Genomic DNA, 57671 nt, shown 5'->3' on the forward strand with positions numbered 1-57671 from the left:
GGCGAGCGCGATCAAAAAACCCATCGAGCGGGTGAAGGAGGTGCGCACGCCGAAGAGCTCGATGCCGCTTGCCGTATAGCTCGTCACCACGCCGGCGGTGTTGCCGCCCCAGATCACCGTCATCAGGTTCTGGACCAGGAACATCAGGCCGACCGCGATGAGCAGCGAGACGTTGCGGTCTGCTTCAGCGGCGGCCTTGCGGAACAGGCCCTGATAGATCAGCCAGCCAACGCCGAGCCCGACCGGCACGACGATCAACAGCGACAGGAACGGGTCGACGCCGAGGCCGTAGAAGAGCGCGCGCACGAAATAGGCGGCCAGGATGATCATCGCGCCCTGGGCAAGGAAGATCAGCCGCATGGTGCCGAAGATGAGGCTCAAGCCCACGGCGGCGACGCCATACATTGCGCCGCCGAGCGCGCCGTTGAGCGACAGCTGGAGCAGGATCTCGGGTGGCGGGAGATTGACCATGTTCTACTCCAACACGCCCATATAGGCCTTCTGGATTTCGGGATCGGCGATGAGTTCGGCGCCCGTGCCTTGCATGGCGAGCGAGYCGGTCTTGAGCACGAAGGCGTAGTCGGCCACCTTCAGCGCCTGATGGATGTTCTGCTCGACAAGCAGGATGGTGACGCCTTGGCCATGCAAAGCCTGGATGAGCGCAAACATCTGCTGCACGACGAGCGGGCTGAGGCCCAGCGACGGCTCGTCGAGGATGAGCAGCGACGGTTCGGACATCGTGGCCCGCGCGATCGCCAGCATCTGCTGCTCGCCGCCGGAGAGCGACCCGGCCTTCTGGTGCGCGCGTTCCTTCAGGCGCGGGAAAAGCGTGTAGGCTTTCTCCAGCAGCTGCTTGGTGCGCGGGCGAGCCTTGGGCTGGAACGCGCCGAGCTCGAGATTTTCCAGCACCGTCATCTGGCGGAACAGACCGCGCCCTTCCGGCACATGGGCGATGCCCAGGCGGGCGATCTCCTGCGGCACCTTGCCTGTGATCGACTGGCCCCAAAGCCGGATGTCGCCGGCGTTGGGCTTCAGCAGGCCGGAAACGGTGCGGAGCAGTGTCGTCTTGCCGGCGCCGTTGGCGCCGACCAGCGCGACGATCGTGCCGGGATCGACATGGAGCGACACGCCCCACAGCGCGCCGACGTCGCCATAGGCGACCTCGAGATTGCTTATTTCAAGCAGCCGGTTCGCCAAGATAAGCCTCGATGACTTTGCGGTTTTGCGTGACGTCGCGCGGTGTGCCGTCGGCGATCTTCTCGCCATGGTCGAGCACGATGACGCGGCTGCATACTTTCATGATGGCGTCGACCTTGTGCTCGACCCACAGCATTGAGATCCCACGGTCGGCACGCACACGGYGAATGACGTCGACCATGCGCTGGATCTCGGTCGGGTTGAGGCCGGCCATCGGCTCGTCGAGGAGCAGCAGCGCCGGATCGGAGGCGACGGCGCGCGCAATCTCCAGCATGCGGCGGTCCGACAGCGTCATATGCGCGGTGCGCATATCGCGCCTGGCGCTGAGGCCGACCAGCTCCAGCGCGGCGGTCGCCGCCTCGGTCGCGTGCTTGACGCGGCCTCCTGCCCCGTAGACGGCGCCGACCATGACATTCTCGAAGGCGGTCATGGTGAGGAAGGTGCGCACGAGCTGGAAGGTGCGGGCGATGCCGAGCCTCGAGATGCGGTGCGGCGCGATGCCGGTGATGTCCTTGCCGCGGAAGGACACGCGCCCTTCGGTCGGCGCGTAGATGGCGGTAATGACGTTGAAGAGCGTCGACTTGCCGGCGCCGTTCGGCCCGATCAGGCCAATCAGCTCGTTGGCGCCGACGGCGATATCGATGTTGTTGAGGACGACAAGCCCACCGAAGCGCTTCTTGACCGCCTCGAGGCGCAGCAAGGTTTCGTCCGCCTGCATCGTGTTTTCGTTTCCTTCCAGCGGAAGCGCCGAGGATTCGGCACTCAAACCGCTCAATTGCCGAGCGACCCAAATGTGCGGGCGGGAAGCGAACGGGCGCCTGGCTTCGCAATCAGGCGCCCGCCGCTTCCACCGCATCCGCTCGTTCAGCGCTTGTCCCAGGCCGGGGCCGGCTTGTAGGTCCAGTTGCCGTCCGGATAGATGAGCTGGTGCTTGCCTTGCCACCATTGCGTGGCAACGCTCGGTATCAGGGCGAAGCCGGTGTCGTCGAACTTGAGGTCGCCGACCACTGTGTCCTTGAACTCCTGGCCGAAGATCGCGTCGTGGATGGCGGTGGCATCGGTGCTGCCGGCCTTCTCGATGGCCTGCGCCAGCACCTGCGCATTGGCGTAGAATGCGCCGACGGTGACGGAGTCCTTCTTGAACTCGGCCTCGTAGCGGTCGCCGAGCTCTTTCGCGCCCTTATAGGGATAGCTCGCCGACCAGAAGCCGTCGGTCAGGATGTAGTCGGAATCGGGTCCGAGCGCCTCGTGGAATTCGCCGGTCCAGGTACCCTTCCAGCCATGCAGATAGGGCACGGAGAAGCCGAGCTCCTTCATCTGCCGCAAAAGCGTGACAGTGTCGGCCGGCGAGCCGAAGACCAGCATGGCGTCGACATCGGCGGCCTTGAGCTTGGTGATCAGCGCCGAATAGTCGGTGGCGCCGATCGCCCAGGGATCGTCGACGGCGAAGCTGTAGCCGTATTTCTTGGCCGCCGCCTCGAAGGCGCCGCCGAAGCCCTTGCCGTCGGGCGAGTCTTCCGAGACCAGCGCCGGATGCTTCGGCTTCTCATTCGCCGGCAGCTTGTCCCATATCTGGAAGGGCACCTCGGCGCCAGGTCCCGGATGGAAGAAGAACAGCGCCGAGTATTTGAGCTTCAGCGGCTGCCACTCGAAGGGAAAAGCCGTCGTGATCATGTAGAACTTCTTGTATTTTTCCGCGACGATGGCGCCGGCGATGTTCATCGGCCCGGAATGYGTCGAGAGCAACGCGTCGACCTTCTGCACCTTGATCAGGTTTTCGAGYGCCGAAGCGACCTTGCCCTCCGAGCTCTCGTCGTCGGCGACGACCAGCCTGACCGGCAGCTTCTTGCCGGCCGACTTCACCATGATGCCGCCGGCCTTGTTGATGTCGGCGACCGCCTGCTCATAGGCCCATTTCTGCTCCTTGCCGTCGCCGGCCAGCGGCCCGGTGAGCGAGATCGGCGCGCCGATGACGATCTCGTCGCCGGCGGCATTGGCGACGAGCGTGCCGCCGGCGGTCAGCGCGGTGGACAGCAAAAGGCCGGCCAGCATTCCCTTCAGACTGATTTCCATTGTCATCCTCCCAGATTTTTTCATCGGGCCGATCCTCCCAAGGCCAGGCCCGYATTCACTCGTGCCGACGCCTCAGCCCATCGCGGCCGCGACCAGCCTGGTGTCGGTGAACTGCTCGAAACTCACGGCCTTGCCGTCACGCATCTCCCAGACATGGACGACGCGCGCCGTCATCGGCTTGCCGGTCTTCCTGTAGGTGCCCGAATAGGTGCCGATGCCGACGATGGTGGCGCCGCCGTCGACCAGTTTTTCCAGCGCGAAGGTGTAGCCGTCCCAGTCCTCGCCGATGCGCTTGAAGACGCCGGCGATGACGGCATCAGGGCCGACATAGGTGCCGGCATAGGGAAAGCCTGCCATTTCGGTCCAGGCGGTGCTTTCGGTGACCGGCGCCATCATCATCGCCAGATCCTTGGCGTCGGAGCCGGCGTAATGGGCCTTGATGGCGTCGTAGTTCTTGTTGCTCATGATGCTGACCCCAACACTCACACGGGCTCCTGGCCCGGGTCGTAAACGGCCCTGGATTTCTTCTCGATGAAGGCGCCGGCGGGCTTGTTCTCGACCTTGCCCTGGCTGGTCACGCCGAGAAACTTGCCGGTCGAGCGCATCGTGTCCCAATTGTAGAAGAACAGCGACGCGACCGGGATGATGAACTCGCGGAAGCCGAAGACATAAAGATTCTCGGCGAACTTCCAGGTGGTGGCGAGATCGACGTCGCCATGCCCGCGCTGGACGCCGACGAGGTTCTGCCAGGCGTAGCGCTGGGAGCTCAGATAAATGTGCTCGTATACATGGTTGGGGCTGTAGGTGTAGTGCGCCGTCAGCCCGATCAGGTCGCGCGTCGGCGCCGGCTCGCGACCGGTCGGCGGCACGGCGGGGTCGCCCAGCACGCCGGCGGAATAGGTCTGCGCCACGCGCGGCTCGCCCTGCGCTTCGCCGGGTTCACGCACCCGCTCGCGCACCGACAGAACGCGCCGCGTTTTCGTGTCGACGATGAAGGCTTCGTCCTCGGCCGGCCTCGCGGCGAAGGTCATGTTGATGAAGAAGACATGCGGCGCGACTTCCAGCGCCTCGTACCAGTCGGCGCCGGCCTCTGCGCCCTCGCTCCAGGCCACGGTGTCGGCGGCAGTGAAGGCGAGATCGATGGTGCGACCGGTCTTCAGCGTGATCTTGAAGGTCTGGCCGCGCAGCGCATCCGTCGTCGGCAGCCGGTTGGTGGCAATGCCGGCGGCGAAATCGTCGAAATGCTTCCAGTCGGCGGGTCTGTTCTGGTCGTTCATCGCCATCTCCAAATCAATCGACAAAAGCGAGCGTCGGCAGGTCGACCACGGTGGCGCCGCCATCGACGGTCAGGATCGAGCCATTCATCATCGCCGCCTCGCTCGAAGCGACGAAGCAGATGACGTTGGACACTTCTTCCGGCGTCGCCGGCCGGCCGAGCGGCACGTCCTTGGTGACAAGCCTGTAGGCTTCCTCGATCGAGCCCAGCCGGTGCTTGTCGACAATCACCTGCATCTGCTCGTCGGCCATGGCCGTCGCCACCCAGCCGGGGCAGATGATGTTGGTGCGCACGCCCTGGCGGCCGTAGTCGCGCGCCAGCGATTTGCCGAAGCCGACGCAGGCATGCTTCATGGTGACGTAGCCCGCCGCTGCCGGTCCGGCGAACAGGCCGGCGATCGAGGCGACGACGACGATGTTGCCTTTGCGCGCGATCAGATCGGGCAGGCATTCGCGGGCGCAGACGAAAGCGGTATCGAGATTGGTGCGCGTCGCCAGCGCCCAGGTCTCGTCGCTCATCGTCACCGTCGGGCCGACGCCGTGGCCGCCGGCATTGGCGACGAGGATATCGACCGGGCCGATCTTGTCGTGAACCTCGGCAACGGCGGCGCGCACCGCCTTGGCATCGGCGGCGTCGCCCTGCACGACCAGCCCGCCAATATCCCTGGTTACGGCCTCGAGCGGCTCTCGCCGCCGCCCCATCAGCACGACTTTGGCGCCCTCTGCCGCCATGCGCCGGGCGACAGCGGCGCCGATGCCGGTGCCGCCACCGGTGATGAAGGCCGTCTTGCCGGAAAATCTCATGCCACGGTCCTTATGGGCACGCGCCCAAACGTTGCCGATCGTTGACGTGGAGTGTGCGACGGTTGCCTTTTTCCGTCTTGTCCGACCGGGAACTTTGTTTTGACTGAGAGCGCACTTCTGCGCTCCTTCGGATGCCGCGCGGCCTTGCCGCGCGGCATCATGCGTCTGGCTTCCAGCGGCCTATTTCTTGACCGCCTCGACATCGATGACGATGTCGACCTCGGGCCCGAGGCCGAACCCATCGGCGGCCTTGGCCATTGGGAAGTCGGCGGTGCTGACCTTGCCGGTGGCGCTGAAAGCCGCCTTGGTCAATGTCGCGTCCCATGGCGCCGGCGCTTCGTTGAGCAGCTTGACGTCGAGCGTAACCTCCTTGCTGACGCCGCTGATCGTCAGGTTGCCGGTGACCTTGCCGGTCTTGTCGTCGACCTTCTCTACCTTGGTGCTTTCGAAGCTGATGGTTGGAAACTCGGCGGCGTTGAAGAAGTCGGGGCCTTTCAGGTCGCTGTCGCGCTGGTCGAAGGCGGTGTGGACCGAGCCGACATCCAGCTCGGCCTTGACGCTGCTTTTGGTGACGTCCGCCTTGTCCATGACGATCGAGCCTTTGACCGCGTCGAACTGGCCGTGGGCGATGCCATAGATGCCATGCTTGACGGTGAAGGTGACCCAGGCGTGCTGGCCGTCGATGTCGTAATTATCGGCATGCGCCGCGGCAGTCAGGATCGATGCGCCGGCGAAAGCGAGCGCGGCAATCAGTTTTGTCGTCCTCACATGTTTTCTCCCTGTTGTTGGTTGTTGTGTTTGGATCCGGCTCAGGAAAAGCCGAGGGCGGCCCCATGCGGCGCCCAGACGATCGCCGTCACGATGGCCAGAATCGCCGGAACGGCGATCAGGATGCCGGCGACCAGCGGCCGCAGGGGCCGTGCGCCGGGAAGCAGGTTTTGCAACGGGCCGCGCACGAGCGCGACGGCGAGCGGCGGCAAGGACGACAGGACGAGCGCGGCGGGATTGGCCTTGGGCGCGAGCAGCGCCACCTGGACCAGCACCGTCGCGGCGGCGTAGAGCAACAGGAACTCGACGCCCCTGCCCCATGGCGCGGCCACGCCGCCGCGAAGCGTCGTAAGATACTGCACCAGACACCAGCCACCGACCAGCGCGGCAATCGAGCCGAGCAGTTGCCCGGTGACGATCGAGGCGCCAAGCACCGAGACGATGGCGCCGGCGAGCGACAGCGCAAGCACCGCCGCTGGCGCGAGGAATGGCTCCTCGGGCGACGGCGATGGCGAGGGTTGCTGTGCGGTGAGCAGTGCAGCGCCGACAAGCGCTAGCAGCCCGACGGCAAGTGCTGCGATCAGTTGCACATCGAGAGCGCCGCCGGCCAGCCGCCGCCAACCGAGCCACAGGAAGGCCGCCGCGAAAGCGACGACGGCGGGAAGACTCGTTGCGCGTCCCAACACCCGCTCGGGCAGCAGGCCGATGACGATGCCGGCGAAGGCGAGATAGATCAACTTCTGACTGGCGGCGACAGGCAGCATGACCGGTGGCCCGAGCGTGTCCCAGTAGAAGAACAGGAGCAGCGCTGCCCACAACAGCGTCAGCACCGGCGATGCCGCCGGCAAAACAATGCGCGCGGCGAGCGCCAGCGCGATGCCGAGCAGCAGCGGCAGYGCGGCCGTAGTGACCATCGGATTGCCGAGAACCGCGCTCAAATCGTCTTCACCTTCCAGGACCCGCGGAGACGTGCCAGCGTGGCCGATCTCATCCCGCGATCTTGATTGGCCTTGGGCGAGCCGTCTTGTCCGAGCGGGAACTTTGTTTTGACTGAAAGCGCACTCGCGGCCGCGCCGGCTTGAAGGGCATTGGCGCGCTCCATAACCCTCTCGAAAAATGTTCGTCAATTTCGAGGAGGATGGCGTGAACGAGAGAACCGTGCCGCCGATCAGCGCGGCTGCCGCCGCATTCCTTTCGCGACCGCATCGGCCCTTCATCAACGGACGTTTCGTCCACGGGCTCGCCGGAGACGAGCTGGCTGTCGACGATTCCGCCTCGGGCGAGATCGTCGCTTATGTGCCCGAGAGCGGCCCGGAACTCGTCGACCAGGCTGTGCGCGCGGCGCGGGCGGCGCTCGAAGGGCCATGGGCGTCGATGCGGCCGGTCGACCGCCAGAACCTGATGCTGAAGCTTGCCGACGCGATCGAGGCCGATGCCGACCTTCTGGCCGAGATCGAAAGCATCGAGAACGGCAAGTCGCTGGGCGTCGCCCGCATGCTGAGCGCGGGCGGCGCCGTCGACTGGCTGCGCTACTATGCCGGCTCGGCGACCAAGATCGAAGGCTCGACCTTCCAGGTTTCCATTCCCGTGCCGCCTGGGGCGAAGCACCAAGCGATGACGGTGATGGAGCCAGTGGGTGTCGTCGGCGCCATCGTGCCGTGGAACTTCCCGCTGCTGATCGGCATGTGGAAGATCGCGCCGGCGCTCGCCTGCGGCTGCACCATCGTGCTCAAGCCGCCGCAGGAAACACCGCTCGGCCTGCTCAGGCTCGCCGAACTGATCGAGGCAGCGGGCTTCCCGCCCGGCGTCGTCAACATCGTCACCGGCAGCGGCGCTGTGACCGGTGAGGCGCTGATCCGCCATCCCGGTATCGACAAGCTGACCTTCACCGGCTCGACGGAAGTAGGAAAGCGCGTTGGCCACGCCGCGGTCGACCGGGTGGCGCGTTTCACGCTGGAGCTCGGCTCCAAGTCGCCGATGATCCTGCTCGCCGACATGGAGGAAGGCATCGAGCCGCTGCTTGCCGGGCTCGGCATGTTCTTCAACCAGGGCCAGGTCTGCACCTCGGCGGCGCGGCTGTTGATCGAGAAGCCGATCTACGACCGCACGCTGGCGCGGCTGGCCGAAATCGCCGACGGCATGACGATGGGCGCCGGCCGCGACGCGGAGGCTCAGATCAATCCGCTGGTCTCGGCCAAGCATCGTTTGAGCGTGCAGGGTTTCGTCGAGCGCAGCCTGGCGGCGGGTGTCGAACGCGTGAGCGGCGCGCGACCCGTGCCTACGAAAGGTCACTATGTGGCGCCGACCATCCTGCACCATGTGAAGCCGGAGATGGAGATCGTGCGCGAGGAGGTATTCGGGCCGGTGGTGGCGGCGATGCCGGTCGCCGATCTCGACGAGGCGATCCGCATCGCCAACGACACGCGCTACGGACTGTCTGCCTCGATCTGGACCCGCGACATGGGCAAGGCAATGACGGCGATCCACGGCCTCAAGGCCGGCACGGTGTGGGTCAATTCGCACAACACGCTGGATCCGGCAGCGCCCTTTGGCGGCTTCAAGCAATCCGGCATCGGCCGCGAGCATGGCCGCGCGGCGATCGAGGGCTACCTCGAAACCAAGACCGCCATCATGCGCTACGCCTGATCCGATGACGGACATCTACGATTACATCGTCGCCGGCGCGGGCTCGGCGGGCTGCACGCTGGCAAGCCGGCTGGTCCAGGCCGGCAAGCGCGTGCTCGTCGTCGAGGCTGGCCCCGCGGACAACACGCGCTTCATCGATATGCCGGCCACCTTCGCCAAGGTGATCGGCACGGCGCGCAGCTGGATCTACCAGTCGGAGCCGGAGCCAAGCGTCGGCGGCCGCTCGCTGCCGATCCCGCAAGGGCGCACGCTCGGCGGCGGCTCTTCGATCAACGCCATGCTCTACATAAGGGGTCAGCCGGAGGACTATGACGGCTGGCGCGATCTCGGCTGCCCGGGCTGGGGCTGGGACGAGGTGTTGCCGGTGTACAGGAGGCTGGAGCGCAACGAGCGGCTTGCCGGCGAGTTGCACGGCTCCGAAGGATCGTTGCCAGTCTCCGATCCGCGCTACCGGCATCCGCTGTCCCTCGCCTATGTGCGCGCCGCCCAGCAAGCCGGCTACCGCTTCAATGACGACTTCAACGGCGAGCTGCAGGAGGGCGTCGGCTTCTACCAGACCACGACCGCAGACGGCGAAAGGCAGTCGGCGGCCAAGGTGTTCTTGAGGCCGCTCGCCGGCAATGCCAATCTCACGGTCGTCACCGATGCACTGGTGACGGCGCTGACGCTGGAGAATGGCGCCGCGACCGGCCTCGCCTATCAAACGCCGGACRGCTATAACCATACCGCCTCGGCGAAGGACGAAGTGATCCTTGCCGCCGGCGCGCTGGCGACGCCGAAACTGATGATGCTGTCCGGTCTCGGCCCGGCCGCGCATCTGGCGGAGATGGACATTCCCGTCGTCCGCGACATGCCGGCGGTCGGCCAGGACCTGCAGGATCATGTCGCCGCCCCGCTCTACGCGCTGACGCGCAAGCCGGTCTCCCTGCTCGGCGAGGATCGCGGCTTCAAGGCGCTGCGGCATGGCATCGAATATCTCATGTTCCGGCGCGGCCTGCTCGCCTCCAACGTGGTCGAGAGCGGCGGCTTCTTCGACACCGATGGCGATGGCCGACCCGACGTCCAGTTCCACGTGTTGCCGGTGATGATCGAAAACGCCGAGCACGGCTCGGTCGAACGCCACGGCATGGAACTGAACCCGTGCGTGCTGCGGCCGAAGTCGCGCGGCTCGGTGCGGCTGCGCTCGCGAAAGCCAGGCGACCCGATCCGCTTCACCACCGGCTTCCTGTCCCATGCCGACGATCTTGCGCTGTTGCTGGCAGGGATGAAGATTGCCCGCGCCATCGTGCGTCAGCCGGCACTGCGCGAAGTAGTCTCCGAGGAGCTTGCGCCGGGCAAGGCGGACAACCTCGGCGACGAGGCGGTAATCGACCACATCATCCGCCACGCCAAGACCGTCTACCATCCCTGCGGCACCTGCCGGATGGGAACGGACCAACAGGCAGTGGTCGATCCGCGGCTTCGCGTGCGCGGCGTGCCACGCCTGCGTATCGCCGACGCCTCGATCATGCCGCGCCTCACCAGCGGCAACACCAACGCGCCGGCGATCATGATCGGCGACCGCTGCGCCGATTTCATCCTGGGCACCTCTTGAAGGTTAGCCGAGACTGATCCAGGCCGTCTTGAGGTCGGTGTACTTCTCGATGGCGTGAAGCGACTTGTCGCGACCGAAGCCGGACTGCTTGAAGCCGCCGAGCCAACTCTCCGCTAGGTCAGTTTGCGCAATAGGAAATCGTAGAAGCGCACGTCGTCCGCCCTTGAGACGTTGATGCGTATTCCTTTCGCGAGCGGGTGTGTCTTGTCGACGCAAAACACACTGCCCGGCGCGATGAAGATGCTCTCTTTCGCGCCCTCCCGCGCCAGTTCGATATGAGAGCATCATCCTTAGCCTGTCGGCAACTCCCGTGATGTCCGATGTCGATCCCGATGCCGCCGGGATCCTGTGCCGCAACCTCATCGACAACGCGCTGCGTTATGGCAAGGCCTCGTCGCCTGTGGCAGTGACCCTCGACTCGGATGGGCTGCTGACGGTGTCAAACGAAGGACCCGTTGTGCCGCCCGAGATAATGGCGAAACTGGCGTTTCGAGCGGGGCGGAACTTCGGCCCGCGGCAGCGGAATCGGGCTGTCGATCGTTTCGACGATTGCTGATCGGATAGGCAGCCCGCTCACCCTCAAATCGCCTAGGCCAGGGAAGCAGTCCGGTTTCGAAGCCAGCGTGAACCTCGCGAACGCAAGCGAGTCCAAGTCCACGGCTTCATCTTGATGTGATGTCTGCCCCGATGGCGACGGTGAAAATGGCTGGATGCAGGCGCGAGATGATGCTCGTGGCTTCACGTCGCCATCGGGCTCAACATCACGAAACGACGGACGTCGACCGGACGTGCGACCAGATCATCGAGGCGGCCGAACAGCGGCTTCAGATGCGGCATTGCCAAATGCCGGTCGAGATCGTCCTTCGAGCGCCAGTTCTCATAGAACATGAACACGCAAGGGTCGGCCGCATCGACATGGAAATCGTAGTTGATGCAGCCCACCTCGGCCCGCGTCGGCTCGACGAAGCCCGACAGGATCGCCTGCAGTTCCTCGCGGGTCTCCGGCTTGGCGACGATGGTGCCGACCACCGTGTAGGGAACCACCATGTCATTTCCGTCCCTGGCTGAGCGCGACGGCGAGGATGATGATGGCGCCGCGCGCGATCAGCTGCTGGCTGAACTCCAGGCCCATCAGGATCAAGCCGTTGTTGATAAGCCCGATCATCAACGCGCCGACAATGGTTCCGATCACCGTGCCGGACCCGCCGAACAGGCTGGTGCCGCCAAGCACCGCCGCCGCGATGACCGACAGCTCGTCGCCCTGGCCGAGCTGGAAGCGGCCGGATTGCAGCCGCCCGGCATAGAGCATGCCGGCAAGAGCCGCCGCCATGGCCGAGATGATGAGGACGCGAAACTTGATCGACTTGGTGTCGATGCCGGAATAGCGCGCCGCGACCTCGCCGCCGCCGGTGGCCAGCACGCGCCGGCCGAAGCTGCTTCGCCTCAGCACGACATGACCGACGGCGCCCAGCACCAGCATCCAGATCAGCAGGACGGGCGCCGGCCCGATATTGCCACCGCCAAAAATCCACGAATAGCTCTTCGAGATGATCGGCACCGCGGCCGTATCGCTCATCCACATCGCGGTGCCGGTGGCGATCCCCATCATGGCCAGCGTGGTGAGGAAGGACGGAATGCCGATGCGCGTCGTCAGGAGCCCGTTGAAGGTACCGACGACGGCGCCGGTGGCGAGGCCTGCAACGATGCCGGTAACCGGCCCACCGGCGTCGATCGCCATGGCCGTGGTCACCGAAGCCAGCCCCGCCACCGCCCCGACGGACAGGTCGATCTCTCCCGCCGACAGCACGTAGGTCATGGCGATAGCCATGACCGCGATCATCGCCGTCTGGCGCACGATGTTGAGCAGGTTGTTGGGGTTGAGGAAGCCCTTGTCGAACAGCGTGATCGCGAACACGATGAAGATCACGACGAAGCCGATATAGATGATGTTCTGCCGCCAGTTGGCGAGACCGAGTCTTGCGAGGAGCGAGGGGGCGGTGTCCCGGTCAGTGGACATGTGTTCCTCCCTCACTCTTGCTCAGCGCTTTCTGGATGACGATCTGCAGCTTGCGCTCCGCCGCCTGCAACCGAGCGACCGGATCGTCCTCCGGYGCCGACAGATCGTCGAGATCGCCGCGGTCTATGTCGTCCATGACGCGGCCGTCCGCGATGACGAGTATGCGGTCGCAAGCGGTCAGCATCTCGGACAGCTCGGACGAGATCATGATGATGGCCTTGCCGCTCTTGGCGAGCTCGCGCACCAGCATGATGATTTCCGACTTCGAGCCGATGTCGATGCCGGAGGTCGGCTCATCGAGGACAAGAATATCCGGCTCGGTCGAAAGCCATTTGCCGATGACGACCTTCTGCTGATTGCCGCCCGACAGCGTGCGCACCGCAGCGTCGCGCGAAGCGGTCTTGATCCGCAGCCTTCCGATCTGGCTGTCGGATTRCTCGCGCATCTTGCTGTTCGACATGAAACCATTGCGGCTCAGCCGGTCGAGCGAGGCAAGCGCGATGTTGGAGGCGACCGAATGCTCGGCAATGACGCCTTGCCGCAACCTGTCCTCGGGCACCAGCGCGATGCCGGCCTCGATGGCGTCGCTTGGCCTCGTGATCGCCACCGGCTTGCCAGCGATGCGCATTTCGCCTTCGACGATCGGCTCGATGCCGGCAATGACGCGCGCGATCGCGGAGCGGCCGGAGYCGAGCAGTCCGGCAAGGCCCACCACCTCGCCGCCGCGGACGACGAAACTGGCATTCTTCGGCTTCGTCACGCCCGACACGTTGTCGAACTCCAGCAACGGTTTTCCGATGCGCGATCCGCCGCGCGCCACATCCGACAGGCCGCGTGAGCGTTTGCCGACAATGTGTTCGATCATCGTTTCGACCGGCAGGTCCGACAGCGGCGCGGTGACGACATGGYGGCCGTCGCGCAGGATGGTGGCGCGGTCGGCGATGCGAGCGATCTCATCCATGCGGTGCGAGACATAGATGATGGCCACGCCATCCGACCTCAGCTTGCGCAGGAAGGCGAACAGCCGCTCGACATCGGACACGGCCAGCGCCGTCGACGGCTCGTCCAGCACCAGCACCCTGGCGTTCTGCGAGATCGCCTTGACGATCTCGGTCAATTGCCGCTGGCCGGCGCCGAGATCGCCGACAATCGCCTTCGGATCGACCTCGACCTCGAGCATGGCGAACAGATCCCGGGCGCGCCTCTCGGCGGCGCGGTCGTCGATTAGGCCGAACGCGCCCTTGGCTTCGCGGGTGAGAAACACGTTCTGCGCCACGGTCAATGTCGGGATCAGGCTCATCTCCTGGAAGATCATGGCGATGCCCGCCCGGCGCGAAGCCTCAGGCGAAATCTCGCTCAGCGGCTTGCCGTCGACAAGGATGGTGCCGCTGTCGGGCGCATGCACGCCGTTCAGCACTTTGAGGATGGTCGACTTGCCGGCGCCGTTGCCGCCGAGCAGGGCATGGATCTCGCCCTTCTCCACCTGCAGGTCGACATCGACCAGCGCCTTGACGCCGCCGAAGGATTTGCTGACGCCCTTCATCTCCACCGCATGAACGGGCGTCCCGTCGATCATGGCCGGACCTTGACCCAATGGCCGCTCTCGCCGGATTCGATCAACGCGTCGGCGACCCGCTCCGTCTTGTAGCCGTCCTCGAAGTTCGGCGACGGCTGCTTGCCGGACGCGATGGCGGAGAAGAAGTCGAAGCACTCGACGATCTTGGTCTCGGAATAGCCGATGCCAAGTGCCGGTATCGGCCACAGGCCCGAACCATAGGGATGCGCCGGACCGGAATAGACGGTCCTGAACCCACGGGCGTCGGCAGGATCATCGGCGAACATGACCTGCAATTCGTCGCGCCGTTCGTAGTTGAAGGCAATGGAGCCCTTGGTGCCGTGGATCTCGAAAGTGATGAAATTGTTGCGGCCATAGGCATTGCGGGTCGCCTCGAGCGAGCCGATGGCTCCGTCGGCGAATTTGAGCAGCGTCACCACCTCATCGTCGACATCGACTTYGGCCCGTTGCGCGCCGGTGTTCCGTTCGGCGGCGCCGAGCCTGTCGAGATTTCCGCTCTGAACCGGGCGCGTCTTGTTGTAGGTGCGCACCAGCGCGCTGACCTCGGCGATCTCGCCAACGAGGTAGCGGGCAAGATCGACGACATGCGTGCCGATGTCGCCGATCGAGCCGGAGCCGGCGATCTTCTTCTGGAAGCGCCAGGAGAGCGGGGAATCGGGATCCGCCGACCAGTCCTGGAGATAGGTGCCGCGGAAGTTGAGAATCTTGCCGATGCGGCCCTCCTCTATGTATTGGCGGGCCAGCGCCACCGCCGGGGTGCGCCGGTAGTTGAAGGCGACCATGTGGATGATACCCGCCTTCTTCACCGCGTCGAGCATGGTCTTCGCCTCGTCGCCGCCGCGCGCCAGCGGCTTTTCGCAGATGATGTGCTTGCCGGCTTCCGCCGCGGCGATGGCGATCGCGGCATGGCTGTCGTTCGGCGTGACGATGTCGACAACGTCGATGTCCGGCCGCTTCACCACCGCGCGCCAGTCGGCGGACGATTCTTCRAAACCGTAGCGGCGGCGGCCTTCGTCGGCCAAGGCCTCGGTGACGTCGACCACGACCTTGCGCACGGGAATGGCGGGCGCCGGCCAGAAGAACATCGGCATTGCCGCATAGGCCATGGCATGGGCCTTGCCCATGAAACCGCCGCCGATCATCGCCACGTTGAGCGTTCGGGTCATGATAGCCTCCAGATTGAGCTGAGAAGGAGTGGCCGGCGGGGGAGCGCGCCGGCCGCGGGGCCGCTACATGCTGCCCTTGATCTTGTCGGTGGCCTCGGCGTGATAGACGGCCTTCCAGCCTTCCAGCAGCGTGTCCTTGGTGACCGGCAGCGCCGGCAGGGCGACGAAGGCCGGCGCTTCCTTGCCGAGCAGGCCATAGCCGGCGAGCTTGGCTTCGGTGACGCCCTGGTCGAACGGACGTTGGGCGCCCAGCCCCTTCACGAAGCCGCCGCTTGCTATGTTGATGGCGACGTTCTCGCCGAGATCGCAGGTGGTGATGACGAGATCGTCGCGGCCGGCGGTGCGCGCCGCCGAGATCACGCCTTCGGCCGGCACGTCCCACACCGCCCAGATGCCGTTGATGGTCGGGTGCGAGGTGAGGATGGCGGACGCCGCCTTCTCGGCGTCGCCGGTGAAGTCCGGCCCGCCAATGCCTTGCTCGGCGACGATCTTGATGTCGGGATAGTTGTCGGCGATCGTCTTCTTGAAGCCGTCATAGCGCTGCCTGGTGACGAAGAAATCGGCGGCGTGGAAGACGAGGCCGATCTCGCCCTTGCCGCCCAGCGCCTTGGCCATCAGATGCGCGGCCGCGACGCCGTTGCCGTAATTGTCGGCAGAGACCACGGAGACGTAGTCCTTGCCGGCGGCGAAGCCCGCCGGAACATTGTCCATGAACACCAGCTTGGYGCCCTTGTCGGCGGCAGCCTTGTAGGCCGATGYCGTGGCCGACGGATCGGTCGGGATCGACACGATKATCTTCGGGTTCTGCGCCATCACCGTCTCGAGGTCGGCGACCTGCTTTTCCGGCTTGAAGCCGGCATCGGTGGTGGCGATCACCTCGATGCCCATCTTCCCGAACTGGTCCTTGAGGCCGGCGATCTGCGCCCTCGACCAGTCATTGCCRCCATAGTGCATGACGATCGCGGCGGTGGCCTTCATGTCCTTGATCTTTGCCAGTTCCTCGTCCGTCAGCGTGACGGAGGCTGCCGAGGCCGGCGCCTCGCCGTTCGGGCCCCTCGAAAGCACCGTCTTTTGCAGTTCCGCCAGCGCCGAATCCGGGTCGGCGGAGGCTGGCGCGGCGGCATAGAGACTGGTTGCCAGCAGCGCCGTCGTGAAGACCGCGGTCATTGTCCTGAAACGTGTCATTAGGTTCCTCCCTGATGACGGGCGCGAAGCCCGGTTGCTTAATGTGGCCCCATGGCCTTGTTGAGGTAGTTCATGCTCAGTGCTGCTCCTTGCCTGGGATCCGCCCAGGCATCGAGTTCGGTGGTGATCCAGCCGGAAAAGCCGATGTCCTTGAGCGCCTCGACGATCGGCGCCATGTCGAGGTCGCCGCGATCGAGCGGCGTGAAGGCGAAGGGGTCGCGCTGCCAGCCTTTCAGATGCACGTAGCTGATGCGGTCCTTGAATTCGCGGATCTGCGCGGCCGGATCGCCGCCGGCGGCCGCCAGGTGCGCGGTGTCCGGGCAGAAGTCGATCGCCGTGTGCCTGAAGATCTCGCGCACGTCTTCGGGGCCTTCCACAATGGTCGACAGATGCGGGTGGTAGTGCGCCCGCAAGCCCGCCTTGGCCCCGATGTCGATGACCTTGTCGAGCGACGCGCCGAGGCGCTTGAAATCGTCGGCCTGCCGGCCATTGGCGCGCTTGGCGCCGCCGCCGACCACCAGATGCTCGGCCCCAAGTTCGGCTGCGACCGCCGCGGCGCGCTCGATGCGGGCCAGTTCCTCGCCGAGGATATCGTCGAAGATGAAATTGGCGCCTGAATAGCCCGCAACGAGCGCGACGCCCGACTGGTTCAGGACGGCACGCAAGTCACCAATGCGTCCCGCATAGTCGAGGAGATTGCCGTCGAAGAGCTCCGTCCCGACATAGCCGGCCGCGCCGATATCGCGGATCGCCTGCTCCATATCACCGAAAGTGCGGTAGGTGAGCTGGGTGATCGAGGTGACGCCGACGGCATTGCCGCCAAGCGGACCCCAGCAATTGGCATGATAGGCCAGTTTGACCGGCATCTCGTATCCTCCCATACGGCCGCGACCAGCAAAGGGCGGCGCGATGTTGTTGGCCGGAGGAAAATTCGGACGCCGCCTGATGGTGCCCATCGCCTTCCAAGCCCGTCCACCTGGGCCCTCCTCCGAGCCTCCAGCAATACTTATGCGCTCCTTTCGGCGTTCGTCAATTATTAAAATGCAAAAGTCGGCTTACTTTTGTTGATAAACGACATAAGTTCCTACTTGATCCGTAAATGGGGTCACGTTACCCATGGCGAAGTGGCCACGGCCGACGGGGCGGCACCGCGGCAGGTGAGGCGCGGCAAGGACATGGACGAACGCAGCATCTCAAGCGATGAACAGTCAGCCGCGCCACGCCGGGCCGCCGGCCGGCCGCGCGCCAGTGAATCCGCGCATGGCAGCCTGGCCCTGCTGCTCAACCTCGTGCGAAGCGGGGTGGCGACGACCCGCCAGGAACTGGAAATACAATCGGAAATGGGGCGGGCCGTCGTCACCGACCGCCTCGCCACCCTTCTCAAGCTGGGGCTGATCGAGGAGGGCGAACTGGGCCTCGCCGTCGGCGGGCGCGCGCCCCGTCATGTCCGCTTCCGCCCGCGCATGGGCATCATCCTTGCCGCCGTGCTAGATCATTCCTCGCTCGCGGTCGGCGTCTCGGATCTGACCGGACGCTTGCTGGCCGAACATCACGAGGCCGTCGAGCTGGCGGCGGGACCCGAGCCCGTGGTGCAGCGGCTGGCGACGCTGTTTGCCTGGATGCTGGAGGAACATGGCAGCGAAGGAGGCATCTGGGGCATCGGCCTCGCAGTGCCCGGAGCCGTCGAGAAGCCCGACGGCCAGCGCCTGTTCGCGCCGGCGCTGACCGCGTTCCAGAACTGGGATGGATTTCCTTTTGTCGAACAATTGGCCACGCTTGTCGGCGCGCCTGTCTGGGTGCGAAGCGGCGTTCAGACGATGACGATGGGCGAGTTGAAATCGGGAAGCGGCATCGGCCTGGCGGACATGATCTTCGTCAAGCTCGGACGCTCCATCAGCGCGGGCGTCATATCAGAAGGCACGCTGCACCGTGGCGCGCAGGGCGCCGCCGGCATGATCGGCCACACTTTCGTGGAGGGTGGAAATCTCGAAACGATCGCCGGCAGCGAGGCGCTGACGCGCGAGGCCCGTCAGGCGGCCGACAGCGGCCGCAGCCCCTATTTGGCCGGTGTCCTGGCACGCACCGGCGAAGTCACGGTAACCGATACCGGCCACGGCGCGCAGCTGGGCGATCCTTTCTGCATAGACCTGCTCGGCCGCTGCGGCCGCGCCGTCGGCGAAGTGCTGGCGCCGCTGGCCAATCTGTTGAACCCCTCGCTGATCGTGCTTGGCGGCGCGGTTGCCGAGACCGGGGACATCCTGCTGGCGGCCGTGCGCGAGGCGGTCTATCGCCAGTCGCATCCCGTGGTGACACGCGACCTCAGGATCGTGCGCTCGCAAATGGGCGGCTCGGCCGGGCTGGTGGGAGCCGCGCAGGTGGTGGCCGAGGCGCTGTTCGATCCGAGGTTCCTGCAGGGCTGGATCACGCTCGGCTCGCCGCGCGAGCACCCGGAATTCAAGGATTTTCTCGCACGCGCCGCGCTCGACATCGTTACCCGGCCGGCCAAGCCGCGCCCGCCGGGCGGCTCGCTTGCGTAGGACCTGCGATGGTGCGCCGCTGGCGCCTGGGGAGGATTGAGGAATGGCGATCACCGGGCTAGGGCCGCATGGCGAACGAGCGGTTCCCGCCGATCAGGTCGGGCTGTCGGGTGCCGACGCCGATGCCGCGCGCAAACGCAACTTTTCAGTGGCCGTCGTTCTTCACACCACGGTGAGCGACTGGGCCAAGGAGGAACTCGCCGGCATTGTCGCCACTCTTGGCCGCTACGGCGCGGCGGTCGTCGAGGTCATCGACTGCGCCTTCGATGTCGACAGGCAGGTCGCCGAACTGCAACGGCTCGCCACCGAACCGGTGGACGCCGTCATTTCCATTCCGATCGGCAGCGCCAGGGCTGCCGATGCCCATCGCGCGATAGCGGCGGCGGGAAAGAAGCTTCTGCTGCTCGACAATGCGCCGACCGGCATGCTGCCGGGCAAGGATTACGTCAGCGTCATTTCCACCGACAATTTCGGCCTCGGACAGATTGGAGCGGAGCTGCTCGCAGAGCACGTGGCCCCGGGCGGCACGATTGGCGTTCTTGCCTATGGGGTGGACTTCTTTGCCACGCATGAGCGCGAGATCGCTTTCCGCAAATGGATGGCCAGCCATCGGCCGGATCTGTCCCTGGTGCGCGGCAAGTTCGCCGATGTGACGCAGGCCAAGGCCGCGACCGCCGGCCTGCTGCAGGGAAATCCCGATCTGGCCGGCCTGTTCGCTGTGTGGGACGTGCCGGCGGCCGGCGCCATCGCCGCGATCCGCGATGCGGGAAAGACGATCCCGATCACCACCGTCGACCTTGGCAATGACGTGGCGGCGGACCTGGCTGCCGGTGGCCTGATCAAGGGCATCGCCGCGCAGCTGCCATACGACCAGGGCGTCGCGGTTGGCATCGCGACGATCCTCGGTCTTCTCGAGCGGCAACCGCCACCCTGGATCGCCCTGCCTGGACTTGGCGTCACTGCCAGCAACGTGGTGGAGGCCTATCAGGTCGTCTGGCGCGCACCGGCCCCTGCCGCCTTGCTCAGAGCCCGCAAACCGCGAAAGACCATGCCTTGACGGCAAGATGATACACCGCGGTCATCGACCAGGATCAGGTCGACCTGCCGATTTCTGTCTTCGCCTCGATCAAGCTGGAACGCCAGCGAGAGGAGGAGCTGGAACGCTTCAACGCCGCCATTTCCCGCTGGCCGGAAGTCGTCGACTGCTATCTGATGACCGGACAGCGCGATTATCTGCTGCGCATCGTGGTGCGCGACCTGCATGCCTATGATCGCTTCCTGAAGGAAAAGTTGACCCGCCTTGACGGCGTCGCATCGATCGAATCGAGCTTTGCGCTCTCGCAGATCAAGAGATCGAACCAACTGCCGATATGAGGTATCCGCCCCCGGGGGCGTCAGGCCGGTATCAATCCTGCAAATTGGACCATCGACCGCCCGCGGGCCATCCATGACGGTGCCTATCACCCGGCCGTTTTCGATGAACGGCGCGCAGCGCTCTTCCCCGTCTTCGCTTCAGGCGGCGACGGCAACGGCGGCAGTTTTCATTTTCCCTCTCGCGATTTGACTGGCTTGAGCGAATGCCGGCCCGTGACTGAAACTTATGCCGCGGCTCTGGCGGGCCCGGCCGGAAACACGCCCGACATGACGATGAAACCCTTGATGCGCTTCACGCGATCGCACCAGCGGCGGATCGCCGGATAATCCTGGCGCGAAATACCGCCTTCCTCGGACAGCATGATGTAGGGGAAGCAGGCAATGTCGGCGATCGTCGGCTGCGAGGCCGAGCAGATCCATTGACGGCCCTCCTGCTCGACGAACCAGAGGTGCTCGTCGAGAATGCGGAACAGCCGATGCGCGCCGGCGCGGGCGGCATCGATGTCGAAATCATAGAACAGCGCATCGTGCAGGCGGGCGGCCGAGGCGGTCCCGGTGATGCCGTCGGCAAAGGCCAGCCACTGGCTGATCTCGCCGAGCAGGGCCGGGTTCTCCCGGGGGTACCATGTGCCGGACGGATCGTATTTCGATGCGAGGTAGACCAGGATCGCCTGGGCGTCGCGCAGGACCAGCCCGTCATCGTCGATCACAGGCAGCTGTCCCAGTGGATTGAGCTTCAGGAACCATTCCGACTTGTGCTCGCGTCCAGGATAGAAGTCGACCGGCACGGTCTTGTGGTCGATGCCGAGGATGCTCATCAGCAGCCGCAGTTTGTAGCAATTGCCGGACAGCTCGTAGTCGTAAAGCGTGATCATCGGCGGCTCCTAGATGTCGAGCACGAGACGCGCGGATTTGGCGCGCGAGACACAGGTCATGATCTTCGTTCCAGCTTTGCGCTCGGCGTCGTTGAGATAGACATCCTGGTGATCGGGCTCGCCTTCGATCACGGTCGCGACGCAGGTGCCGCAGGCGCCCTGCTCGCAGGACGACGGCACGTCGATGCCGCTCTCGCGCATGACCTGCAGGATCGTCTTGCCGGCCGGCACCTGCAGCGTGACGCAGGATCTTGCCAGCGCCACCTCGAAGCTCGAGCTGTCGTCGATCTTGTTGGTGTTCTTGAAATATTCGAAATGTACGGCGCCGTCCGGCCAGCCCTGCTCGGCCGCGATCCCGCGTGCCGCCTCGAGCATCGGGCCGGGACCGCAGATGTAGAGATGCATGCCGTTCCGGTATTCGGCCAGCACACGGCGCAGCTCGGCGCCGGTCGCGTCCGGCGACAGGCCGAGATGCGGCTTCAGCGCGTCGCCGAGCCCGGCCAGCCGATCAGCGAAGGCGAGATGCTGCTCACCTTGCGCGAAATAATGCAGCTCGTGCGTCAGCTCCTGGTTCTTCAGCGCCTGCGCCATGGCAAGCAGCGGCGTGATGCCGATGCCGCCGGYGACGAAGATCGTCTTGATGGCGTCGCGGCGCAGCGGAAAATTGTTGCGCGGTTCCGAGATCGCCAGCACATCGCCTTCGCGCACCGTCTCGTGCATGCATTTCGAGCCGCCCTTCGAGTCCGGCTCCAGCTTGACGCCGATGACGAAGCTGTCGGTCTCACCCGGCCCGTTGGTGATGGAATATTGGCGGATCTCGCCGTTCGGCATGTGAATGTCGATATGCGCACCGGGCTGGAAGGTCGGCAGGATGCCCTTGACCGGCCGCAGTTCGAAGCCAGCGATGCCATCAGCGGCCTGCCACTTCCTGGCCACCGTGACGCGCAGCGCCGCCTTGCGACCGTGCGCGGTCAGTTCCGGCATTTCGGCAAGCTCGGCCGATACCCTTTCATAGACCGGTTCGATCGGCGCTGGCGCGGGTGCATCCGCCACCTCGCGCTCGACCTCGTCACGCAGTTTTGAAAGCCGTTCGTTGTGGTGACGCAGGACGGCGATGCGGGCAGCCCCTTCGGCGTCGCGGTCGAGCACGCCGCGAATGACCGAACGGTTGGAGTCGACCGGTTGGACGAAAAAGACGCCAAGCGTCTCGGCGGTGCCGTCACGCGAGCGCAGCGCAACAGCGAAACCCTGGGACGCTTCAACTCTGATTTCGGCGCCGTCTCCGCCCATCGCCCCATCGGGCTGAAAGCGATAATTCTTCAGCGCCTCGGCAACCTTGTCGGCCGGCGCGTTGACCGGAATGCCGCGCAAGGCGAGCAGCTTGCGCTCGGCAAAACCGGCGACATCCGGCACCTCGCCCAAGGCGTCTTCCGAGGACCAGATCAGGCCGTAGCGCTCGACCGCCGGATAGGTACGGTTGGTGATGGTGCGGGCCGGCGCGTCGGCCGGATGCGCGGGGATGTAGGTGCAGCCAGCCGTGCGGTTCGCATAGCGCCAGCCATGATATTGGCACTTCAGCTCGCGGCCGTCATTGATGCCGATCGACAGCCTCACGCCGCGATGCAGGCAACGGTTCTCCCATATGTTGACGTAGCCGTCATCGGCCCGCCAGACCGCGAACTCGCGGCCGAGCAACTGGCCATGGAACACATGGCGGAACGGTAGGTCATGGGCAGCGGCGATCGGATGCCACTGGCTTCTGGCTGCTTCCAGCATTCGTCGTCTCCAAAAATGTTCTGGTCAGGCCGCGGCCGGAATGACCCCGTAGGTCACGCCTTTCTGGCTGAGCCAGCGCCGGTAGGCGATCGCCGATTTGTCGGCGCGGATCGGCGTCTCGGCGCGCGGATCGAGCGGCAGACGCTTCGGCACCTGGTTCTCCAGGATCGGCTTGTCCTGGCCGAAGATGGTCTGCTGAAAGCGCTTGATCACCTTGTCTTCGCTGTTCTCGTCGAGCACGCAAAGCAGCATATGCGCGCGCACATGCTCCTGGTCGACCGGCTGCAGGAAGATGGCGATCACGTCGCGCCGCGCCTCATAGACCGGGCTCGATTTATACAACACCGAGCAATAGGGATGCGGCACGCGGTAGACATAGTCGACATCGGCGCCGCCCTCCGAGGCGGTCGAAGCCATCGGCTGGAAGAAGCGGCAGCGCGTGGCGAGAATCTCGTCGCGCTCGACCGAGATCTCGACATCGTATTCCTTGACCTCGGTGTGCGGTTCGGCGCCGAGGATGTCGGTATGCACGTAAGGGAAATGGCCCATGTCGAGAAAATTCTCGATGGCGCGCGGCGCCGAGACATTCACGCCAAAGGTCGCGGCATTGAGCCGGCGCCGGTCTGGCTCGGCATATTCCGGGATCGGGAAGAGGTCGGCCGGCGGCGAGCCCAGCGAGGTCCAGACATAACCATAGGCGCTTTTGGCCGGCAGCCGGTCGGCGGCCGCGACCTGGTCGGCGCGGCGCAGATCCGGCCGCGGGCGCCAGACGACCGGTTCACCATCCGCGCCGACCGAAAAGCTGAGGCGCTCCTCGAGCAGCACCGTCTGCTGGACGGCGCCGGGGACAGTCTCGGCGATTGCGCCCACCGGATGCCAGAGATTGAGGACCACGGAATCCGTGCATTTGGTCATAACGTCATTCCTTTGCATGCCGCGGACATCGTGATCAGACCTGCGCCGGTATGGCGCCGTAGGTGACGGCGCGGTCGCGCAGCCAGCGCCGGTAGGAGACCGAGACGGCATCGGCGCGGATCGGCGTTTCGGCACGCGGATCGAGCGGCAGTCGCTTCGGGACCTGGTTCTCCAGGATCGGCTTGTCCTGCGCGAAGATCAATTGCATGAAGCTGCGCACCGTCGCCGCCTCCATGCCATCCTTGAGGTAGCAGAGATAGGGATGCGCGATGCAGTTCTCTTCATCGACGGGTTGCACGAAGAGCGTGATGACGTCGAGCCGGTGCTTCTGGATCGGATTGCTCTTGTAGAGCGCCACCGTGTAGGGCCGGATCACCTTGTAGATGTAATCGACGACGAAGCCTTCCCTGGCGGTGGGCGAGGCGATCGGCTGGTAGAACTTGCACTCCGTCGCCAGCACCTCGTCCTCGGCGGTGATCTCGACATTGTAGGGCGCCACCTCGGTGTGCGGCTCCTCGCCCAGCCAGCCGGTGTGCACGAAGGGGAAGTGCCCCATGCCGAGGAAATTCTCGACGGCTCGCAAGCCGGAAACCTTGACCGCGATGGACCCGCCGCTGACGAGATGACGATCCGCTTCGTTTGCCTCGGGAATGAAGACGATGTCGCGCCGCGGCGTTCCGAGGCAGGTCCAGATGAAGCCGTAGCGCTCGGCCGATTTCAGCGCGACGTCTGTATCGTCGCGAATGACCTCGAAGCTCCCCGCGCGCTCGCGGACGATCAGGCCGACGCCGAGCAGGCGTGTTGGAAACGGCTTATCCTGGGAGAGCGATTCCCGGTCGGCGACGATGTGCCAGTCGTTCAGAAGCTCGCGGTCGACGCAGCGGGTAGCCATCGGCACCCCTCTCAACTCGGCTAGCCCTTCACCATGAACCTAGCCCGGCGTTTCGACAAAACGAAAACACAAGATTGGATATCAATCAACGATTTTTTGTCAGCCAAAACTCATTTTTGTGTTGACAGGTTTCAATGATTGACTTCCCGTGTATGAAGTTCTGAATCTGGGATATGCCGTGTCCTGACGGCGCATGTCTTCGCTACGGAAAGCCTGCTGATCATGCCCTCAAATCCGCGGAGAACCGCGCCTTGAGCAGCCGTTCCCAGACGATAGCGGATATCCTGACGCGCGCGATCATCGACCATCGGCTGGTGCCCGGCTGCAAGCTCGGCGAGCGCGAGCTTTCCGAGATTTTCGACGTCAGCCGCATCGTCGTGCGCCAGGCGCTGATACGGCTCGCCGATGACGGGCTGGCGCAGATCGAGCGCAATCGCGGCGCCTTCGTCGCCAAGCCGAGCATGCAGGAGGCGATGGAGATCTACGACGCGCTGACGCTTGTCGAACAGGGCGTCGCCGCGCAGCTCAGCGATCGCCTCGGCCCCGCCGGATGGGCGGAGCTGCGCCAGCATGTCGAACGCCAGCGCCAGGCCGTCGCCTCAGGCAACGACGCGCTGGCCGACGTGCTCGGCCAGGAGTTCCACACCGTCTTCGTGCGCTTGAGCCGCAACAAGGTGATGCAGGAAATCCATGCGCAGCTCGTGCGCCGCACCACGCTGCTGCGCTCGCTGATCACCGCCGATTTCGACTATTGCAATCTGCTCGACGACCATTCGCGCGTCGTCGACCTTCTCGAAAAGGGCCGGCTGAAACAGGCCATGGACCTCATCGACACGCATCACCGCGCGGTGGTGCGCGGCTACATCATGGATCGCGAAGTCTACGCCGAAATGACGCCGGCCGAGGCGCTGGCGCCCTATCTCGACGGCAAGGCCGACGGCGCGGCGCCGATCGCGCCGCGAAAACCGGCAAAATCATCCGGGAATGGCGATGGCACGGCGCATGTGCATGTCCATCTCCCCAAGCAAGATCCGGCACCGAAAAGCCGGGCATCGGCCAAAAAAACCAACAGAGGGCTACCAGCATGAACGACCTGACAAGACGCGGATTCCTGAAATACAGCGGCGCGCTCGGCGCGGCACTGGGCACCGGAGGACTGAGCACCATCGCCAGGGCCGACGACGTGCTCAAGGTCGGCGTCGTCTATGTCTCGCCGATCGCCGAGATCGGCTGGACCAAGCAGCACAGCCTCGGCGTCGAGGCGATCAAATCCGCGTTCGGCGACAAGGCAAAGCTTACCGTCATCGACAACATCTTCATGCCGCAGGATGCCGAGCGCGTTTTCCGCGAGCTCGCCAGCGCCGGCAATCAGTTGATCTTCGGCACCAGCTTCTCGCACGGCACGCCGATGCAGAAGGTGGCGCCGCGCTTCCCCAAGATCGCGTTCGAGCATTGCTCGGGCATCGTCCATCTCGCCAATCTCGGCACCTTCGAAGCGAAGTACTATGAAGGCACTTTCGTCGCCGGCGCGGCCGGCGGCCATATGTCGAAGTCGGGCAAGATCGGCTTCATCGGCGGCTTCCCGATCCCCGACATCGTCGGCCCTGCCAACGCGCTGCTGCTCGGCGCGCAGAGCGTCAATTCGAACGCCACCTGCAACGCCATCTTCCTCAATTCCTGGTTCGATCCGGGCAAGGAGAAGGAAGCCGCCAAGACGCTGCTTTCGCAAGGCTGCGACGTGATCTGCTCGATGACGGATACGGCGACCGGCGTGCAGGTCGCCGGCGAAGGCGGCGCCTGGTCGATCGGCTACGCCAGCGACATGTCGAAATTCGCCTCAGGCAAGCAGCTGACCTCCTTCGTGCTCGACTGGACCAGCGACTATGTCGGCGCCGCCAAGGCCGTCGCGGCCGGAACCTGGAAGCCGGAAGTGCGCTGGGACGGACTGGCCGCGGGCGTGGTCAAGATGGCGCCCTACAATGACGGCATCCCGGCCGACGCCAAGGCCAAGCTGAAGCAGCTCGAGGCCGATATCGGCAGCGGCAAGGTGCATCCCTATGCCGGCGAGCTGAAGGACCAGGACGGCAATGTCAAGGTCGCGGCCGGATCGGTGCTTCCCGACGACGGCATTCGCGGCATGAACTGGTTCGTCAAGGGAATGATCGGCAAGCTGAGCTGATCAACCGCGAAGAAGCGGGGAAACGCCGAGGCCATCTTCGGCGTCTCCCCGCCGGTTCCCGTCCAACCCCGCATCACGCCCGGCAGGACCCGCCATGCATCCGCGACTAGAATTGCGCAACATCTCCAAGCGCTATCCAGGCGTCGTCGCCAATGACGACGTCTCGCTGACGATCCAGCCCGGCGAGATCCATGCCGTCCTTGGCGAGAACGGCGCCGGCAAGTCGACCCTGATGAAGATCATCTACGGCGCGGCGCAGGCCGATTCCGGCGAAATCTTTTGCGACGGCAATCTGATCGCCGCGCACAATCCGGCAATGTCGCGCGCGCTCGGCATCGAGATGGTCTACCAGCATTTCGCGCTGTTCGAATCTGTTTCGGTGGTCGAGAACATCGCGCTTTCGGCAAGCGGCGCCTTCAATTTGCCTTCGCTGGCCGAAAAGATCCGCGAACTTTCGCTGCGCTACGGCATGCCGATCGACCCGCACCGCCAGGTGCACGACCTTTCGGTCGGCGAGCGCCAGCGCGTCGAGATCGTGCGCTGCCTCTTGCAGGCGCCAAAGCTCCTGATCCTCGACGAGCCGACCTCGGTGCTGACGCCGCAGGCCGTGGTCAAGCTGTTCGACACCCTTCGCCAGCTGGCCGCCGAAGGCTGCTCGATCGTCTATATCAGCCACAAGCTCGGCGAGGTGCAGGAGCTCTGCGACACCGCCACGGTGCTGCGCAACGGCAAGGTCACCGGCACGGCGCGGCCGAAGGAAACCACCTCGCTCGAGCTCGCCCGCATGATGGTGGGCTCCAGGCTGCCGGAAATGCATGTCAGCCCGGCAGCGCCGAGCGAGAAGCCTGTGCTCGAAGTCAGAAATCTTTCGGCCAAGGCAAGGGACCATTTCGGCGTCGACCTGGAGGATGTCTCCTTCAACGTCCATGGCGGCGAGATCGTCGGCCTTGCAGGCGTCTCCGGCAATGGCCAGGCCGAGCTCATCGCCCTGCTCAGCGGCGAGCGCCGGCACGCACAAGGCGACGCGATCAAAATCAATGGAACGGCGGCAGCCGCCTTGCGGCCCGACGAGCGCCGCAGGCTCGGCCTCGCCTTCGTTCCGGAAGAGCGGCTCGGGCGAGGCGCGGTGCCGTCGCACACGCTGTGGGAAAACGCGGTGCTGACGGCCCATCGCTTCGGCACGGTCCGCAAGGGCCTCGTCGACCGGCGCAGGGCCTCCGCCTTCGCCACCGGCATCATCGACCGGTTCAAGGTCAAGGCCAACGGCCCGGATGCCACGGCGCAGAGCCTGTCGGGCGGCAATCTGCAGAAATTCATCGTCGGGCGCGAGATCGCGCTGGCGCCGAAGCTGCTTCTCGTCTCGCAGCCGACCTGGGGCGTCGATGTCGGGGCGAGCGCGTTCATCCGCCAGACCATCGTCGATCTCAGCCGCGCCGGCACGGCGGTGTTCGTCGTCTCGGAAGAGCTCGACGAGCTGTTCGAGATCTGCGACCGGCTGCTGGTGATCTGCAAGGGTCGCGTGTCGCCGCCGCTGGTCCGCACAAGCACGGACCGCGAGGAGATCGGGCTCTTGATGACCGGCCGGACGATGGGCAAGGACCAGACGGGGGGCAGCAGCGTTGCATTTCAGGATTGAACAACGGCCGGAGCCTTCGGCCGTGATGCGTATCGCGGCGCCGGTGCTGGCTTGCGTGCTGACGCTGATCGTCGGCTCGCTCTTCTTCGCTTCGCTCGGCCACGATCCGTTGCCGACGCTCTACGCCTTCTTCATCGAGCCGCTGAGCTCGATGAACGGCCTGTCGGAATGGCTGCTGAAAGCCTCGCCGCTGATCCTCATCGCCTGCGGGCTGGCGATCGGCTTCCGCGCCAATGTCTGGAACATCGGCGCCGAGGGCCAGTTCACCATGGGCGCAATTGCCGCCAGCGGCGTCGGCCTGTTCTGGCCGAACCCGGAGAGCGCGCTGCTCCTGCCGCTGATGTTCCTGGCCGGGATGGCCGCCGGCATGGCCTGGGCGGCGATCCCCGCCTTCCTGCGCTCGCGCATGAACACGAACGAGATTCTGGTCACGCTGATGATGACCTATATCGCGACGCTGTTCCTGTCCTATCTCGTGCATGGACCGTGGCGCGATCCGGCCGGCTTCAACTATCCGCAGACGGCGTTGCTGCCGGCGGCGGCGATGTTCCAATCCTTCGACCCCGCCTACCGGCTGAATTCCTCGATCTTCATCACCGTGGTCGCCGTGCTTTTGATGTGGCTGTTCACGGACCGCAGTTTCCTCGGCTACAAGATGTCGGTGAGCGGCGCCRCACCGCTCGCCGCCCGCTATGCCGGTTTTCGCGACTCGGCCGCCGTCTGGATCGGGCTGCTGGCCGGCGGGGCCRCTGCGGGGATCGCCGGCATGGCGGAAGCGGCCGGACCGCTCGGCCAGCTCTCGCCGCAGATTTCTCCCGGCTACGGATTTGCCGCCATCATCGTCGCCTTCATCGGACGGCTGAACGCCTTCGGCATCGTGCTTGGCGGGCTRCTGATGTCGCTGCTTTTCCTCGGCGGCGAGGGCGTGCAGATGACGCTCGCGCTGCCCTCGGCGCTGACGCGCATCTTCCAGGGCATCCTGCTGTTCTTCCTGCTCGCCGCCGACTTCTTCATCTTTTATCGCATTCGCCTGGTGCGGCCGGCCAAGGACGCGCATGCGCTCGAGACGGCACGGTAGTGGGAGACAATCGATGGAACTGTTCATCGCCATCTTCACCGGCACCATCATCGCCGCCACGCCGCTGATCTTCGCGGCGCTCGGCGAGCTGGTGGTCGAGAAATCCGGCGTGCTCAATCTCGGCATCGAAGGCATGATGCTGATGGGCGCCGCCCTTGCCTTCTGGGCGGTCACCGCCGGCTACTCGATGCCGGTCGCGATCCTCGCCGGAGCGTTGGCCGGCGCCGCCGCCTCGTTACTGTTCGGCGTGCTGGCGCTCACCTTCCTCACCAACCAGTATGCCGCCGGCCTGGCGCTGGCGATCTTCGGTTCAGGCGTCTCCGCCTTCCTGGGGCGCGGCTTCGGCAGCGAGCCGATCGAAGCGCTGCACCGCGTCCGCATTCCGGTCCTCTCCGACCTGCCGGTGCTCGGCCCGCTCATCTTCCGCTTCGATCCGCTGGTCTATCTGGCGCTCTTGATGTTCGTAGCGATCAGCTGGTTCCTTTATCGCACCAAGGCGGGCCTCATCCTGCGCACGATCGGGGAATCGCCGCAGACCTCGCATGCCATCGGCTATCCTGTGATCCGGATCCGCTACATGGCGGTGCTCTTCGGCGGCCTGATGGCCGGCCTCGCCGGCGCCTATCTGTCGGTCGCCTACACGCCGCTCTGGGTCGAGAACATGACCGCGGGCAAAGGTTGGATCGCGCTGGCGCTGGTGGTGTTCGCCACATGGCGGCCGCTGCGCGTCCTGCTCGGCGCCTGGCTGTTCGGCGGCATGACGATTCTGCAATTGCAGGGACAGGCGCTGGGCCTTCAGGTTCCCTCCGAGCTGCTGTCGGCCCTGCCCTATCTGGCGACAATCGTGGTGCTGGTGCTGATCTCGCGCAACCGCCAGATGCTTGCCCTGCACTTCCCCGCGTCGCTGGCAAAGCCGTTCCGGCCGGCGAGCTAGAGCATTTCACCGTTTCAAGGAAACGGCGAACCGCTCTATCCCTTTGTTTTTACGCAATTCCGGACGGAAAAACCGCTCACACTTTTCCTGGAATTGCTCTAGCCGGGTCCAGTACGGCCGGCCGATTTTCGTTGTCGAAAGCCCGCAGTGCGAGCTCGTAGCACCGGGCTCGCGTTGACCATTGCGTTCCAGAACGATCTCGATTACGTTGTTGAACGATCGTTCAACAGTGCATTCGAGACGCCGCGATGCCGTGCAATCCTCGCTACGAAATCCTGTTCGAGCCGGTAAGAATGGGGCCCGTCACCGCGCCGAACCGCTTCTATCAGGTGCCGCATGCCAGCGGGATGACCAATGCGCTGCCGCGCGTTCGCGCGGCGTTCCGCGAAGCCAAGGCCGAAGGCGGATGGGGCGTGATCTGCACGGGGGCTTGCTCGATCGATCCGACTTCGGACGATGCGCCGCTGCCTTTCGCGACGCTGTGGGACGAGAACGACATCCGCGCTCACGCGCTGATGACGGAAGCCGTGCACCGCCATGGATCTCTTGCCGGCGTCGAGCTGTGGCATGGCGGCGCTTCGGTGATGAACCGGACAAGCCGCCTGCCGCCGCTGTCGCCATCCGGTATTCCGTGGATGGCCACGCATGTCGGCTTCATGGGCAATCTGAAACCGAAGACGATGGACAAAGCCGATATCCGCGAGGTGCTGAGATGCCAGGCCGAAGCGGCGCGCAAGGCGCGCACGGCCGGCTTCGATATCGTCTACGTCTATGCCGGGATGGGCTATCTCGGCTACGAGTTCCTGCTGCCGGAATACAATCATCGCGCCGACGAATATGGCGGCTCGATCGGGAATCGTGTCCGCTTCGTGCGCGAGATGATCGAGGTGACGAAGGATGCGGTGGGCAAGGATTGCGGAGTCGCGCTCCGTGTCAGCCTCGAGGAACTGCGCGGCCGACCCGGGCGCAACCAGCCCTCGGAAGCCCATGAGTTGATCGAACTGCTGGCCGACCTGCCCGACCTGTTCGACGTCAAGATGGACTCAAGCCCCACGGATTGCTCGGCGTCGCGCTTCACCGGCGAAGGCAGCCACGAGCCGGTGATCGATTTCGTCAAGTCGCTGACGAAGAAGCCGGTCGTCGGCGTCGGGCGCTTCACCTCGCCGGACACGATGGTGTCGCAGATCCGGCGCGGCGTGCTCGACCTCGTCGGCGGCGCGCGGCCGTCGATCGCCGATCCCTTCCTGCCGGCCAAAATCCGCGAGGGCCGCGAGACCGAGATCCGCGAATGCATCGGCTGCAACATCTGCATTTCGAGCTGGCATGACGGCGTGCCGGTGCGTTGCACCCAAAACCCGACCGCCGGCGAGGAATGGCGGCGCGGCTGGCACCCCGAGCGCGCCGGGCGCGCCGACAGGCCCGAACGCATCCTCATTGTCGGCGGCGGACCGGCCGGGCTCGAATGCGCCATGACCCTCGGCCGTCGCGGCCATGAGGTGATGCTGGCCGACGCCAGCCGCGGCTTCGGCGGGCGGCTGACCTTCGAGAAGACACTGCCAGGGTTGTCGGCCTGGAATCGTGTCGTCGAGTACCGCCTCGGCCGCATCGGCGAGATGAGCAATGTCTCGCTCTATCCTGAAAGCACGCTCGGCGCCGACGAGATCATCGACCTGGCGCCGGAGCGCGTGGTGCTGGCGACCGGCGCGCGCTGGACGAACATGCTCTATTCCTCGCTGGAGATCCCCGTCGGCCGGCTCAACCATGCGGATGTGCTCACACCCGACGACATCGCCGCCGGCAAGCTCCCTCAAGGGCCGGCGCTGGTCTTCGATTTCGACAACTACTACATGGGCGGCGTCCTCACCGAGCACCTGGCCGCCCAAGGCATCCCGATCAGCTATGCGACACCGGCCGGCCATGCGTCGGCATGGACGATCATGACCAACGAGCTGCCGCTGGTGCATCGGGCGCTGGCGCGCCGCAACGTGCCGGTGAGAACGCTGCATCTGCTGAAATCCTTCGACGGCGAGACCGCGACGCTGGCGCATCTGTTCACCGGCGAGGAAACCCGCATGGCCTGCCGCTCGGTGCTGGTCGTCGGATTGCGGTTGCCGCGAAACGAGTTGTTCGAAGCGCTGACAGAAAAGGCGGACATGCTCGCCGCGGCGGGCATTCGGGGCGTCGATCGCATCGGCGACACGCTGGCGCCCGGCGCCATTGCCCATGCGGTGCATAGCGGCCACAAGCTGGCGCGCGAAATCGGCGCGGAGCTTCGCTGGCGGCCTTACCGCCGCGACACGCCGGTCGTCGATGCGGCGGCGGATTTCGAGATGCGGACGGCAGCCGAATAGAGCAATTCCAGGAAAGGTGTGAACGGGTTCCGTTCGGAATTGCGTCAAACAAGGAGGTCCAGAGAGCCATGGAGCGTATCGCCGCACGTCGCAGGCCCGGTCGTCCGCAGCGCGAGGTCGGCGGCATCGCGCAGCGGCCCTGGAAGCGGCTGACGCGGCCCTACGCGCCGATCGAGGTCCTGTCGGCCGACCAGGTGCAGGCGATCCACGAAATGGGCCTCACCATCCTCGAGGAGATCGGCATGCGCGTGCTGCAGCCACGGGCGCGCCAGCTCTATCGTGCCGCCGGCTGCACCGTCGACGAAGGCGAGATGCGGGTGCGCTTCGACCGCGCCATGGTGATGGAGCGCGTCGCCATGGCGCCGTCGTCATTCGAGCTGCGCGCCCGTAACCCTCAGAAGAACGTCAAGGTCGGCGGGCGGCATTGCATCCTGTCGTCGGTCGGCGGGCCGGCCTATGTCATGGACAATGACCGCGGCCGCCGCCCCGGCACCTATGCCGAGATGTGCGACTACCTGAAGCTCATCCAGTCGTTCAACGTGCTGCACCAGGAAGGCGGCGGACCGTTCGAACCGCTCGACCTGCATCAGAACACCCGCCATCTCGACCTCTACTATGCCGAGATCACCCTGCTCGACAAGAACTGGCAGCCGCAGGCGCTTGGTCACGGCCGCGCCATCGACGCGCTGGAAATGGTGGCGATCTCGCTCGGCACGATGCGCGAAAACCTGGCGCGGGAGATGCCGGTGTTCACCGGCATCATCAACACCAATTCACCGCTGCAGCTCGACGAGCCGATGGCCGAGGGGCTCATCGCGCTGGCCGAGCACGGCCAGGTCAACGTCATCACGCCGTTCACGCTGGCCGGGGCGATGAGCCCGGTGACGCTTGCCGGCGCGCTGTCGCAGCAGCATGCCGAGGCGCTGGCCGGCATCGTGCTGACGCAGATCGTGCGCCCCGGGGTGCCGGTGATGTATGGCGGCTTCACCTCAAATGTCGACATGAAGACCGGGGCGCCGGCCTTCGGCACGCCGGAATACACCCAGGCCGCGCAGATCACGGGACAGCTTTGCCGGCTGATCGGCGTGCCGTTCCGCTCCAGCAACGTCACCGCCGCCAACGCGGTCGACGCGCAGGCCGCCTATGAGAGCGCGATGTCCCTGTGGGGCTGCCTGATGGGCGGCGCCAATCTTGTGCTGCACGCGGCAGGCTGGCTCGGCGGCGGGCTGACCGCATCGTTCGAGAAGCTGGTGATCGATGCCGAGATGCTGCAGATGATGTCGGCCTATTTCGATCCGCCGGTGGTCGACATCGACACGCTGGCGCTGGACGCGGTGCGCGAGGTCGGCCCGGCCGGGCATTTCTTCGGCGCCGCGCATACCATGCAGCGCTACGAGCGCGCCTTCTATTCACCGCTGGTGTCCAACTGGGACAACTACGATACCTGGATGGAACGCGGCCAGATCACCGCGCGTGAACGGGCCAACGTGATCTGGAAACGCATGGTCGCCGAATATGAGCGGCCGCCGATCGACCCCGGCATCGACGAGGCCCTGCGCGACTATATGGAGCGCCGCAAGCGAGAGGGCGGATCGCCGCTGAACTGAGTCAGGCGTTCCGCAAAGGCCCGACCTGCGCCTCGAGCATCTCGAAGCCGGCGGCCTCGGCCGCCTGCGGCGTCACCACGCTTTCGTCGAGACACCATTCGAGCCAGAGCCCGTCGACCAGCGCGATGAAATTGCGCGCCAGCGCGGGAGCATCGACCTGCCTTCGGCGCTCGACGGCAACCGCCGCGATGTCCTCGGCAAGTTCCGCGCGGTAGGCGTCGTACAGCTCGCGATGCGCCGCCTTGAGCCGCGGGTTGACGGCGATCTCACCCCACAAGGACAGCCAGATTAGCAGGTTCTCGCGGCTGAAATATTCCGGCGCGAAATTGGACCGCACCAGGGCGGCCAGCGCGGCCTCGGGAGGCCAGCCGGACGCCTCGGCGCGGCGGCGCTTGGCCTCGTCGATCTGGTTGTTGACGCTTGCATAGAGCGAGGACTTGTAGACCTCGACCAGCAGCCCATCTAGGCTTTCGAAGTGATGGTTGATGAGGCCGCGCGAGACGCCGGCCTCCTTGCAGATGCGATCTATGGTGAAGGCGCCGATGCCGCCGACGGACAGGCATCGCGTCGCCGCCTCGATCAGCATGGAGCGGCGCACATCGGCCTGCTCGCGGCTGAAGCGCGGCGCCTTCTTCGCGCCACGCTTCGTTTTTGCAGCTTCCGGTTGGGCTTGCGTCATGCAACCCAGCTAATCGATTGCGCCCGTCCTGTCCATGATCACGCCGTCTTCTTGAACAGCACAGGGTTGGGATGACCGTCCGGATAGATGACGGGTTCGAACGCGGTCTTGTGAATGGCGRCCAGCGGCTGGTGACAGATGAAGACGAATCCACCGGACTGCTCCATCAGATCCTCCATGCGGTTGGACAAGGCGATGCGCTTGGCCTCGTCGCTTTCGGCAACCAGCTGCTGGTAGCCGGTCTCGAACTCGGGACTGTCGAAGCCGGACCAGTTGTAGGCGCCGATCTGGTCGGGGCGGAACCAGACCAGGTTCTCGGACGGATCGACGCCGCCCGCGAAATCCATCAGCGCCAGATCAATGTTCTTGTAGCCGTCGCCCTGCGTCTTGTCGCCGACGCCCCAGAAGGCGGCTTCGTCGTAGGGCTGGATCTCGACCTTGATGCCGGCCTGCTCGAGGCTGGCCTGGATGATCTGCGCGGTCGCGGTGCGGATGGAGTCGTTCATCACCGTCAACGTCAACGACAAGTCGCTGACGCCTGCCTCGGCGAGCAGCGCGGCGGACTTCTCATAATCGGGCGCCGCGATCAGATTGCTCGGGCGCGCGAATTTCGTGCCGGGCTGGACGACGCCGGTGGAGCGCTTGGTGAGGTCGTCATAGACGCCGGTCAGGATCTGCCCGACGTCGACGCCGTACTGCACGGCTTGCCGCACCTTCAGATCCTTGAGGCGCGGGCTCAGCATGTTGATCGTCAGCCAGACATAGCGGGTTGACTGCGCCTCGATGAGGCTGGTGTTGGCGGGCGGTTTGGCCTTCACGGCCTTGGTCGCCGAAATGGCAATCTTGGTGTAGTCGAAGGCATCGGCCTCGTAGGCCAATTGCGCCGCCTGATCGTCGGCGACGACATAGATCTCGACCTTGCCGAAATCCGGCTTCGGTCCCGGCCAGTCCGGATTTGCGGTCAGCGTCACCTTCTGCTTTTGCTGCCAGTCCGAGAAGAGATAAGGGCCGCAGGTCGCAGGCGGCTCAGTGGTGAATTTGCCGCCGGCCTTCTCTGTGCCGGCGCGGCAGATGATGTGGCCGCCATAGTAAGGCAGGCTGGTGACGAAGATCGGCTGGTACGGATCCTTGAGATGGATGATGCCGGACCTGGCGTCGACGACCTCGACCCGGTCCAGCTTTTCGAACTGATAAGCCCAGGGCGACGACAGCTTCGGATCGGCTATGCGCTCGTAGGAGAATTTCACGTCTTCGGCGGTGACCGGGCCAAGACCGTTCGACCATTTCAGCCCATCGATCAGGGTGAAGGCGATGGTTTTCGGATCCTTCAGCTCGAGTTTCTCCGCGCCCCAGAGCGACCATGGCGAACCTTGCCTGAGGTCGCCGAGGCGGTTCAGCGACACATAGATGCCGCGCATCATGACGTCTTCGATGCCGCCGATCATGAAGGCGGGGTCAAGCGTCTGCAGATCGCCTTCCATGCGGATGCGCAGCGTGTCGCCTGCCGCCGACCAGGCAAAGCCCGGTTTCATCGCCAGGCCGGCGCCCAGCACGCCGGCGGCTTTCAGGAATGCACGTCTGTCCATGGTCCATTTCGTCATCTCAGTTTCCCCTTTGGTTTGCGGAAGCGCGTGAGACGGCTTCCCGTTCTTGCCCGCCGGTCTGCAGCGGGAAATGGCAGCGCACCATGCGGCCGGCGCCCGTCGGCCGGTAGACCGGCGCCTCGGTCTTGCAGCGGGATTGCACGAGCGGGCAGCGCGTGTGGAACTCGCAGCCGGAAGGCCGCCGGAAGACGCTTGGAATTTCGCCGGTGACGGCAGGCTTGTGGCTGCGCCGGCGCGGATCTGGGATCGGCTCGGACCGGATCAATGTCGCGGTGTAGGGATGCAGCGGGGCTGAGAACACCTCTTGCGTCGGTCCCGTCTCGACCAGCCGGCCGAGATACATGATGGCGAGCCGGTCGCTGACATGGCGGATCATCGCCAGATTGTGGGTGACGATCATGGCCGCGAAGCCGAGCTCGCGCTTGAGCTCGCCGATCAGGTTGAGCACATCGCCCTGCACCGAGACATCGAGCCCGGCAGTCGGCTCGTCGGCAAGCAGCAGATGCGGTTTCATCGCAAGCGCCCGCGCCACGCCGACGCGACGCGCCTGCCCGCCCGACAGTTCATGCGGAAAGCGGTCGACGAAGGAGGCGGRCAAGCCGACCAGCGCCAGCAGCGCCTTCGCCGCCGCGCGCCGGTCCGGCATCGGCAGCCCCTGGATGACCTGCGGTTCGGTGAGCAGAGTGCCGACACGCAGGCGCGGGCTGAGCGAGGCGACCGGATCCTGGAACATCATCGCCGCGCGGCGGCGCATGGCGCGAAAGTCGGCGGGCGTCTGGACGTCCCTGCCCTCGAAGACGATACGACCGGCCGCAGCCCGGATGAGGCCGAGAATGGTGCGGGCCAGCGTCGTCTTGCCGGAGCCGGATTCGCCGACCAGCCCAAGCGTCTCTGCCGGCATCAGCGACAGCGTGACGCCATCGACGACATTGAAGCCGGGCAGCGGAAACGGATTGATCAGCCGGTCGAGCAAGCTGCTGCGAACAAAACTGACCGACAGGTCCTCGACGGCAAGCAGTGGGCTCATGACGTCACCGCATGGCAGCGGGCGGCATGGCAAGCGGTGAGCTTCACCAGCGGCGGCGCGACGGTCTTGCATGGCGCGAAGCCCCGGCCGCAGCGCGGGGCGTAAACGCATCCCACCGGTGGTTGGGTCAGGCTCGGCAATGCACCTGGAATGGTCGGCAGCCTGTCCAGCCGCTCATGGAAGCGGGCGGGATCGCAGGCAAGCAGCGCCTGGGTGTAGGGATGACGCGGATCGTGGAAGATCGCGTCGACCTCGCCGCCCTCGACCACCTCGCCGGCATACATGACATAGACTCGGTCGCAGAGCTCGGCGATGACGCCGAGATGATGCGAGACGACGATGATGATGCCGTTATAGTCGCGCCTGAGCTCGCGCAGCAGATGGATGATCTGCGCCTCCATGGTGACGTCGAGCGCGGTCGTCGGCTCGTCGGCGATGAGCAGGCCGGGATCGGTCAGCAGCGCGGCCGCAATCGCCACGCGCTGGCGCATGCCGCCGGAAAGCTCGTGCGGATAACTCCGCATGCGCCGTTCGGCATCGGCGATGCCGACGCGACCGAGCATGGCGGCGATACGGGCCCGTTTCTGCGCGCGGCTGAGATCCTTACGGTGGTGCTGGAAGTCGACGAGCTGGTCGCCGATGGTCAGCACCGGGTTGAACGCCGTCATCGGGTCCTGGCCGACCAGCGCGATCTCGTCGCCGCGCAGCAGGCGCTGGCGATGGGCGTCGAGCTTCGCCAGATCGACGCCGTTGTAACGGATCGACCCGTCGATGCGGGCGTTGGCCGGCAAGAGGTTGGCCAGAGCGGTGACCAGCGTGGACTTGCCGCAGCCGCTCTCGCCGACGATGCCGATCACCTCGCCGGGATGCGCTTCGATGTCGACATGGCGAAGGGCGTGCACGCTGCCATGCGGCGTCTCGTAGCGGACGCTGAGACCGCTGGCGGCAAGCGGGCCGCTCATGCCGGCCTCCGCAGCTGCAGGCGCGGGTCGAGATAGTCGCGCAGGCCCTCGCCAAGGAAGGTGAAACCGAGCGTCGCCAGCACCAGCGGCAGGCCGCCGAAGATCACCATGAAGGGGGCCGAGCGGATGCTGGTGTAGCCGTCATAGAGGATCGAGCCCCAGGACGGCGTCGGCGGGCGCACGCCGAGGCCGAGGAAGCTCAAGCCGGCCTCGACCATGATGACGACCGGAATATCCATCGACAGAAGGATGATCAGCGGACCGACGACATTGGGCAGGAGGTGGATGAAGATGATGCGTGCCGCACTCGCGTCGAGCAGCCGCTCGGCGAGGATGTAGTCGCTGTTCTTCAGCGCCAGCGTCTGGGCCCGGATCAGCCGCGCGTAACTTGGGAACGACGTAGCGGCGATGACGATGATCAGCGTCCCGGTGCCGGCGCCAAGCACGGTGATGATGGCAAGCGCGAACATGATCATCGGCAGCGAATTCATGCTGTCGAAAGCGAGCACCAGGATGGCGTCGAGCCAGCGCGGACCGTAGCCGGCGATGAGGCCGAGCAGCAGCCCGATGGCGCCGGCCATGGCCACCGAGACCATGGCGATGGTGAGCGCCGTGCGCGCGCCGTAGATGACGCGCGACAACAGATCGCGGCCGAGATGATCGGTGCCGAACCAGTGCTCCGCCGATGGCGCCTGCAGCTTGTGCAGCACGTCGATCTTGACCGGCGAATAGGGCGCCAGCCAGGGCGCGAAGATCGCGGTGACAAGGAATCCGGCGACCAGGATCAGCGCCACGCGGGTGAAGGGGTCGGCAAGCAATGCGCGAAGCAGGACAAGCCGTTGTCGATCCGGCGTCGATGGAGAGGCCTCAGCCACGGAAGACATCACGAACCCTCGGATCGAGCCGCGCGATGAGAAGATCGGCGGCGATGGTGATGGAGACGTAGATGGCAGTCATGATCAGCACCGTGCCCATGACGACCGGATAGTTGCGTGTGCTGACGGCGTCGGTGATCAGCTTGCCGATGCCGGGCCTGGCGAACACCGCCTCGACGAAGACGGCGCTGGACAGGATGCTGCCGAGGCCGACCGCGACCAGCGAGATGGTCGGGATGATGGCGATCCGCAGCGCATATTTGGAGACGATTTTCCACTCGGGCAGGCCGAAGGAACGCGCGGTGCGGATATGGGGCTCGCCCATCACCTCCATCATCGAGGCGCGCACCATGCGGGCTATGTAGCCGATCCAGCCGAGGGCGATCGCCGCGGCCGGCATGACCAGCGCCCTGGCCTGGCTGAAGAGATCGCCGGCCTCGCCCGCCCCGATGGCCGGCAGCCAGCGCAGCGTGACGGCAAACAGCAGCAGCGAGTAGATGGCGACGACGAAGGACGGCACGGCGATGACACCGACCGAGAGCACGCCGATGGCGGCATCGGCGGTCGTGCCGCGCCGCATCACCGACAGGCAGCCGAGCGGGACGCCGATCAGGAGCGCCACGGCCAGCGCCGTCAGCCCCAGGATAAGCGTGTTCGGCAACGCCTCCATGACCAGTGTGGAAACGGGCCGGTTCGACCAGACATCATAGCCGAGATTGCCGGTCAGCGCGTTGCGGAAGAACTCGACGATCTGCCACCAGACCGGCTGATCGAGCCCCATGCGCTCGATCAGCAGCCGCTTCAGCTCCGGCGTGGCGCGCGGACCGAGCGCCACGGTCGCGGGATCGCCCGGAACCAGGAAGACGGCCGCATACATGGCGACCATGACAAGGACGAGGATCAGGAGACCGAGACCGATGCGCTTCACTGCATATGCAAGCATGGCCTCCTCCCCTTCAGGCGAAATCGCGCCTGATGCGCCGTGTCGCCGAGGCGCTGTGGACGAGCTTGCCCCGTTCCCGGGCTTCAAGACGCCAACTCAGGTCGAAATGCGTTTCATCCGCCGTCAGCTCCGTCACCGCCCTCGCTTCGGTGTCGGCATCGGCGCTGGCAATCGCCCATCGATATTCGGTAACGAGCTTTGCCGAGAGCGGATCGCCGCTGCTGATGCTCATCGTGTCGCTGTTGGCGGAAGACACGGTGATGGCGCGATCGTCGTAGCGCCTGCTTCCATGGTCCGAGGTCAAGGCGATGATCTGCAGGCCCGAGCCGACATCGTCGGTGACTATGCGACGGTCGAAGCCTTCGTCCAGCGTCGTGGTCGGGACCGGCGGCGCGGTTTCGGCCGGCTCGAAACGGACATCGCGGTCGCGCGGCGACGGGGGCCGCACCGGAAGAACCAGCTTGCTGTCGCCGCTCGCGACCGACAGCAGCGAAAGCTTCGGTTGCGGCCACAGGATGGGCCAATGCTGGTTGGCCAGCGCCAGGCGGACGCGGTGCCCCTTGGGTATGGTGCGCGCGAAATCGTTGAGCTTGAGCCTGACGCGGAACGGCGTTCCGACCGGACACGGCGTCGGATGCTCGTGACTGTCGCGATGGCTGAGGTTGAGCACGCCATAGGTCATCAGTGCCGAGGTGCCGTCGGGATAGACATCGCAAAGACGGGCGGCAAGGTTGACATGCGGCTGGTCGACGCTGACGAGAAGATCGAGCTCGGGCGCCCCGAGCAGGGTCAGGTCATGCTCGAGCGGCAAGGTGTCGAAGCACAGCGCCAGACCGTCCTCGCGGCGCTGGTCGATGGGCATGTCGGGACACGAGCCGCCATAGCCGCCCCAGCGGCCGCAGTCGCGGCCGGCGGTCGCCGGAGAACGTACCGACAGCGTGGCGCCCAGCGCGGCTCCGCCGCTTAGTCCGGCGGCGTTCAGATGCAAGACGCGGCGCTCGATGCGCGGTGACGGCCATTGGTCCTCGGCCGCCCAACTGCCGGCATGATCCGGGAGGTAGAAAGGCTGCGGCCGCTCCTCGCCGGTGATCCAGACCCGGTAGAGCGGTTCGTCCATGATGCCTGTGTCTTCCCCGCAAAGCCAATGACGCCACCAGCGCAGCGCTTCCTGCAGGTAGCCGATCAGYGGACCCGGCGCGCCGCGACAGGGATAGGCATGCGACCACGGCCCGACGATGCCGAGCTTCGGCCCCGGCAGATGTTCAAGCAGGCGCGGCACGAAGTTCGAATAGCTGTCTTCCCAGCCGCAGATGGCCATGACCGCGCATTCGATCGCGGCATGATCCTCGCAGACCGAACCCTGCCGCCAGTAGTCGTCGCGGCGCTGGTGGGCGAGCCAGATTTCCGACAGCGAGCGTGTCGCTTCCAGCCGGCTCATCCACATGGCGCGCCAGGCGCCGCCGACGATCTGCGGGTCGGGCGCCATCGCCTTCTTCACCAGCATGAAGTTCGACCACATTTCCTGCTCGGTGAGCAGAGCGCCGCCCATATAGTGGATGTCGTCGGCGTAGCGGTCGTCGGTGGCGCAGTTGGCGATGATGGCCTTCAGCGCCGGCGGCCGGCGCGCCGCGACCTGCAGCGCGTTGAAGCCGCCCCAGGAAATGCCGGTCATGCCGACATTGCCGTTGCACCAGGATTGCGCCGCCAGATGCGCGATGATCTCGCAGGCGTCCTCCTGCTCGCGCGGCAGATATTCGTCGGCCAGATCGCCATCGGAATCGCCGGAACCACGAATGTCTATGCGGGCGCAGGCGATGCCGTGGCCGGCGAGCCARGGGTGGATGTCTATGTCGCGGGCAACGGTGCCGTCGCGGCGCCGATAAGGCACCATTTCGGCCACCACAGGCACCTTGGCGTCGGTGCGCGGGCGCCACACGGTGGCGGCGATTCGCGTGCCGTCTGCCAGCGCGATCCAATATGGATCGACGGTTTCGACGGCAAAGGGAAACTCGGTCCGTACCACGGCGGGTGCTCGTCAATGCCTTGTTGAACGTTCGTACAACAAGAGCATTCCGGATGCAATCCCGTTTGAGTCGTTTGCGATCCAGGGCGCAGAGAAACTGCATTCGGCTGCCCTGACCGCACTCCGCGTTCAGGCGCCTGTGGAGCAACAGATGTCTGCGATGGCAAAGCTGCCATTTAGGATCTTGGCTGCAGAGTAGACTTTGGAATGCGCGCAACCGCTGACGCGGACTGGCCTCGGCAGGCTACGCCGACCTCAGCGGCGTTGCGCAGTGACGGTCTGGCTGGGCAACGCACGGYCCGGCACGGCACCGATACCGTCCGCACCGTTGCAAGGGTTGTGGCCACGGCGCACGACGATCATCGGATCGCCGTCACAACACCTACGATGCGGCTTGACCAAACTTGCGCGTCTTGCGGGCTGCTTGCGGCGAGGCGTAGAGCTGTGACGGCGCCGTCCAAGCCTCGTCTTCGTCCCTGCGCTCGCCGGTGATCAGGGCGCGCATCTGCGAAAGATAGGTCTCTATGAAAAAGGCGGTCTGCGATTCCAGCGGCGTATAAGGCCCAGGGCGGTAGGCGCGCGAAGCGATCCCATCGGCGTTGTCTTCCGTGATCTTCTTGTCCTGAACGGTCGTCACATCCCACATCCACGAAATCTTGTCGACGTCGACCGACGCTTCGGCATCCTTGTCGACCAGCCATGTCAGGATCACGTCGGTCTCGTTGGCGTTGCGCGGGATCATCTGGAACATGGTCAGATAGTCGTTGGGCGCGCTGAGGAACGAAAGCCGGCCGATCCGGAAGCCGTTTTCGCCGCCGTCGAACGTGCCGCGCCCACCCATAAGGCATGAGACCGGCTGGCCATCGTCGGAAAGCGTGAGACGGCCCGAGCCGATCGGCTTGCGATGCATGGCGAAGGGCATCGTGTCCAGGTCGCCAGGCTCCCACACGCCTTTGTGGAATTCGGCGTCGCCGATGACGCTGTGCCAGGCGTCGATCTCCTGCTTCCATTCGGCGGCGTTGTAATCGTCGCGCATGGCGGTCACCTTCACATGGCCGTTGACGCGGAAATATTCAGGGTGAGCCGGGCGGCAGTGGTAGCATTCGAGGAAATTCTCCAGCACCAGCTTCCAGTTCGCCTTGGTCAGGTAATTCTTGCGCGCGACGATGCGCGCGTCGGCGACCCCATTCTCGCGCAGAAGATCGGTCAGCCCGGCCGCCGCCGGCTCGATGTCAGGCAGGCTGGCGGCATCAAGGCCGCACATCACCAGACCGCCGATCACCTTGGTCGGCACCTTGTGCAGTCCGAGACTGTCGCYGTCGACGCCTTCGGGCAGATCGCGCCGGGTCTGCAACTCACCGGTCAGCCGGAAGGACCAGGCATGATAAGGGCAGACCAGCAGCTTGCCGCGGCCATCCTTGACGCATAGCCGCGAGCCGCGATGGGTGCAGACGTTATAGTAAGCGGCAACGTCATCCTCGCCATCGCCGTGACGGGCGACGATGATCTCCTCGTCGAACAATTGACGGATGACGTAACTGCCCTTCTCCGGCACCTCGCTCAAATGGGCGACGATCACCCATTGGCGAGGGAACCACAATTCGCGCTCGAGCGCGAAGATATCCGGGTCGAGGTAGAAGGCCTGCTGCAGCGACCAGTCCTTGCGATGCTCGTCGATCAACCTGACAACGCGCGCGCGATCGAGACCGGACAACATCTTGTCGTTTGCATACATTGCGGACTCCAGGGTGGCGGACTCCAAGGCTGGCTAATGCCTTTTGATCAGGGTTGCAGCGAATTGCAGCATTCATCAACCATGGATTTGGCAGGCTTCCATCTCAAAAAGTCATGGACTACTCTTGCCGTCGATGAAGACGCTCAAAGCCTCGCTCCCCTTGCTCAACGCGATGGTCGCTTTCGAAGCGACCGCGCGACGCGGCAACCTGACGGCCGCCGCCGAGGAGCTCGCCATTGCGCAATCGGCCGTGTCGCGCCACATCGCCAACCTGGAAAAGCGGCTCGCGCTCGACCTTTTGGCGCGCAAGGGCAACCGCGTCTCGCTGACCGAAAACGGCGCGGCGCTGGCCGAGGCGATACGGGACGGGCTGGGCGCGATCCGCGATACTGTCGCGCGCCTGCAGGAGGCCGATCACGGCTCACTGGTCATCGCCAGCGGCTACGACCTCGTCCAGGCGTGGCTGATGCCGCGTTTCGATCTCGTGACCTCGCTCGTCACGGATGGCCGTGTCACGCTGCTGACCTCCAGCAACCCCGACGATTTCGGCCGTCCGGAGGTAGGGATCTCGATACGCTTCGGACGCCCCGAGCTCTGGCCCGGCTTCGCCGCCCGCAAGCTGTTCGACGGAGAGTGGTTTCCCGTCTGCTCGCCGGGCTTCCTCGAACGGCACCCTGCTCTGGCCTCGGAAGATCCGGCGGCCTTCCTCGACGTGCCGCTGCTGCATCTCGCCGCTCCCGAAGACGCGATCGACAATTGGCGATCCTGGATCGGCACCGCCCGCAGCCTGCCCGGTCCGACATTCTCCAGCTATCTGTCGATGATGCATGAGGCGATAGCCGGCCGCGGCGCAGCGCTCGCCTGGGCCGGCTTCGTCGAAGAGCAGCTGAGGCTCGGGCAGCTGGTGCAATTGACCAAGACTCCGCGCCGCCATGCCGACGCGTTCTACATCGTCACCCGGAGGAAGGCGACGCCAACCGAACAGATGGTGGCGCAGGCTTTGCTCGACAGCGCGACGGCCCGCTGACCTTCGTCAGTTACTCCGCCGCAGTGGCGAAACGCCTGGCGCCGTGGCGCGCGCTCCACGCCGGCATCGAGGCCTCGACATCTTCCTCGCTCGGGAAGGCATCGCGTGCGTAGCGGTCGATCCTGAACCGAGCCGGATCGACCAAGCGCGGCGTGTCCAGCAGGATCTCGGTGGCCAGCCTGCCGAGGCCCGGCCCATGGCTGACGCCGGTCTCGTTGTCGCCACCGGCGACGACGATGTTCGCGTGGCCCGGCACATGCCCGACCATCAAGCCGACGTCCGGCGTGTAGCAGGGAATGCCCTGCGACCAGTTCGCAACTTTCGAGCCGCGCAGCGGCGGGAAGACATCCTGCAGCCTCTCCATCTGCTGATCGACCATGGACTGCATCAGCTCGCGGTTATGCGGCTGGCCGGGTTCGAGCTCGCTCTCCTCCAGGCGATGCATCGGCGTGTAGTGGCTGCCCGTGCCCCACATGATGGCGCCGAAGGTCTCGCGCAGCCAAAGCCTGAGCTCGCGGCACTGGATTGTCGGCAATGTCGAAGGCAAGCCTCGATCGTCGGTGACCACGCGCGTGGCCAGGACGCGCAGCAGCGGCAGGTGCCAGTCGAGGCTGGCGAGGACCTCGTTGTTCCAGGCGCCCGCCGCCACGACCACGCCATCGGCCTCGATGACATCGCGGTCGGTCTCGAGCGTGACCTTGCCGCCGACGTCGCTGATCTTCCGCACCCTGGTCCTGTCGCGCACGACGCCGCCGAGCCTCTTGATCTCGCTGACCAGCACGCCAAGCGCCAGCTTGGTGTCGAGCTGGATGCCATGCGGGTTGTAGGCGCCGGAGTGAACTTTGGCCGGATCGACCAGCCCGCCCATCTTCTCGCCGATCTGCGCGGCGTTGAGATCCTGCATCTCCTTCGGCGCATAGGGCGAGCCGAGCACCGGCATGACGAAATCCTCGCGCCCTTGCGGCGTGAGCGCCATGATCAGCGTGCCGTTCGGCCGGTAGCCGATCTCGGTGCCGAGCTCGCTCAGCATACGGTAGAAGTCGAGGCCGTATTGCTGCAGGCGAAGTCCTTCCTCGCCGGCCGGGATCATGCCGGCCGACCAATGCGAGACGAAGCCGGCGCCGGCGCTGGTCGTTGCCGCGCCGGGCTCGGTCGCCTCCACGAGCGTCACGGTCTTCACGCCCGATTTCAAGAGGTGATAGGCGGTGGAGCAGCCGATGATGCCGCCACCCACGACCACGATATGCTTGCTGTTGGTTGCTGCCGGCATTTGTCTTCCTCCTTAGATCGTCGCGGCCGAAGGACCGCCAACATAGGTGTCGAGCCACCAGACGATGCGGGCGGCTGTGTCGATATATTCCGGATAACCGCGCAGGCTGTGGCCGGCGTTCGGATAGGTCGCGAGCGCGCTTGGCGAGCCTGAGCGCAGGGCGGCGAAATGGCACTCCAGCGCCTGTCCTGGCGGCGTGCTCTTGTCGATGCCGCCGGCCATGACCAGCGTCGGCACGCTCTTGAGCTGCCTGTAGAAGGCGGGGCTGCGGGCGAAATAGGCGCCGCCTTCCTCCCAGGGCGATGATTCCAGCATCAGCGCGTCGAATTCCGGTATCTGCGTCGTGCGATGCTGGCTGTACCAGTCGCCGACGGGCGAGATCGGAATGGCAGCGGCGAAGCGGTCGCTGCGCGTCGGCAACCATGCGGACATGAAGCCGCCATAGCTGGTGCCGGTGACGGCGACGCGGTCCGAGTCGACCAGGCCTTTCTCCACCAGGGCGTCGATGCCGCTCAAGATGTCGCCGGCATCGGCGCCGCCCATWTCGCCCTGCACGGCGCGGGCGAAGGCGTCCCCGCGTCCCGTGCTGCCCCTCGGATTGGGGAAGAAAATCGTCCAGCCGCGCGAGACGAGCAGCGGTGCGGAACGCGTCCGCGCCATCCAGCGGTTGCGATGGGACGAGATAGGCCCGCCATGGATATCGACCAGCAGCGGCGTCGGCCCGGCCACCGGCGGGCGGACAAGCCAGCCCTGGATTTCCAGTCCGTCCGCGGCCCTCCAGGAGAATGGCTCGGCCTTGCCGCGGCCGGCCATCGCGGATCGCGCGTCGGGCGCCATGAGCGAAGCGATCGCTCGCAGTTCGCCGTCGGCGAGCTCGGCAAGGAACGGAGCCCGGTCATAGGCCTCGGCGATGAAGAGCGAGCCCGCGGCCCCGACCGGCACGCTGGAGGGCGCCCACTCGCCGCAGGTCAATTCGGTGGATGACCAGCGTTCGGTCACGCCTGCGCCGAAGACATCGTAATCGGCCACCACCGTCTCGTGGCCGCGAATGCCCGCGATGTGCAAGCTGGTGGCGGAGCGCCATTCGATCGACGTGACGTCGATCGAATTGGTCGGGACGATGGCAAGCTCGCCGTCCGCCGGATCGAGGATCGACAGCTGCCCGGCAACGAGGCCACGGTCGCTGCAGAAGGCCTGGATGAAGGCGATGCGGGCACCGTCGGGCGAGCCGCGAGGAACGCCGATCTGGTCGCGCGGCGTGTGAAGAAGCCTCGCCGATCCCGACTTCGCGTCGATGAGCGAAAGCTTCGCCGCATACCAGCTGCCTTCGCCATGGTCATCGCTGGTCACCGCGGCGATCTTGTCGGCGCCGCACCAGCTCGCTTCCCAGACATTGACAGGCGCCGATGTGAGCGGCGCAGGATCGGCCTTCAGATCCCAGAGCCAAATCCGGCGCCAAAGGTCCTCACCCTCGCCCCAACCGACTTCCGGCAGCCATGCGGGCGCATCCGTGTTCTGCTTCTGCGCGTAGCCGCCGTGAATGCCGGCGAGGTCCGCGCCGGTGCCGGCAACGACCAGCAGCAGCTTCCGGCCGTCGGGCGACCAGTCGATCAGCTCGATCCGGCCGGGCACATCCGCCACGGCGGTGCCTTCGCCGGCGGACCAGATCTCGATGCGGTCGACGCCCGGCTCTCCACCGGCGTAGGCGACCGCCAGGACCTGCCCGTCCGGCGCAAGGCAGATTTGCCGGGTCTCCGCATCGTTGAGCCGTTCTGGCGGGTGATCGCCGCGCCGCATTTGGTAGAGACGGCTGACCGGCGCGCTGTCGAGGCCGCCCTCGAAGCTCTGGCCGATGAAAAACACCGCCTCGTTGGAGGCATGGCCGCAAAGAGAGCGGGCCGCGAAGACGTGCCCGTTCAGCCCGAAAAGGGCGGCGTAGAGGCCCCGTGCCTCAGCGAATTCCGCGGCGGAGCGAAAATCCCGGGACATCCGGCCGGCAACCGGCACGCCCTCAGATCCGGAATTCCGCATCCTACTCATCTCGACTTCCCAGCATCGCGCTCACCCTGGCGCTATCGCCATAGCAAGCTCACGGGCCTAACCATAACGGCAGCCGGCGCATTGTCTAGACACCGGTGTACATTAGATTGGACCAGCGGCCTTAAAGGCACGATGGGCGGTTGACCCGCCACGATCGGAATGCGCAGATTTCGAAGACGGCGAAACAATCCGGACAAGAGACGCGATGAGCCTTGACGACAAAGTCCAGTCGATCCTGAAGAGCGAAGTCATCTGGGATGCGCATTCCGGCTTCATGCCCGACCCGGCCGCCGATCTGAACAATCTGCGGATCTGGCGCGACGCTGGCGTCGACTATCTTTCCATCGATGTCGGCTTCGATCTCCTGCCCTGGGAAAAGACGGTCGCCACGCTTGCCTATTTCCGGCACTGGATCCTGGCGCGCCCGGCCGACTACACGCTCGTCTCATCGACCGACGAAATCCTCGCCGCGAAGGCACAAGGCAAGCTGGCGGTCACCTTCGATATCGAAGGTATGAACGCGCTGAACGGCCGCATCGAAATGGTCGAGTTCTACCATCGCCTCGGCGTGCGGCAGATGCTGTTCGCCTACAACCGCAACAACCTCGCCGGCGGCGGGTGCCACGACGAGGACACCGGCCTCACCGCTTTCGGCCGGCAGGTGATCGACGAGATGAACCGTCTCGGCATGTTCGTGGACGTGACCCACACGGGCTATCGCACCACGATGGATGTGATGGAATATACCGACCGGCCGGTGATCTTCTCGCACTCCAATCCGAAGGCGCTCTGCGCCCATGGGCGCAACATCACCGACGAGCAGATCAAGGCCTGCGCCCGAACCGGCGGCATCATCGGCGTCGTCGGCCTCAACCGCTTCCTCGGCGAGGGCCGCACGGATTCCGAACGGCTGGCCGACCACGTCGAATATCTGATCGACCTCGCCGGCCCGCGCCATGTCGGCATCGGGCTCGACTATGCTTTCCCGGTCGAGGTCGAGGGCATCGAGGACATCATCTCCAGCAATCCACATTTCTGGCCGAAGAACGAATATCCCGAAGGCAAGACCACCTACTCGAGCCCGGCTCAGACGAAAGAACTCATCGAGGTCCTGCTGCGCCGCGGTCAGCCGGAGCGCACGGTTCGCGATGTGATGGGCGGCAACTTCATGCGGCTGGCGCGCGAGATCTGGAAATAGTCGATCGGAACAGCCGTCGCGTCGATCTCCGATAACCGGAAAAGGCGTCCGGTTCGGCGACAGATGATGCATTTTTTTCACTAGACATATGTGTATAGCCGGGGCAGGCTGATCGGAAGGGGACCTCTGGAAGGGTCTCCCGCAAATAAGCCGGCGCCGGCGGACACCATAAGCAAGAGGGGTAGAGCAATGATCAAAGCCGCGAACATCAACATAACGCGCCGTGGGGTGCTGGCCGGTGCCGGGGCTCTGGGCCTCGCCTCGCTGATCTATTCCACCAAACGCTCCCAGGCGGCGGGATCCGTCCTCAGGGTGCGCTCATATGGCGATATCCAGACGCTCGATCCGGCCTTTCGTCTCGCCGCACCCGAAGGCGACATCACCAATGTCATTTTCGCCGGCCTTGTCGTCGCCACGCCGGGCGACAGCTGGGGCTGGAAGCCGATGGCCGTGGAGAAGATCGAGCAGCTCGATCCCCTCACCATCGCCTTCAAGCTGCGCGACAATATCGGCTTCACCGACGGCTTCGGCCAGATGACGGCGGAGGACGTGAAGTTCTCGATCGAGCGTCTCGCCGATCCCGCCAACAAGTCCCCTTATGCGGGCGACTGGGCGACGCTCAAGGAAGTCGAGGTCAAGGACAAGCTCTCCGGCATCATCCATCTGAACAAGGCGTTCGCGCCGTTGTGGACCTCGACCTTGCCGACGCCGTCGAGCACGATCCTGTCCAAGCGCGCCGTGACCGAGGCCGGTGGCAAGCTCGGCGTGAAGCCCGTGGCGCAGTCGGGCCCCTATCTGCTCAAGGAATGGACGCCCAAGCAGCGCACCGTGCTCGTGCGCAACCCGGACTGGAAATACGAGCAGGGCGGCTATGACGAGATCCACGTCCACCCGATCGAGGACGAAAAGACCGCCGAGCTCGGCTATGAGGCGGGCGACCTCGACTATACCTGGACGTCCGTGTCTTCGATCAAGCGGCTGAAGGAAACGCCGCCGGCCGACACCGTCGTGGTCGAGAAGCCGTCGCTCGCCTTCGTCTGGCTCGGCATGAACCAGATCGCGGCGCCCTTCGACAATCCGGACCTGCGCCGCGCCGTCCAGTACGGCGTCGACCGCAAGGCCGTGGTGGACGCGGCCTATTTCGGCGCCGCCGCCACCTCCACCGGCATCATCGCGCCTGGYCTGATCGGCCACCGCGAGAAGAACCTCTTCGAATACGATCCCGACAAGGCCCGCGAGCTGGTCAACAAGGCCGGCGCCAGCGGCGTCACGGTCACGCTCGACATCCTCAACAAGGCGGAGCGCCTGTCGGCGGCGCAGGTCGTGCAGGCGAACCTGCAGGACATCGGCATCAACGTCGAGATCAAGCAGAACGACAGCGGCACGTTCTGGACGCTGGGGTCGAAGCAAAACCCCTATTACAAGAAGCTCCAGATGGTGCTGTCCCGCTTCTCGATGCAGCCCGACCCGAGCTGGGCGACGGAGTGGTACACGACCAGCCAGATCGGTGAGTGGAACTGGGAGCAGTTCAGCAGCGAGGAATTCGACAAGCTGGTCACCGAAGGCAAGATCGAGCTCGACCCGGCCAAGCGCGACGTCATGTACAAGAAGATGCAGGACCTGATGGAGGAGAGCGGCTGCTACGTCTTCCTCACCCATGAGGTCACCGGCGTGATGTACCGCAAGAGCGTGGCGGCCGGCCTCAAGCCGAATGGCGAGCCCTGCTTCGCGGACTTCAAACCTGCCTGACGTGATGCAAGACGACGGCACGGCGCGGGGCGGATCGGCCGGCTCCTGAGATGCTTCGCTATGCGCTGAAACGACTGGGCCTGGGCATCATCATCGTGAGCGTCGCGATGGTGATGCTGTTCGCCATGATCTATGTGATCCCAGGCGATCCGGCATCCGTGGCGCTCGGGCCGCGCGCTACGCCCGAGATGGTCCAGGCCCTGCGCAGCCGCATGGGGCTGGACCAGCCGATCTGGATCCAGTTCTTCAGATTTTATTTCTCCGCGCTGCGCGGCGACCTCGGCACCGAAGTCCTGTCCGGGCGGCCGGTGCTGGACGTCGTCTTCGAGCAGCTGCCCTACACGCTGGCGCTGATCGCGGGCGCGATCTCATGGTCCGTTCTGCTCGGCATTCCGCTGGGCTGCATCGCGGCGGTGCGGCGCGGCGGCTTCGTCGACCGCGTCATCGGCGTCCTGTCGGTCGCGGTGATCGCGGTGCCATCCTTCGTGATCGCGATCTATTCCCTGCTGATCTTCGCCGTCGCCCTGCAGTGGCTGCCGGCCATCGGCGCGGGCGAGCCCGGCAATCTCGCCAGCCAGCTGAAACATCTTGCCCTGCCGTCGCTCGCGATCGGCGTCGGCTGGGTCGGCTACATCGCGCGCATGGTGCGCGCTTCCATGCTGGAGACGCTGGAAGCCAGCCACATCCGCACCGCGCGCGCTTTCGGTCTGACCGATCGGCGCATCACCTATTCCTACGCCTTGCGGATCGCCATCCTGCCGACCGTCACGCTGCTCGGCGTCGGCATTGGCAATATGGTGTCTTCCGCTGTCTTCGCCGAGATCGTCTTTGCCCGCCCCGGCATCGGCAAGCTGGTCTACGAGGCGATCTCGGTGCGCAACTATCCGGTCGTCACCGGCGCCGTGCTGGTGACGACCGCTTTCTTCGTCGTCGTGAACGCTCTCGCCGACATCCTCATTGGTGCGTTGGACCCCCGTGTCAGAACAAGCTTTGATTGAGCGACAGCCGCGCGAGCGCATCGGCAAGGCTGGCCGCGTGCTTCGGCGCATCCTTCGCGAGCCGCTGGGTGCATTCGGCCTCACCCTGGTCGTGATTGTCGTTCTATCGGCTCTCTTCGCCGACGTGCTGACCAGCTATCCGCCGACCAAACTCGCCCCCGCCGAGCGTTTCGCGCCCGCAAGCCTGCAGCACCTGCTGGGCACCGACCATCTCGGACGCGACCTGTTCTCGCGCGTGCTCCATGGCGGCCGCATCGCGCTCGCCATTGCGCTCGGCGCGACCGGACTGTCGCTCATCGGCGGCATCGTGCTCGGGCTCATCGCCGGCTACGGGCCGCGCTGGCTCGACAATCTGATGCTCCTGCTCTTCGATGCCATCAAGAGCTTCCCGACCGTGATGCTGGCGCTCACGCTGGTCACGCTGACCGGACCGTCGCTGCTTGCGGTGCTGATCGTGGTCGTGCTGGTCAACGTGCCCGGCTACGCCCGCATCATCAGGACACAGACGCTCGTCCTGAAATCCGCCGAGCATGTCATGGCGGCGCGCTCGATGGGCGCGAGCACAGCGCGCATCCTCACCGTCCATATATTGCCCAACGTCATCGGCCCGATCCTCATCCTCGCATCGATGGACATCCCGGTCGTCGTGGCGATCGAGGCGGGCCTGAGCTTCCTCGGCCTCGGCGTCAGGCCACCTCTGCCAAGCTGGGGCGCGATCCTGAACGACGGCTTCGTCAACATCCGCGATTCATACTGGATCGTGGTCGCCGGCGGCCTGCCGATCATCCTCACCACGCTCGGCTTCACCTTCCTCGGCGAGACCTTGCGCGACGTTTTCGACCCCAGGCTGAAGAGGCGCGAATGACCGTCCTCGACGTCAAGGACCTCAGCGTCGACTTCGCCACCGAAGCCGGCACGTTGCAGGCGCTGCGCAAGGTGAGCCTGGAGGTGCCGGCGAACCGGATCGTCGGCGTCGTCGGCGAGTCGGGCTGCGGAAAATCGACGCTGATCAACGCCGTTCTCGGCCTGCTCGCCGACAATGGCGCGGTCACGGCGGGCCAGATCCTGTTCGAGGGCAAAAGCGATCTCGTCCATCTCGACGGCAATGGCATGCGGGCGCTGCGCGGCCAGAAGATCGCAACCGTCTTCCAGGACCCGATGGGGGCGCTGAACCCGGTGCTTTCCGTTGGCAAGCAGATGCGCGACATCCAGTACCGCTCCGGCTTGTCGCGCAAGGAGAAGGACGCGCTTTCCGTCGAGATGCTGCGCAAGGTCCGCATCCCCGATCCCGAGCGCCGGCTGGCGCAGTTTCCGCACGAATTCTCGGGCGGCATGAAGCAGCGCATCGCGATCGCCATGGCGCTGCTGATGCGCCCCTCGCTGCTCATCGCCGACGAGCCGACGACGGCTCTCGACGCCACGCTCGAAGTCGCGATCATCGAGCTGCTCAAGGACCTGCAGAAGCAGATCGGCTGCTCGGTGCTGTTCATCTCGCATCATCTCGGCGTCATCGCCGAGCTGTGCGACGAGATGATCGTCATGTATGCCGGCGAAGTGGTCGAACGCGGCTCGACCCGCGACATTTTCCACAATCCACGCCATCCCTACACGAAGAAGCTGCTCGACTGCGATCCGGCGAGGCTCTCGCGCCGCGAGCCGCGGCTGCCCACCATTCCCGGCACGCTGCCGGACCTGCGCAACCGCCCCAAGGGCTGCGTTTTCCAGGCACGCTGCGAGTTCGCGGACGATGTCTGCTCCACGATGCCGCCCGATAGGGCGGTGAGCGCGTCTCACGTCGCGCGGTGCTGGCATACCGACGAGACGGCCGGAGCGGCCGCATGACGACGGAACCCCTGCTTTCCGTTTCCGAACTTCGCGTGCGCTTCCGCATCGGCGGCATGATGAGCGCGCTGGCCGGCCGGCGGACGGAAATCGAAGCCGTCTCCGGCGTCGGCTTCACCCTGGAGCGCGGCCAGACGCTGGCGCTGGTCGGCGAATCCGGATCGGGCAAGACCACGCTGGCGCGCGCCGTCGACGGCCTGCAGCCGGCCGCGAGCGGCTCGATCCGCTTCGAGGGCCGCGAGTTGCGCGACCTGCCGAAGAAGGACTGGAAGCCGCTCCGGCGCAAGATGTCGATGATGTTCCAGGACCCGGTCGGCTCGCTGTCGCCGCGCCTCAGCGTCCGTTCATTGCTGGCGGAGCCGTTCGCCATCCACGGCCTGTCCGGCCGCAGCCTCGAAGCCGAGGTCGAGCGGCTGCTCGCCCTGGTCGGACTTCCGCGCGATTTCGCCGACCGCTATCCGCACCAGCTCTCCGGCGGCCAGGCGCGCCGGGTCGGCGTCGCAAGAGCCGTCGCGCTCGACCCGGAGCTGATCATCGCCGATGAACCGACCGCCGGGCTCGACGTGTCGATCCAGGGCGAGGTGCTCAACCTGCTCAACGACCTGCGCGACCGCATGGGCCTGTCGATGCTCATCATCACGCACAATCTGCACGTCGTGCGCCAGATCGCCGACCGGATGGCGGTGATGTATCTCGGGCGCTTCGTCGAGGAAGGCGAGACCGAGGCGATTTTCCGGGCGCCGCATCATCCCTACACGGCGGCGCTGCTGTCCGCGAACCCCGAGCCCGATCCGGACAAGGTGCATAACCGCATCGCGCTGCCGGCCGAGGTGCCGTCGCTGCTCGACAGGCCTTCGGGGTGCGAGTTCCACACACGCTGCCCATTTTCGCAGGACATCTGCCGGACGCAGGCTCCCGCCCCGTCCGTGGTCGGCTCGAGCCGGCTTACCTGTCACTTCCCGCTCAATGCCGGCTCCAGCGCCGTCGAGGCAATCGCCGCAAGTTAAGAGAAGGTCCGTCCGATGAAAGATATCCACGTGGTCACCGATTTCCCGCGCAAGATCCGCGAGATCGAGAACCTGTGGATCCCGATGCCGGACGGCGTGAAGCTCGCCGCCCGCATCTGGCTCCCGGAGGACGCGGAAGCCGATCCGGTGCCGGCCATCCTCGAATACCTGCCCTACCGCAAGCGCGATGGAACGGTGGAGCGCGATGCGCTCACCCATCCCTATTTCGCCGGCCACGGCTATGCCGGCGTGCGTGTCGACATGCGCGGCACCGGCGACAGCGAAGGCGTCTGCAAGGGCGAATATCTGAAGCAGGAACAGGATGATTGCCTCGCCGTCATCGAATGGCTGGCGAAGCAGCCCTGGTGCTCGGGCACGGTCGGCATGATCGGCATCAGCTGGGGCGGCTTCAACGGGCTCCAGGTCGCGGCTCGACGGCCGCCGGCGCTGAAGGCGGTCATCTCTCTCTGCTCCACGGACGACCGTTACAACGACGACGTCCATTATCTCGGCGGCGCGCAGATGTGCGACAATCTGATGTGGGGCACGACCGCCTGGGCGATCGCCATGACGCCGCCCGATCCGGCGATCGTCGGCGAACGCTGGCGCGAGCTCTGGGAGGGACGCCTCGACGGCAACGGCATCTGGATGCAGGACTGGTTCGAGCACCAGCGCCGCGACGACTTCTACAAGCATGGCTCGATCTGCGAGGACTACTCAGACGTCGAGATCCCGGTCTACGCCGTCGGCGGCTGGGCGGACGGCTACCCGAACCCGATCTTCCGCATGCTTGAACACCTGCCGGGCATCCGCAAGGGACTGATCGGCCCGTGGGGTCACAAATATCCGCACTTCGCCATGCCCGGGCCACGCATGGGCTTCCTCCAGGAGTGTTTGCGCTGGTGGGACCAGTATCTCAAGGGCATCGACACAGGCATCGCCGACGAACCCATGCTGCGCGCCTGGATGCAGGACCCGGCGGCTCCGGCCGCCATCTACGACGAGCGCCCCGGGCGTTGGGTGGCCGAGCCGTCCTGGCCGGGACCCGGCGTAGGCGAACATACGCTTGCCTTGTCGCCCGGCAGACTTGCCGAAGACGGCGCCAGCAACGACGTGCTGAATATCCGCTCGCCCTCGACGGCGGGGCTGTCGTCGGGCGCGTGGTGCGGCTACGGTGTCCTGCCGACCTTGCCGGTCGACCAGCGCATGGAAGCCGGCAACGCGCTCGTCTTTGAAACCGAGCCGCTGGAGGAGGCCGTGGAAATCCTCGGCTTCCCGGAATTCGAGGTGAAGCTCGCCTCGGACAAGCCGGTCGCGCTGATCTCCGCGACCCTGTCATTGGTGCTGGAAGATGGCGCGGCCTCGCGCGTCAGTTACGGCATCCTCAACCTCACGCATCGGCATGACGATCTCGATCTCAAGCCGATGACACCGGGCGAAGTCGAGACGGTGCGCCTGAAATTGCGCTGCTGCGGCCAGCGCTTCGAGAAGGGCCAGCGCATCCGGCTCGCTGTCGCCACCGGGCATTGGCCGATCGTCTTCCCGGGGCCGGAGAACGCGACGCTGTCGATCCATTGCGCCGGCAGCAGGCTGATCCTGCCGGTACGAAAGCCGCAGCCGCTCGACAAGACGCTCCCGGAATTCGAGGGACCGGAAAGCGCCACGCCGATGGCGCAGGACGTGATCAAGGCAGGCGAGCCTTTCCGGCGCGAGGTGACCACGGACCAGATCACCGGCGAGACGAGCTATACGGTCGTCGTCGACGGCGGCACGGTGCGTCACCCGCATACCGGCATCACCCTCTCTGCCAGGCAGACCGAAGTCTTCACCATCCATCCGGACGATCCGAACTCGGCGCGCGGGACCGTGACCTGGGACAAGACCTATGCGCGCGGCGACTGGAACGCCCGTGTTTCGGTCTCCGCCACGGTGCGCGCATTGCGCGATGTCTGGCGCATGGAAACGCATCTTGTCGCGCGCGCCGGTGACGAGGTCGTGGTCGACCGCGAGGAGGTCAAGGAGTTTCCACGCGACCTGAACTGACGTGATCGCGGACGGCGGGCTGGTCAGCCGGGGCTTTTCAGCAGCATCTTTTCGGCGAAGGCCTCGACCTCGCCTGCGCGAGGTTCCTTGCCGGTGTGCGTGAGCAGGTAGGCAGGCGTCAGGAAAAGACGGTTGCTGACCGGCTCGACGATCTCGAGCGAGTAATAGCCGATCTGCGTGAAGTAGAGCACGCG

50 protein-coding genes and 1 pseudogene (2 of these 51 only partly in view) are annotated in these 57671 nt (G+C 65.4%); 21 read left to right on the forward strand and 30 right to left on the reverse strand.

Features of this window, described 5'->3' with window-relative positions:
- The 9 genes from LCM4577_RS29475 to LCM4577_RS29515 form a co-directional block, all read right to left on the reverse strand.
- A protein-coding gene (locus tag LCM4577_RS29475; protein WP_041001987.1) for a branched-chain amino acid ABC transporter permease crosses the window boundary here: on the reverse strand, positions 1-471 show its 5' portion. Its footprint begins 423 nt before the window's first position; the window shows 471 of its 894 coding nt (coding positions 1-471); the start codon lies at positions 469-471; the stop codon falls past the left edge of the window.
- 3 nt (positions 472-474) lie between these two features.
- On the reverse strand, positions 475-1185 hold the full coding sequence (locus LCM4577_RS29480; RefSeq protein ID WP_071074553.1) for an ABC transporter ATP-binding protein: 711 nt from the start codon (positions 1183-1185) through the stop codon (positions 475-477).
- Entirely contained in the window at positions 1178-1915 is a 738-nt protein-coding gene (locus LCM4577_RS29485; RefSeq protein ID WP_071074554.1) for an ABC transporter ATP-binding protein, read from the reverse strand. The genes LCM4577_RS29480 and LCM4577_RS29485 overlap by 8 nt, the downstream gene beginning before the upstream one ends.
- Positions 1916-2061: 146 nt before the next feature.
- Positions 2062-3270: an amino acid ABC transporter substrate-binding protein gene (locus LCM4577_RS29490; protein WP_071074450.1), complete on the reverse strand. Its 1209-nt coding sequence runs from the start codon at positions 3268-3270 to the stop codon at positions 2062-2064.
- A gap of 72 nt (positions 3271-3342) precedes the next feature.
- On the reverse strand, positions 3343-3735 hold the full coding sequence (locus LCM4577_RS29495; protein WP_071030644.1) for a nuclear transport factor 2 family protein: 393 nt from the start codon (positions 3733-3735) through the stop codon (positions 3343-3345).
- A 17-nt stretch (positions 3736-3752) separates the two neighbouring features.
- Positions 3753-4547 (reverse strand): MoaF C-terminal domain-containing protein, encoded by a 795-nt coding sequence (locus LCM4577_RS29500; RefSeq protein ID WP_071030779.1) that lies wholly within the window; start codon positions 4545-4547, stop codon positions 3753-3755.
- 13 nt (positions 4548-4560) lie between these two features.
- Positions 4561-5349 (reverse strand): SDR family NAD(P)-dependent oxidoreductase, encoded by a 789-nt coding sequence (locus tag LCM4577_RS29505; protein WP_071074451.1) that lies wholly within the window; start codon positions 5347-5349, stop codon positions 4561-4563.
- A gap of 180 nt (positions 5350-5529) precedes the next feature.
- Positions 5530-6117, reverse strand: coding sequence for a YceI family protein (locus LCM4577_RS29510; protein ID WP_071030646.1), 588 nt, complete (start codon positions 6115-6117; stop codon positions 5530-5532).
- Between the two features lie 41 nt (positions 6118-6158).
- A complete protein-coding gene (locus tag LCM4577_RS29515; RefSeq protein WP_071074452.1) occupies positions 6159-7055 on the reverse strand; it encodes a hypothetical protein in 897 nt (298 codons plus the stop codon).
- A 205-nt stretch (positions 7056-7260) separates the two neighbouring features.
- On the opposite strand from LCM4577_RS29515, the gene LCM4577_RS29520 reads away from it, so the two are divergent.
- The 3 genes from LCM4577_RS29520 (at position 7261) to LCM4577_RS29530 (ending at position 10913) form a co-directional block, all read left to right on the forward strand.
- Positions 7261-8763 carry an aldehyde dehydrogenase gene (locus tag LCM4577_RS29520; RefSeq protein WP_083354903.1) on the forward strand — a complete coding sequence of 501 codons (1503 nt, stop codon included), beginning with the start codon at positions 7261-7263 and terminating at the stop codon, positions 8761-8763.
- 4 nt (positions 8764-8767) lie between these two features.
- The gene (locus tag LCM4577_RS29525; RefSeq protein WP_071074453.1) at positions 8768-10357 is read left to right on the forward strand and encodes a GMC family oxidoreductase; all 1590 of its coding nucleotides are present in this window, start codon (positions 8768-8770) and stop codon (positions 10355-10357) included.
- Positions 10358-10670: 313 nt separating this feature from the next.
- Entirely contained in the window at positions 10671-10913 is a 243-nt protein-coding gene (locus tag LCM4577_RS29530) for an ATP-binding protein (RefSeq protein ID WP_040985686.1), read from the forward strand.
- A 182-nt stretch (positions 10914-11095) separates the two neighbouring features.
- On the opposite strand, the gene LCM4577_RS29535 is transcribed toward LCM4577_RS29530, so the two are convergent.
- From LCM4577_RS29535 to LCM4577_RS29560, 6 genes are all read right to left on the reverse strand, one after another.
- The gene (locus tag LCM4577_RS29535; RefSeq protein ID WP_071074454.1) at positions 11096-11404 is read right to left on the reverse strand and encodes a putative quinol monooxygenase; all 309 of its coding nucleotides are present in this window, start codon (positions 11402-11404) and stop codon (positions 11096-11098) included.
- 1 nt (position 11405) lies between these two features.
- On the reverse strand, positions 11406-12374 hold the full coding sequence (locus LCM4577_RS29540; RefSeq protein ID WP_071074455.1) for an ABC transporter permease: 969 nt from the start codon (positions 12372-12374) through the stop codon (positions 11406-11408).
- On the reverse strand, positions 12364-13950 hold the full coding sequence (locus LCM4577_RS29545) for a sugar ABC transporter ATP-binding protein (protein WP_071074456.1): 1587 nt from the start codon (positions 13948-13950) through the stop codon (positions 12364-12366). The genes LCM4577_RS29540 and LCM4577_RS29545 overlap by 11 nt, the downstream gene beginning before the upstream one ends.
- On the reverse strand, positions 13947-15116 hold the full coding sequence (locus LCM4577_RS29550) for a Gfo/Idh/MocA family protein (RefSeq protein ID WP_071074457.1): 1170 nt from the start codon (positions 15114-15116) through the stop codon (positions 13947-13949). Before LCM4577_RS29550 ends, LCM4577_RS29545 begins: the two co-directional genes overlap by 4 nt.
- A gap of 63 nt (positions 15117-15179) precedes the next feature.
- Entirely contained in the window at positions 15180-16283 is a 1104-nt protein-coding gene (locus LCM4577_RS29555; protein WP_244508468.1) for a substrate-binding domain-containing protein, read from the reverse strand.
- A 56-nt stretch (positions 16284-16339) separates the two neighbouring features.
- Positions 16340-17167: a sugar phosphate isomerase/epimerase gene (locus LCM4577_RS29560; RefSeq protein WP_071030781.1), complete on the reverse strand. Its 828-nt coding sequence runs from the start codon at positions 17165-17167 to the stop codon at positions 16340-16342.
- 222 nt (positions 17168-17389) lie between these two features.
- On the opposite strand from LCM4577_RS29560, the gene LCM4577_RS29565 reads away from it, so the two are divergent.
- From LCM4577_RS29565 to LCM4577_RS29575, 3 genes and pseudogenes are all read left to right on the forward strand, one after another.
- Entirely contained in the window at positions 17390-18838 is a 1449-nt protein-coding gene (locus LCM4577_RS29565; protein WP_198541109.1) for an ROK family protein, read from the forward strand.
- Between the two features lie 43 nt (positions 18839-18881).
- Positions 18882-19895 (forward strand): substrate-binding domain-containing protein, encoded by a 1014-nt coding sequence (locus tag LCM4577_RS29570; protein ID WP_071074459.1) that lies wholly within the window; start codon positions 18882-18884, stop codon positions 19893-19895.
- Between the two features lie 11 nt (positions 19896-19906).
- Positions 19907-20212 (forward strand): annotated as a pseudogene (locus tag LCM4577_RS29575) (Lrp/AsnC family transcriptional regulator); the annotation flags it as partial.
- A 224-nt stretch (positions 20213-20436) separates the two neighbouring features.
- Here the strand turns inward: LCM4577_RS29575 and LCM4577_RS29580 are convergent.
- Genes LCM4577_RS29580 through LCM4577_RS29595 form a run of 4 tightly spaced genes read right to left on the reverse strand, consistent with a single transcriptional unit; the run spans position 20437 to position 24670 of the window.
- Positions 20437-21087, reverse strand: coding sequence for a glutathione S-transferase family protein (locus tag LCM4577_RS29580; protein ID WP_071030656.1), 651 nt, complete (start codon positions 21085-21087; stop codon positions 20437-20439).
- Between the two features lie 9 nt (positions 21088-21096).
- On the reverse strand, positions 21097-22863 hold the full coding sequence (locus tag LCM4577_RS29585; RefSeq protein WP_071074460.1) for a Rieske 2Fe-2S domain-containing protein: 1767 nt from the start codon (positions 22861-22863) through the stop codon (positions 21097-21099).
- A gap of 24 nt (positions 22864-22887) precedes the next feature.
- A complete protein-coding gene (locus LCM4577_RS29590) occupies positions 22888-23778 on the reverse strand; it encodes an aromatic ring-hydroxylating dioxygenase subunit alpha (RefSeq protein ID WP_244508462.1) in 891 nt (296 codons plus the stop codon).
- A gap of 34 nt (positions 23779-23812) precedes the next feature.
- Complete coding sequence (locus LCM4577_RS29595; protein ID WP_071030659.1) at positions 23813-24670, reverse strand: aromatic ring-hydroxylating dioxygenase subunit alpha; 858 nt, start codon at positions 24668-24670, stop codon at positions 23813-23815.
- 251 nt (positions 24671-24921) lie between these two features.
- Here LCM4577_RS29595 and LCM4577_RS29600 point away from each other — a divergent pair, with 251 nt between their 5' ends.
- The 7 genes from LCM4577_RS29600 to LCM4577_RS29630 all read left to right on the forward strand — a co-directional run bounded on the left by LCM4577_RS29600 (position 24922) and on the right by LCM4577_RS29630 (position 34455).
- Positions 24922-25758 (forward strand): GntR family transcriptional regulator, encoded by an 837-nt coding sequence (locus LCM4577_RS29600; protein ID WP_071074462.1) that lies wholly within the window; start codon positions 24922-24924, stop codon positions 25756-25758.
- Positions 25755-26849, forward strand: a complete 1095-nt coding sequence (locus LCM4577_RS29605; RefSeq protein ID WP_071030661.1) for a BMP family ABC transporter substrate-binding protein — start codon at positions 25755-25757, stop codon at positions 26847-26849. Before LCM4577_RS29600 ends, LCM4577_RS29605 begins: the two co-directional genes overlap by 4 nt.
- A 94-nt stretch (positions 26850-26943) precedes the next feature.
- Positions 26944-28485 carry an ABC transporter ATP-binding protein gene (locus tag LCM4577_RS29610; protein WP_071074463.1) on the forward strand — a complete coding sequence of 514 codons (1542 nt, stop codon included), beginning with the start codon at positions 26944-26946 and terminating at the stop codon, positions 28483-28485.
- Complete coding sequence (locus tag LCM4577_RS29615) at positions 28469-29563, forward strand: ABC transporter permease (protein WP_116390209.1); 1095 nt, start codon at positions 28469-28471, stop codon at positions 29561-29563. The genes LCM4577_RS29610 and LCM4577_RS29615 overlap by 17 nt, the downstream gene beginning before the upstream one ends.
- A 13-nt stretch (positions 29564-29576) precedes the next feature.
- Positions 29577-30497: an ABC transporter permease gene (locus LCM4577_RS29620; RefSeq protein ID WP_071030664.1), complete on the forward strand. Its 921-nt coding sequence runs from the start codon at positions 29577-29579 to the stop codon at positions 30495-30497.
- A 248-nt stretch (positions 30498-30745) separates the two neighbouring features.
- Positions 30746-32848, forward strand: a complete 2103-nt coding sequence (locus tag LCM4577_RS29625; RefSeq protein ID WP_071074465.1) for an FAD-dependent oxidoreductase — start codon at positions 30746-30748, stop codon at positions 32846-32848.
- A 68-nt stretch (positions 32849-32916) separates the two neighbouring features.
- A complete protein-coding gene (locus tag LCM4577_RS29630) occupies positions 32917-34455 on the forward strand; it encodes a trimethylamine methyltransferase family protein (protein ID WP_071074466.1) in 1539 nt (512 codons plus the stop codon).
- Between the two features lies 1 nt (position 34456).
- Here LCM4577_RS29630 and LCM4577_RS29635 read toward each other — a convergent pair whose 3' ends face one another.
- From LCM4577_RS29635 to LCM4577_RS29670, 8 genes are all read right to left on the reverse strand, one after another.
- Positions 34457-35134, reverse strand: coding sequence for a TetR/AcrR family transcriptional regulator (locus tag LCM4577_RS29635; protein WP_071030667.1), 678 nt, complete (start codon positions 35132-35134; stop codon positions 34457-34459).
- Positions 35135-35172: 38 nt separating this feature from the next.
- On the reverse strand, positions 35173-36720 hold the full coding sequence (locus LCM4577_RS29640) for an ABC transporter substrate-binding protein (protein ID WP_244508463.1): 1548 nt from the start codon (positions 36718-36720) through the stop codon (positions 35173-35175).
- A gap of 16 nt (positions 36721-36736) precedes the next feature.
- Entirely contained in the window at positions 36737-37765 is a 1029-nt protein-coding gene (locus LCM4577_RS29645) for an ABC transporter ATP-binding protein (RefSeq protein ID WP_071074468.1), read from the reverse strand.
- Positions 37762-38727, reverse strand: coding sequence for an ABC transporter ATP-binding protein (locus tag LCM4577_RS29650; protein WP_071074469.1), 966 nt, complete (start codon positions 38725-38727; stop codon positions 37762-37764). The genes LCM4577_RS29645 and LCM4577_RS29650 overlap by 4 nt, the downstream gene beginning before the upstream one ends.
- Entirely contained in the window at positions 38724-39611 is an 888-nt protein-coding gene (locus LCM4577_RS29655) for an ABC transporter permease (protein WP_071074470.1), read from the reverse strand. The genes LCM4577_RS29650 and LCM4577_RS29655 overlap by 4 nt, the downstream gene beginning before the upstream one ends.
- Positions 39595-40545 carry an ABC transporter permease gene (locus tag LCM4577_RS29660; protein WP_040985708.1) on the reverse strand — a complete coding sequence of 317 codons (951 nt, stop codon included), beginning with the start codon at positions 40543-40545 and terminating at the stop codon, positions 39595-39597. Before LCM4577_RS29660 ends, LCM4577_RS29655 begins: the two co-directional genes overlap by 17 nt.
- A gap of 13 nt (positions 40546-40558) precedes the next feature.
- Positions 40559-42568 carry a CocE/NonD family hydrolase gene (locus tag LCM4577_RS29665; RefSeq protein ID WP_071074471.1) on the reverse strand — a complete coding sequence of 670 codons (2010 nt, stop codon included), beginning with the start codon at positions 42566-42568 and terminating at the stop codon, positions 40559-40561.
- A gap of 382 nt (positions 42569-42950) precedes the next feature.
- On the reverse strand, positions 42951-44303 hold the full coding sequence (locus LCM4577_RS29670; protein WP_071074472.1) for an aromatic ring-hydroxylating dioxygenase subunit alpha: 1353 nt from the start codon (positions 44301-44303) through the stop codon (positions 42951-42953).
- Positions 44304-44436: 133 nt separating this feature from the next.
- Here LCM4577_RS29670 and LCM4577_RS29675 point away from each other — a divergent pair, with 133 nt between their 5' ends.
- On the forward strand, positions 44437-45330 hold the full coding sequence (locus LCM4577_RS29675; RefSeq protein WP_040985711.1) for a LysR family transcriptional regulator: 894 nt from the start codon (positions 44437-44439) through the stop codon (positions 45328-45330).
- A gap of 10 nt (positions 45331-45340) precedes the next feature.
- Here the strand turns inward: LCM4577_RS29675 and LCM4577_RS29680 are convergent, their stop codons facing one another.
- Together LCM4577_RS29680 and LCM4577_RS29685 are read right to left on the reverse strand one after the other, a co-directional pair.
- Positions 45341-46600: an FAD-binding oxidoreductase gene (locus tag LCM4577_RS29680; protein WP_040985712.1), complete on the reverse strand. Its 1260-nt coding sequence runs from the start codon at positions 46598-46600 to the stop codon at positions 45341-45343.
- A 12-nt stretch (positions 46601-46612) separates the two neighbouring features.
- The gene (locus LCM4577_RS29685) at positions 46613-48640 is read right to left on the reverse strand and encodes a prolyl oligopeptidase family serine peptidase (protein ID WP_083354886.1); all 2028 of its coding nucleotides are present in this window, start codon (positions 48638-48640) and stop codon (positions 46613-46615) included.
- Positions 48641-48845: 205 nt separating this feature from the next.
- On the opposite strand from LCM4577_RS29685, the gene LCM4577_RS29690 reads away from it, so the two are divergent.
- The 7 genes from LCM4577_RS29690 (at position 48846) to LCM4577_RS29720 (ending at position 57477) form a co-directional block, all read left to right on the forward strand.
- Positions 48846-49838: a dipeptidase gene (locus tag LCM4577_RS29690; RefSeq protein ID WP_071074474.1), complete on the forward strand. Its 993-nt coding sequence runs from the start codon at positions 48846-48848 to the stop codon at positions 49836-49838.
- A gap of 189 nt (positions 49839-50027) precedes the next feature.
- Complete coding sequence (locus LCM4577_RS29695) at positions 50028-51587, forward strand: ABC transporter substrate-binding protein (RefSeq protein ID WP_071074475.1); 1560 nt, start codon at positions 50028-50030, stop codon at positions 51585-51587.
- A gap of 50 nt (positions 51588-51637) precedes the next feature.
- Positions 51638-52585, forward strand: coding sequence for an ABC transporter permease (locus tag LCM4577_RS29700; RefSeq protein WP_040985714.1), 948 nt, complete (start codon positions 51638-51640; stop codon positions 52583-52585).
- Positions 52578-53450, forward strand: a complete 873-nt coding sequence (locus LCM4577_RS29705; RefSeq protein WP_244508464.1) for an ABC transporter permease — start codon at positions 52578-52580, stop codon at positions 53448-53450. Before LCM4577_RS29700 ends, LCM4577_RS29705 begins: the two co-directional genes overlap by 8 nt.
- Positions 53447-54427 carry an ABC transporter ATP-binding protein gene (locus LCM4577_RS29710; RefSeq protein ID WP_071074476.1) on the forward strand — a complete coding sequence of 327 codons (981 nt, stop codon included), beginning with the start codon at positions 53447-53449 and terminating at the stop codon, positions 54425-54427. Before LCM4577_RS29705 ends, LCM4577_RS29710 begins: the two co-directional genes overlap by 4 nt.
- Entirely contained in the window at positions 54424-55434 is a 1011-nt protein-coding gene (locus LCM4577_RS29715) for an ABC transporter ATP-binding protein (protein ID WP_071074477.1), read from the forward strand. Before LCM4577_RS29710 ends, LCM4577_RS29715 begins: the two co-directional genes overlap by 4 nt.
- Before the next feature lie 15 nt (positions 55435-55449).
- Complete coding sequence (locus tag LCM4577_RS29720) at positions 55450-57477, forward strand: CocE/NonD family hydrolase (protein ID WP_071074478.1); 2028 nt, start codon at positions 55450-55452, stop codon at positions 57475-57477.
- 23 nt (positions 57478-57500) lie between these two features.
- Here the strand turns inward: LCM4577_RS29720 and LCM4577_RS29725 are convergent, their stop codons facing one another.
- Positions 57501-57671, reverse strand: partial view of a TetR/AcrR family transcriptional regulator gene (locus tag LCM4577_RS29725; RefSeq protein WP_052468626.1) — the 3' portion only. Its footprint extends 492 nt past the window's final position; 171 of the gene's 663 nt are visible here — the last part of the coding sequence; its start codon lies off the right edge, out of view — the gene reads right to left on this strand; it ends in the stop codon at positions 57501-57503.

The sequence above is a fragment of the Mesorhizobium sp. LCM 4577 genome, from assembly GCF_001854795.2.
In the GTDB taxonomy this organism is placed as follows: Bacteria; Pseudomonadota; Alphaproteobacteria; order Rhizobiales; family Rhizobiaceae; genus Mesorhizobium; species Mesorhizobium plurifarium.

Excerpts from the sequence above, each read along its gene's own strand:
- LCM4577_RS29675 (WP_040985711.1), top strand. The coding sequence starts at position 44,437 with ATGAAGACGCTCAAAGCCTCGCTCCCCTTGCTCAACGCGATGGTCGCT.
- LCM4577_RS29655 (WP_071074470.1), bottom strand. The coding sequence starts at position 39,611 with ATGTCTTCCGTGGCTGAGGCCTCTCCATCGACGCCGGATCGACAACGG.
- LCM4577_RS29710 (WP_071074476.1), top strand. The coding sequence starts at position 53,447 with ATGACCGTCCTCGACGTCAAGGACCTCAGCGTCGACTTCGCCACCGAA.
- LCM4577_RS29680 (WP_040985712.1), bottom strand. The coding sequence starts at position 46,600 with ATGCCGGCAGCAACCAACAGCAAGCATATCGTGGTCGTGGGTGGCGGC.
- LCM4577_RS29690 (WP_071074474.1), top strand. The coding sequence starts at position 48,846 with ATGAGCCTTGACGACAAAGTCCAGTCGATCCTGAAGAGCGAAGTCATC.
- LCM4577_RS29570 (WP_071074459.1), top strand. The coding sequence starts at position 18,882 with ATGGCGATCACCGGGCTAGGGCCGCATGGCGAACGAGCGGTTCCCGCC.
- LCM4577_RS29500 (WP_071030779.1), bottom strand. The coding sequence starts at position 4,547 with ATGAACGACCAGAACAGACCCGCCGACTGGAAGCATTTCGACGATTTC.
- LCM4577_RS29530 (WP_040985686.1), top strand. The coding sequence starts at position 10,671 with ATGTCCGATGTCGATCCCGATGCCGCCGGGATCCTGTGCCGCAACCTC.
- LCM4577_RS29580 (WP_071030656.1), bottom strand. The coding sequence starts at position 21,087 with ATGATCACGCTTTACGACTACGAGCTGTCCGGCAATTGCTACAAACTG.
- LCM4577_RS29630 (WP_071074466.1), top strand. The coding sequence starts at position 32,917 with ATGGAGCGTATCGCCGCACGTCGCAGGCCCGGTCGTCCGCAGCGCGAG.
- LCM4577_RS29540 (WP_071074455.1), bottom strand. The coding sequence starts at position 12,374 with ATGTCCACTGACCGGGACACCGCCCCCTCGCTCCTCGCAAGACTCGGT.
- LCM4577_RS29715 (WP_071074477.1), top strand. The coding sequence starts at position 54,424 with ATGACGACGGAACCCCTGCTTTCCGTTTCCGAACTTCGCGTGCGCTTC.
- LCM4577_RS29590 (WP_244508462.1), bottom strand. The coding sequence starts at position 23,778 with ATGACCAAATGCACGGATTCCGTGGTCCTCAATCTCTGGCATCCGGTG.
- LCM4577_RS29635 (WP_071030667.1), bottom strand. The coding sequence starts at position 35,134 with ATGACGCAAGCCCAACCGGAAGCTGCAAAAACGAAGCGTGGCGCGAAG.
- LCM4577_RS29620 (WP_071030664.1), top strand. The coding sequence starts at position 29,577 with ATGGAACTGTTCATCGCCATCTTCACCGGCACCATCATCGCCGCCACG.
- LCM4577_RS29720 (WP_071074478.1), top strand. The coding sequence starts at position 55,450 with ATGAAAGATATCCACGTGGTCACCGATTTCCCGCGCAAGATCCGCGAG.
- LCM4577_RS29560 (WP_071030781.1), bottom strand. The coding sequence starts at position 17,167 with ATGCCGGTCAAACTGGCCTATCATGCCAATTGCTGGGGTCCGCTTGGC.
- LCM4577_RS29535 (WP_071074454.1), bottom strand. The coding sequence starts at position 11,404 with ATGGTGGTTCCCTACACGGTGGTCGGCACCATCGTCGCCAAGCCGGAG.
- LCM4577_RS29660 (WP_040985708.1), bottom strand. The coding sequence starts at position 40,545 with ATGCTTGCATATGCAGTGAAGCGCATCGGTCTCGGTCTCCTGATCCTC.
- LCM4577_RS29495 (WP_071030644.1), bottom strand. The coding sequence starts at position 3,735 with ATGAGCAACAAGAACTACGACGCCATCAAGGCCCATTACGCCGGCTCC.
- LCM4577_RS29700 (WP_040985714.1), top strand. The coding sequence starts at position 51,638 with ATGCTTCGCTATGCGCTGAAACGACTGGGCCTGGGCATCATCATCGTG.
- LCM4577_RS29505 (WP_071074451.1), bottom strand. The coding sequence starts at position 5,349 with ATGAGATTTTCCGGCAAGACGGCCTTCATCACCGGTGGCGGCACCGGC.
- LCM4577_RS29610 (WP_071074463.1), top strand. The coding sequence starts at position 26,944 with ATGCATCCGCGACTAGAATTGCGCAACATCTCCAAGCGCTATCCAGGC.
- LCM4577_RS29625 (WP_071074465.1), top strand. The coding sequence starts at position 30,746 with ATGCCGTGCAATCCTCGCTACGAAATCCTGTTCGAGCCGGTAAGAATG.
- LCM4577_RS29650 (WP_071074469.1), bottom strand. The coding sequence starts at position 38,727 with ATGAGCGGCCCGCTTGCCGCCAGCGGTCTCAGCGTCCGCTACGAGACG.
- LCM4577_RS29595 (WP_071030659.1), bottom strand. The coding sequence starts at position 24,670 with ATGGCTACCCGCTGCGTCGACCGCGAGCTTCTGAACGACTGGCACATC.
- LCM4577_RS29605 (WP_071030661.1), top strand. The coding sequence starts at position 25,755 with ATGAACGACCTGACAAGACGCGGATTCCTGAAATACAGCGGCGCGCTC.